53 protein-coding genes, 1 tRNA gene and 2 riboswitches (1 of these 56 cut by a window edge) are annotated in these 55,411 nt (G+C 64.9%); of the genes, 22 read left to right on the forward strand and 32 right to left on the reverse strand.

Translation table 11 applies throughout. From position 1 onward, the window contains the following. Positions 1–97: 97 nt before the first annotated feature. Entirely contained in the window at positions 98–949 is an 852-nt protein-coding gene (locus NOG11_RS11480) for a glycosyltransferase family protein (protein WP_256619906.1), read from the reverse strand. A gap of 208 nt (positions 950–1,157) precedes the next feature. On the opposite strand from NOG11_RS11480, the gene NOG11_RS11485 reads away from it, so the two are divergent. Genes NOG11_RS11485 through NOG11_RS11495 form a run of 3 tightly spaced genes read left to right on the forward strand, consistent with a single transcriptional unit; the run spans position 1,158 to position 4,188 of the window. After that, on the forward strand, positions 1,158–1,964 hold the full coding sequence (locus tag NOG11_RS11485) for an N-formylglutamate amidohydrolase (RefSeq protein WP_256619907.1): 807 nt from the start codon (positions 1,158–1,160) through the stop codon (positions 1,962–1,964). Further along, positions 1,961–3,148 carry a tyrosine/phenylalanine carboxypeptidase domain-containing protein gene (locus NOG11_RS11490; protein WP_256619908.1) on the forward strand — a complete coding sequence of 396 codons (1,188 nt, stop codon included), beginning with the start codon at positions 1,961–1,963 and terminating at the stop codon, positions 3,146–3,148. The genes NOG11_RS11485 and NOG11_RS11490 overlap by 4 nt, the downstream gene beginning before the upstream one ends. Then, positions 3,145–4,188, forward strand: coding sequence for an ATP-grasp domain-containing protein (locus NOG11_RS11495; protein WP_256619909.1), 1,044 nt, complete (start codon positions 3,145–3,147; stop codon positions 4,186–4,188). Before NOG11_RS11490 ends, NOG11_RS11495 begins: the two co-directional genes overlap by 4 nt. Positions 4,189–4,323: 135 nt before the next feature. Here the strand turns inward: NOG11_RS11495 and NOG11_RS11500 are convergent, their stop codons facing one another. The 3 genes from NOG11_RS11500 to NOG11_RS11510 form a co-directional block, all read right to left on the reverse strand. Further along, on the reverse strand, positions 4,324–5,682 hold the full coding sequence (locus NOG11_RS11500) for a spinster family MFS transporter (protein ID WP_256619910.1): 1,359 nt from the start codon (positions 5,680–5,682) through the stop codon (positions 4,324–4,326). After that, a complete protein-coding gene (locus tag NOG11_RS11505) occupies positions 5,679–6,638 on the reverse strand; it encodes an alpha/beta fold hydrolase (protein WP_256619911.1) in 960 nt (319 codons plus the stop codon). Before NOG11_RS11505 ends, NOG11_RS11500 begins: the two co-directional genes overlap by 4 nt. Positions 6,639–6,858: 220 nt before the next feature. After that, positions 6,859–7,644: a TIGR00266 family protein gene (locus NOG11_RS11510; RefSeq protein WP_256619912.1), complete on the reverse strand. Its 786-nt coding sequence runs from the start codon at positions 7,642–7,644 to the stop codon at positions 6,859–6,861. A 104-nt stretch (positions 7,645–7,748) separates the two neighbouring features. On the opposite strand from NOG11_RS11510, the gene NOG11_RS11515 reads away from it, so the two are divergent. From NOG11_RS11515 to NOG11_RS11525, 3 genes are all read left to right on the forward strand, one after another. Further along, complete coding sequence (locus NOG11_RS11515) at positions 7,749–8,927, forward strand: vWA domain-containing protein (protein WP_256619913.1); 1,179 nt, start codon at positions 7,749–7,751, stop codon at positions 8,925–8,927. Further along, on the forward strand, positions 8,924–9,181 hold the full coding sequence (locus tag NOG11_RS11520) for an Imm32 family immunity protein (RefSeq protein ID WP_256619914.1): 258 nt from the start codon (positions 8,924–8,926) through the stop codon (positions 9,179–9,181). Before NOG11_RS11515 ends, NOG11_RS11520 begins: the two co-directional genes overlap by 4 nt. A 208-nt stretch (positions 9,182–9,389) precedes the next feature. Next, positions 9,390–9,755 carry an endonuclease domain-containing protein gene (locus tag NOG11_RS11525; RefSeq protein ID WP_256619976.1) on the forward strand — a complete coding sequence of 122 codons (366 nt, stop codon included), beginning with the start codon at positions 9,390–9,392 and terminating at the stop codon, positions 9,753–9,755. A 580-nt stretch (positions 9,756–10,335) separates the two neighbouring features. On the opposite strand, the gene der is transcribed toward NOG11_RS11525, so the two are convergent. From der to NOG11_RS11580, 11 genes are all read right to left on the reverse strand, one after another. Continuing rightward, on the reverse strand, positions 10,336–11,703 hold the full coding sequence (gene der, locus NOG11_RS11530; protein ID WP_256619915.1) for a ribosome biogenesis GTPase Der: 1,368 nt from the start codon (positions 11,701–11,703) through the stop codon (positions 10,336–10,338). Positions 11,704–11,908: 205 nt separating this feature from the next. Beyond that, on the reverse strand, positions 11,909–13,672 hold the full coding sequence (locus NOG11_RS11535; protein WP_256619916.1) for a Na(+)/H(+) antiporter subunit D: 1,764 nt from the start codon (positions 13,670–13,672) through the stop codon (positions 11,909–11,911). Continuing rightward, positions 13,669–14,025 (reverse strand): hypothetical protein, encoded by a 357-nt coding sequence (locus NOG11_RS11540; protein WP_256619917.1) that lies wholly within the window; start codon positions 14,023–14,025, stop codon positions 13,669–13,671. The genes NOG11_RS11535 and NOG11_RS11540 overlap by 4 nt, the downstream gene beginning before the upstream one ends. Beyond that, positions 14,022–15,515: a proton-conducting transporter transmembrane domain-containing protein gene (locus tag NOG11_RS11545; protein ID WP_256619918.1), complete on the reverse strand. Its 1,494-nt coding sequence runs from the start codon at positions 15,513–15,515 to the stop codon at positions 14,022–14,024. The genes NOG11_RS11540 and NOG11_RS11545 overlap by 4 nt, the downstream gene beginning before the upstream one ends. Next, positions 15,515–17,023: a monovalent cation/H+ antiporter subunit D family protein gene (locus NOG11_RS11550; RefSeq protein WP_256619919.1), complete on the reverse strand. Its 1,509-nt coding sequence runs from the start codon at positions 17,021–17,023 to the stop codon at positions 15,515–15,517. Before NOG11_RS11550 ends, NOG11_RS11545 begins: the two co-directional genes overlap by 1 nt. After that, positions 17,023–17,664: a sodium:proton antiporter gene (locus NOG11_RS11555; protein WP_256619920.1), complete on the reverse strand. Its 642-nt coding sequence runs from the start codon at positions 17,662–17,664 to the stop codon at positions 17,023–17,025. Before NOG11_RS11555 ends, NOG11_RS11550 begins: the two co-directional genes overlap by 1 nt. Continuing rightward, a complete protein-coding gene (locus NOG11_RS11560; RefSeq protein ID WP_256619921.1) occupies positions 17,664–18,104 on the reverse strand; it encodes a Na(+)/H(+) antiporter subunit B in 441 nt (146 codons plus the stop codon). Before NOG11_RS11560 ends, NOG11_RS11555 begins: the two co-directional genes overlap by 1 nt. Before the next feature lie 4 nt (positions 18,105–18,108). Further along, positions 18,109–18,732 (reverse strand): DUF4040 domain-containing protein, encoded by a 624-nt coding sequence (locus NOG11_RS11565; protein WP_256619922.1) that lies wholly within the window; start codon positions 18,730–18,732, stop codon positions 18,109–18,111. Beyond that, positions 18,729–19,097 carry a monovalent cation/H(+) antiporter subunit G gene (mnhG, locus tag NOG11_RS11570; RefSeq protein WP_256619923.1) on the reverse strand — a complete coding sequence of 123 codons (369 nt, stop codon included), beginning with the start codon at positions 19,095–19,097 and terminating at the stop codon, positions 18,729–18,731. Before mnhG ends, NOG11_RS11565 begins: the two co-directional genes overlap by 4 nt. Further along, positions 19,097–19,393: an MrpF/PhaF family protein gene (locus tag NOG11_RS11575; RefSeq protein ID WP_256619924.1), complete on the reverse strand. Its 297-nt coding sequence runs from the start codon at positions 19,391–19,393 to the stop codon at positions 19,097–19,099. Before NOG11_RS11575 ends, mnhG begins: the two co-directional genes overlap by 1 nt. A gap of 3 nt (positions 19,394–19,396) precedes the next feature. After that, positions 19,397–19,903, reverse strand: a complete 507-nt coding sequence (locus NOG11_RS11580) for a Na+/H+ antiporter subunit E (RefSeq protein WP_256619925.1) — start codon at positions 19,901–19,903, stop codon at positions 19,397–19,399. Between the two features lie 271 nt (positions 19,904–20,174). Here NOG11_RS11580 and NOG11_RS11585 point away from each other — a divergent pair, with 271 nt between their 5' ends. Further along, a complete protein-coding gene (locus NOG11_RS11585; RefSeq protein ID WP_256619926.1) occupies positions 20,175–20,462 on the forward strand; it encodes a hypothetical protein in 288 nt (95 codons plus the stop codon). Between the two features lie 200 nt (positions 20,463–20,662). Here NOG11_RS11585 and gcvPB read toward each other — a convergent pair whose 3' ends face one another. From gcvPB to gcvT, 6 genes are all read right to left on the reverse strand, one after another. Further along, positions 20,663–22,183, reverse strand: a complete 1,521-nt coding sequence (gene gcvPB, locus NOG11_RS11590) for an aminomethyl-transferring glycine dehydrogenase subunit GcvPB (protein WP_256619927.1) — start codon at positions 22,181–22,183, stop codon at positions 20,663–20,665. A gap of 4 nt (positions 22,184–22,187) precedes the next feature. Next, positions 22,188–22,694, reverse strand: coding sequence for a cupin domain-containing protein (locus NOG11_RS11595; RefSeq protein WP_256619928.1), 507 nt, complete (start codon positions 22,692–22,694; stop codon positions 22,188–22,190). Further along, positions 22,694–23,293, reverse strand: coding sequence for a hypothetical protein (locus tag NOG11_RS11600; protein WP_256619929.1), 600 nt, complete (start codon positions 23,291–23,293; stop codon positions 22,694–22,696). Before NOG11_RS11600 ends, NOG11_RS11595 begins: the two co-directional genes overlap by 1 nt. 4 nt (positions 23,294–23,297) lie before the next feature. Continuing rightward, on the reverse strand, positions 23,298–24,635 hold the full coding sequence (gcvPA, locus tag NOG11_RS11605; protein ID WP_256619930.1) for an aminomethyl-transferring glycine dehydrogenase subunit GcvPA: 1,338 nt from the start codon (positions 24,633–24,635) through the stop codon (positions 23,298–23,300). 142 nt (positions 24,636–24,777) lie between these two features. Further along, positions 24,778–25,149 (reverse strand): glycine cleavage system protein GcvH, encoded by a 372-nt coding sequence (gcvH, locus tag NOG11_RS11610; protein WP_256619931.1) that lies wholly within the window; start codon positions 25,147–25,149, stop codon positions 24,778–24,780. Next, a complete protein-coding gene (gene gcvT / locus NOG11_RS11615) occupies positions 25,146–26,354 on the reverse strand; it encodes a glycine cleavage system aminomethyltransferase GcvT (protein WP_256619932.1) in 1,209 nt (402 codons plus the stop codon). The genes gcvH and gcvT overlap by 4 nt, the downstream gene beginning before the upstream one ends. Beyond that, positions 26,322–26,449, reverse strand: a riboswitch (glycine riboswitch). Its footprint overlaps the gene before it by 33 nt. After that, positions 26,450–26,540, reverse strand: a riboswitch (glycine riboswitch). 88 nt (positions 26,541–26,628) lie between these two features. Between gcvT and NOG11_RS11620 the strand changes: the two genes are divergently transcribed. From NOG11_RS11620 to NOG11_RS11630, 3 genes are read left to right on the forward strand one after another with little or no spacing between them, the layout of a single operon-like run. Then, entirely contained in the window at positions 26,629–27,969 is a 1,341-nt protein-coding gene (locus NOG11_RS11620; protein WP_256619933.1) for a TldD/PmbA family protein, read from the forward strand. Beyond that, entirely contained in the window at positions 27,956–28,789 is an 834-nt protein-coding gene (locus NOG11_RS11625) for an inositol monophosphatase family protein (RefSeq protein WP_256619934.1), read from the forward strand. The genes NOG11_RS11620 and NOG11_RS11625 overlap by 14 nt, the downstream gene beginning before the upstream one ends. A gap of 10 nt (positions 28,790–28,799) precedes the next feature. Beyond that, positions 28,800–29,045 carry a DUF4170 domain-containing protein gene (locus NOG11_RS11630; RefSeq protein ID WP_256619935.1) on the forward strand — a complete coding sequence of 82 codons (246 nt, stop codon included), beginning with the start codon at positions 28,800–28,802 and terminating at the stop codon, positions 29,043–29,045. A gap of 437 nt (positions 29,046–29,482) precedes the next feature. Here the strand turns inward: NOG11_RS11630 and NOG11_RS11635 are convergent, their stop codons facing one another. Both NOG11_RS11635 and NOG11_RS11640 read right to left on the reverse strand, forming a co-directional pair. Continuing rightward, entirely contained in the window at positions 29,483–29,734 is a 252-nt protein-coding gene (locus NOG11_RS11635; RefSeq protein ID WP_256619936.1) for a hypothetical protein, read from the reverse strand. Positions 29,735–29,863: 129 nt separating this feature from the next. Further along, entirely contained in the window at positions 29,864–30,340 is a 477-nt protein-coding gene (locus tag NOG11_RS11640; RefSeq protein ID WP_256619937.1) for a peroxiredoxin, read from the reverse strand. Between the two features lie 138 nt (positions 30,341–30,478). Between NOG11_RS11640 and NOG11_RS11645 the strand changes: the two genes are divergently transcribed. Beyond that, positions 30,479–31,081, forward strand: a complete 603-nt coding sequence (locus tag NOG11_RS11645) for a YqgE/AlgH family protein (protein WP_256619938.1) — start codon at positions 30,479–30,481, stop codon at positions 31,079–31,081. A gap of 12 nt (positions 31,082–31,093) precedes the next feature. On the opposite strand, the gene NOG11_RS11650 is transcribed toward NOG11_RS11645, so the two are convergent. The 4 genes from NOG11_RS11650 to NOG11_RS11665 all read right to left on the reverse strand — a co-directional run bounded on the left by NOG11_RS11650 (position 31,094) and on the right by NOG11_RS11665 (position 37,047). After that, a complete protein-coding gene (locus tag NOG11_RS11650) occupies positions 31,094–33,148 on the reverse strand; it encodes a hypothetical protein (protein WP_256619939.1) in 2,055 nt (684 codons plus the stop codon). A 76-nt stretch (positions 33,149–33,224) separates the two neighbouring features. Next, positions 33,225–34,604 carry a threonine synthase gene (gene thrC / locus NOG11_RS11655; protein ID WP_256619940.1) on the reverse strand — a complete coding sequence of 460 codons (1,380 nt, stop codon included), beginning with the start codon at positions 34,602–34,604 and terminating at the stop codon, positions 33,225–33,227. Positions 34,605–34,836: 232 nt separating this feature from the next. After that, on the reverse strand, positions 34,837–35,883 hold the full coding sequence (locus NOG11_RS11660) for an SMP-30/gluconolactonase/LRE family protein (RefSeq protein WP_256619941.1): 1,047 nt from the start codon (positions 35,881–35,883) through the stop codon (positions 34,837–34,839). 138 nt (positions 35,884–36,021) lie between these two features. Next, positions 36,022–37,047, reverse strand: a complete 1,026-nt coding sequence (locus NOG11_RS11665; RefSeq protein WP_256619942.1) for a YihY/virulence factor BrkB family protein — start codon at positions 37,045–37,047, stop codon at positions 36,022–36,024. 98 nt (positions 37,048–37,145) lie between these two features. On the opposite strand from NOG11_RS11665, the gene NOG11_RS11670 reads away from it, so the two are divergent. The 4 genes from NOG11_RS11670 to NOG11_RS11685 are packed head-to-tail and all read left to right on the forward strand — an operon-like array spanning position 37,146 to position 41,872. Next, on the forward strand, positions 37,146–37,931 hold the full coding sequence (locus NOG11_RS11670; RefSeq protein WP_256619943.1) for an RNA methyltransferase: 786 nt from the start codon (positions 37,146–37,148) through the stop codon (positions 37,929–37,931). A gap of 55 nt (positions 37,932–37,986) precedes the next feature. After that, positions 37,987–39,393, forward strand: a complete 1,407-nt coding sequence (locus tag NOG11_RS11675) for an alpha,alpha-trehalose-phosphate synthase (UDP-forming) (RefSeq protein WP_256619944.1) — start codon at positions 37,987–37,989, stop codon at positions 39,391–39,393. A gap of 3 nt (positions 39,394–39,396) precedes the next feature. Further along, positions 39,397–40,116: a trehalose-phosphatase gene (gene otsB / locus NOG11_RS11680; RefSeq protein ID WP_256619945.1), complete on the forward strand. Its 720-nt coding sequence runs from the start codon at positions 39,397–39,399 to the stop codon at positions 40,114–40,116. After that, positions 40,103–41,872 carry a glycoside hydrolase family 15 protein gene (locus NOG11_RS11685; RefSeq protein ID WP_256619946.1) on the forward strand — a complete coding sequence of 590 codons (1,770 nt, stop codon included), beginning with the start codon at positions 40,103–40,105 and terminating at the stop codon, positions 41,870–41,872. Before otsB ends, NOG11_RS11685 begins: the two co-directional genes overlap by 14 nt. A gap of 330 nt (positions 41,873–42,202) precedes the next feature. Here NOG11_RS11685 and NOG11_RS11690 read toward each other — a convergent pair whose 3' ends face one another. Then, positions 42,203–42,526 (reverse strand): hypothetical protein, encoded by a 324-nt coding sequence (locus NOG11_RS11690; protein ID WP_502260780.1) that lies wholly within the window; start codon positions 42,524–42,526, stop codon positions 42,203–42,205. Between the two features lie 16 nt (positions 42,527–42,542). Here NOG11_RS11690 and NOG11_RS15270 point away from each other — a divergent pair, with 16 nt between their 5' ends. The 4 genes from NOG11_RS15270 to NOG11_RS11705 all read left to right on the forward strand — a co-directional run bounded on the left by NOG11_RS15270 (position 42,543) and on the right by NOG11_RS11705 (position 44,121). Then, positions 42,543–42,650, forward strand: a complete 108-nt coding sequence (locus tag NOG11_RS15270; protein ID WP_502260781.1) for a CVP-CTERM putative sorting domain-containing protein — start codon at positions 42,543–42,545, stop codon at positions 42,648–42,650. Positions 42,651–42,665: 15 nt separating this feature from the next. Continuing rightward, the gene (locus NOG11_RS11695) at positions 42,666–43,286 is read left to right on the forward strand and encodes a LexA family protein (protein WP_256619948.1); all 621 of its coding nucleotides are present in this window, start codon (positions 42,666–42,668) and stop codon (positions 43,284–43,286) included. A 95-nt stretch (positions 43,287–43,381) separates the two neighbouring features. Next, complete coding sequence (locus NOG11_RS11700) at positions 43,382–43,867, forward strand: hypothetical protein (RefSeq protein WP_256619949.1); 486 nt, start codon at positions 43,382–43,384, stop codon at positions 43,865–43,867. Positions 43,868–44,028: 161 nt separating this feature from the next. Further along, a tRNA-Ser gene (locus NOG11_RS11705) sits at positions 44,029–44,121 on the forward strand. 243 nt (positions 44,122–44,364) lie between these two features. On the opposite strand, the gene NOG11_RS11710 is transcribed toward NOG11_RS11705, so the two are convergent. Continuing rightward, complete coding sequence (locus NOG11_RS11710) at positions 44,365–46,518, reverse strand: alpha-galactosidase (protein ID WP_256619950.1); 2,154 nt, start codon at positions 46,516–46,518, stop codon at positions 44,365–44,367. Between the two features lie 74 nt (positions 46,519–46,592). Here NOG11_RS11710 and NOG11_RS11715 point away from each other — a divergent pair, with 74 nt between their 5' ends. Both NOG11_RS11715 and NOG11_RS11720 read left to right on the forward strand, forming a co-directional pair. Then, complete coding sequence (locus NOG11_RS11715; protein ID WP_256619951.1) at positions 46,593–48,521, forward strand: beta-galactosidase; 1,929 nt, start codon at positions 46,593–46,595, stop codon at positions 48,519–48,521. A gap of 35 nt (positions 48,522–48,556) precedes the next feature. Further along, positions 48,557–50,020, forward strand: coding sequence for an SLC5 family protein (locus NOG11_RS11720; protein WP_256619952.1), 1,464 nt, complete (start codon positions 48,557–48,559; stop codon positions 50,018–50,020). Positions 50,021–50,147: 127 nt separating this feature from the next. Here the strand turns inward: NOG11_RS11720 and NOG11_RS11725 are convergent, their stop codons facing one another. The 3 genes from NOG11_RS11725 to NOG11_RS11735 all read right to left on the reverse strand — a co-directional run bounded on the left by NOG11_RS11725 (position 50,148) and on the right by NOG11_RS11735 (position 53,819). Then, positions 50,148–52,571, reverse strand: coding sequence for a S9 family peptidase (locus NOG11_RS11725; protein ID WP_256619953.1), 2,424 nt, complete (start codon positions 52,569–52,571; stop codon positions 50,148–50,150). Between the two features lie 109 nt (positions 52,572–52,680). Next, positions 52,681–53,136: an acyl-CoA thioesterase gene (locus NOG11_RS11730; RefSeq protein ID WP_256619954.1), complete on the reverse strand. Its 456-nt coding sequence runs from the start codon at positions 53,134–53,136 to the stop codon at positions 52,681–52,683. Beyond that, a complete protein-coding gene (locus NOG11_RS11735) occupies positions 53,133–53,819 on the reverse strand; it encodes a DUF6445 family protein (protein ID WP_256619955.1) in 687 nt (228 codons plus the stop codon). Before NOG11_RS11735 ends, NOG11_RS11730 begins: the two co-directional genes overlap by 4 nt. A 232-nt stretch (positions 53,820–54,051) precedes the next feature. Here NOG11_RS11735 and NOG11_RS11740 point away from each other — a divergent pair, with 232 nt between their 5' ends. Then, on the forward strand, positions 54,052–55,411 hold the 5' portion of the coding sequence (locus NOG11_RS11740; protein WP_256619956.1) for an ammonium transporter family protein. Its footprint extends 14 nt past the window's final position; the window shows 1,360 of its 1,374 coding nt (coding positions 1–1,360); its start codon is at positions 54,052–54,054; its stop codon lies beyond the right edge, outside the window.

The raw sequence follows: 55,411 nt of genomic DNA on the forward strand, positions 1-55,411 counted from the left end.
TCGCTCCCCCTCTAGAGGGGGAGCTGCCGGTAGGCTGAGGGGGAGTAGCGCTTACCTCTCCATCTGTTTGCAAACGATGTAACCGCCAAACAAACGCCTAGCGCTCTTCCCGCGGAAAGGGTGCGGAGAGCAGCCTAGCCTCCGCGCGGCGTTCGGCCCCCTGCCCCAAAGCGTCGTAGCGCTCGCGCCGGGCTCTCACATGCTCGCCGCTCAGCCGGTGCTCCATGCCAAGACCGAAGGCGATGGTGGTCCTCGTCCAGTCTTCGCTGCAGACCCTAGGCCGCTCATGAACACGGCCCTCGAACCGCTCATCACGACGAAGCAGCCTGTACTGAACGTCGGGGTAGAGAGCGGAAAGCTGCCCGTCGACCATGTTCCGGCGCGGAAAACCCACCGCGCGCAAACCGTCCCGCTGCATGAGGGAGCAGAGGAGAGACAAATCCTCCCTGCCGACCTGAAGCGCCTCGTCGGTATCGAGGTGCAGCGTGTAGGGGTGGCTGGCAGCGGCCTGACCAGTGTTGCGCTGGGCAGCAAAGTCACCGGCCAGCAGACGGCGGATCACCCTCGCGCCGCGCGGATCGAACCCTAGTGGTTCCTCCTTTTCCGCGTCCACCACCAGCACGACCTCGGAAGCGATCTCCGCAGCCCTTCCGGCCGCCTCTTCTGCCCTTCTATCGTCCGCCCTGGTCAGAATGATGACGGAGACCTGCGGGGGCCGCCGCCCTTCGTGCGCTCGTAACGTGCCCTCGGCGACCTGGTCCTTGTGGCCGCTGAAAGCATCAGGATCGTCCGCTTCGAACGCCAGACCCTTCGCCAGGGCGAGCTGACGCAGCACGATGTCGTCGGCTCGCCACGCCGCATCAGGGGGAGCCCGGTACCGGCCAGGCACGAGAGAAGCGTCGAGCTCCGCCGCCGCGCGTTCTTCCTGGCCCTCCGGCGGCAGTGCCACACCGCAAAACGCGCATGGCGAGCCTGGTTTCTTCCTAGGCGCCAGGCACGCAAAGCAGCGGCCTGCGAAGTCGGCATCCATCGGTAGTCCGAGCCTCTTCAACCACTTATCAGCGCTCACTGATCCTCCGGACGGCACGCGGTACGGTCGGGACCTAGCTCTCTGCCGAGAAAAGGAACCATACCGCTCCCCTGCCCGTCAGAGGGGCGTGACTTACTTCAACCATCTGCCCTTCGCCCGTCCAGGCTGGGAGATCGCGCAGGGCGCGGGTCCCGTGCTGGCCACCGCCGTCCACGCCGGACACCTCACCGATCCCGACCTCGAAGACCGCTTCCAGCTCTCCAGCGAGGGCCGCCGCCGCGAAGAGGACCCGATGACCGGCATCTGGGCCTCGGTCGGCGATCACAGCTTCCGCTGCTTCGTCTCGCGCTTTCAGGTGGATCTGAACCGCGCCCGCGAGAAGGCCGTCTACATGACGCCGGACGATGCCTGGGGCCTCGACGTCTGGGCCGATCCCCCGGATGAGCGGCGCAAGGAAGCAATTCTCAAGGAATGGGACGCCTACTACGCCCTGATGGCGAAGTGGATCGAGCATCTGATCGCCCAGCACGGCACGGTCGTCCTCCTCGACATCCACAGCTACAACCACCGCCGCGACGGCGCCTTCTCCGCGCCCGGTCCCCAGGAGGACAACCCCGACATCGACCTCGGCGTGACGACCACGGACCATGCCCGCTTCGGCAGGCTGGTGGACATCATCGAGGAGGAGGTTGGACGCGAGGAGGCTGCGGGCCGAAAGCTCGATGTGCGCCGCAATGTGCGCTACCCGGACGGTGGTCATTGGCCTGAATGGGTGTACGCGAACTATGGCGAGAACGTCGCCACCGTCACCCTCGAGTACAAGAAGTTCTACATGGACGAGTGGACCGGCGCGGCCTTCCTCCCCGTGGTCGAAGACCTGCGCCAGGGCCTCACGCGCGCGGTTACGAGCCTGAAGCGGGAGCTCTCCCGGTGAGACCGGGTGAGAACTACGAGGTCTCTCCTGCGGCGGTAGAGTGCGACGAGGCGCTCTTGAAACTCGACCGCTCCATCGACTGGCTGCATCACCTCTCCCCTACGGGCAACCACGAGCGCTGGGATGCTTTCAAGGCCAGCGGCTACCGCGAGGCGCCCTCCCTCACCTATCCGAAGGTGGAGATCGACCTGGAGGAAGCGCGCCGGGAGCTGCAGTCGCTACCCATCACCGATGTGCGCGAGCCCAGGTTCCAGGCTCTCCTCCGCGCCAAGCAGGCCGAGCTGAACCTCCAGCTCGAGCTTCTCGCCCAGCGCGACAAGGCAGGCTTCCAGGCCATCTCCATCGAGCTTTTCGGCGGGGTGGAGGCAGTGCTTCTCAGCGATGCCAAGCGTATCCTCGAGACGGCACCCGTCGGAGAGAACATCCCGGAAGAGGTGGGTGCGGAGGAGATCGCAGGCGAGGCGCGCGCGGAGATCGACAGCTACCGGGAAGCGGCCCCCGACATCTGGGCCGAGGTCCATGTGGTGGACGACCTCAACTCCATGATGATGGTCAATCACGGCCACCTCTATATCGACCGCGACAGCCGCCTGCCTGAGGCCAGGCTCTGCCCCCTCATCGCCCACGAGGTCGGCGTGCATGTGGTCACCCGCTATAACGGTTTTCACCAGCCCCTGCATCTCTTCGAGGCCGGCACCGCCCACTACGATGCTCTCCAGGAGGGCCTGGGCACCTTCGCCGAGTTCGTCGCGGGCTTCCTGCCCCCCGCAAGACTGCGGGTCATCGCCGCCAGGGTCCTCGCCTGCGAAGCCGCGTTGCGGGGCGAGGACCTGCCGTCGATCTTCTCCCTACTGAAAGAGGAGGTCGAGCTTCCCGAGCACGACGCCTTCGACACCGCCGTCAGGGCGTTACGCGGCGGCGGTCTGACCAAGGACGCCTGCTACCTCAGGGGGCTGAAGGGTCTTCTCGAAGCCCTGGCCGCCGGGGAGGACTTCGAGACCTTCTTCTGCGGCAAGTTCGATCTCGGCCACCTCCCGGTCATCCGCACACTGCTCGAGGAGGGCTTCCTCGAACCTCCCCTCATCCTCCCCGCTTTCTTGAACCGCGAGGGCGCAGCCAAGCGGCTCGATCTCGCCCGCACCATCGACCTTGCCGATCTCTACCAGGAAGAGCCCTGCCCATGAAGCTGACCTTCGTCATCAACGATATCGCCACCGAACAGGAGAACTACACCACGATCCGTCTGGCCCGGCGCGCCATCTCCATGGGTCACCAGGTGGCGCTCGTCAGCATCGTGGATTTCGTCTACGAGCCCGACGGCCGCGTCTCCGGCTTCGGCAAACGTCCGCGGCGCGACGACTACGAGGACGACGCCGACATCCTCGGCGACCTGCAGGACGACGAGAACGAGGTGCAGAAGATCGCCATCTGCGACGAGGACATCGTCCTCCTCCGCTCGGATCCTGCCAACGAGGTCGTCAACCGGCCCTGGGCGCCGACCTCCGGCCTCCTCTTTGCCCAGATCATCGCGGCCCAGGGGGTGATCGTTCTCAACGACCCCAAGAAACTGACCGACGCGCAGAACAAGACCTACTTCCAGACCTACCCGGAGATCATCAGACCCGAGACGTTGATCACCCGCGACATGGCCGAGATCAAGACCTTCATCGAGAGCATGGGCGGCAAGGCCGTCATCAAGCCGCTGCAGGGCTCGGGCGGACAGGGCGTGTTCGTCATCAAGGACGACAGCACGGCCAACCTCAACGTGATGATCGAGGCCACGGTCCGCGACGGCTACGCCATCGTTCAGGAGTACCTGCCCAAGGCCGCCGAGGGAGACCTCCGCCTGCTGACGCTCAACGGCAGGCCGCTGGTGGTGGACGGCATCTATGCCTGCTTCAAGCGCTTCAACGAGAGCGGCGACGGACGCTCGAACATCACCGCAGGCGGCTCGGTGGAGATGGCCCAGCCCGACGCCGACGCCCTGCGCCTGGCCGAGATCGCCAGCCCCCGCCTCATTCAGGACGGCATGTACTTCGCCGGGCTCGACATCGTCGGCAACAAGATGATGGAGATCAACGTGGACACGCCCGGCGGCATCAACATGGCCGAGGACATCACGGGCAAGGACTTCTCCGGCGCCATCATCCGCGACCTCGAGCACAAGGTCCGTCTGAAGAAGAACTACCCCAACATGCCGACCAGCGATCTGGTTTGCATTTAGCGGCGCCCTCACCGTCATCCCGGAAAGCCGTCCGGCTTATCCGGGACCCATGGACCAAACCGTCTGAATGCCTGATCCATAAGGTCCATGGGTCCCGGCCCTTCACTGCGCTACGGTCGGGATGACGGCCCCTACTTAGCCGCCCTCCCAATCATTCTTCAGCCGGGGCGCCGTCAGCGCCATCAGCCCGGCAGCCGCCACGTAGAACACGCAACCCGTCAGGATCGCGTAGCGCAGGGACTCGTCGCCATAGCTTGCCGCGAGCTGGTCGGAGATGAGGCCGATGGCGGGCTGACCCACCCCGATGCCGATCAGATTGTTGATGAAGAGGAACACCGCCGAGGCCGTCGCACGCATATGCGGCGGCACTAGGTGCTGGAAGGCGGAGATGACAGGTCCAAGCCAGACGAGGCCCAGCGCTGTCGGCACGATCATCGCTAGGAAGACAAGCCCCAGGGAAGGCGTCAGCACGGCTACCGCCAGGAAGGGCACGGTGAGCGCGAAGGCGGCGGCGGGCACGAGCGCGTAGGCGCTCTTCCGCTCGACACCGAACTTGTCGGACAACATCCCACCGAGCCAGATCCCGGCGATCCCGCCGATCAGTACCACCGCGCCGTAGAAATAGGCGGCGTAGAGAAGAGGGCCCGCATTGTCCGGCACCAGCGCGTCCGGCATGAAGGCAATAAACGAGGCCAGCTCCCCGCCGAAGCTCCGCATCAGGAAGGACGGCACCCATAGAAAAAGCCCGTAGCCCATCATTGAGGAGCACGCCGCGCCGAGGCTGAGGCCCCAGAAGCTTGGCTTGCGCGCAAGGACCTTCAGCACCTCGATAAGCCCCCTGAGGGTGCTCTGCTGACCCACCGGAGTGACAGGCTTGGCGTCGAAACGTCCGCGCTCGGGCTCCTTGACGGTAAACAGCAGGAGCGGCGCCAGTGGCAGTCCTGCCAATCCTACGATGATGAAGGCAGCACGCCAGTCGAGATAGCTCAACAGGACCCCGCCCAGGATGATGCCGATGGCGCTGCCGATGGGAATGCCGAAGGAGTAGGCCGCCAGCGCCCGGCTTCGCTGGTTCGGTCGAAAGGAGTCGGCGATCAGGCTGTAGGCCGGCGCCACGCCTCCCGCCTCCCCCACGCCGACGCCGAGGCGCGCGAGGAAGAGCTGGGCGTAGTTCTGCGCTGCACCGCAGATAGCAGTAAAGAAGGACCAGATCGTCAGTGCGGCCGTCATGATGACGACACGGTTCTTTTTATCGGCGAGGGCGGCAACGGGTATGCCTATACCTGCGTAAAACAAAGCGAAGGCAAACCCCGACATCAGGCCGACCTGCAGGTCCGTCAGGCCGAACTCCGCCTTGATCGGAACCTGCAGGATACCGATGATCTGCCGGTCGATGAAGTTGAACGTGTAGACGAGGATCAGGACGAACAGGACCCATGCCCTGTAACCCGCGCTGTCGCTTCCCCTCGCGTCTCGCGCCGTCGTCGCGCTCACTCGCTCGGCTCCAGCCCTTCGAGAAACGCCTCGATGTCTCCCGCCACCCGGCCCGGCACCTCTTCCTGCGGCACATGGCCGATGCCCTGATACGTGATGAGCCTCGCCTTCGGCATGGCGTCCGCGACCAGAGGCCCGTGCATGGGGGGTATGATCCGGTCCTCCTCGCCCCAGATGATCAGCGTAGGCTGCTCTATCACCGAGAGGGTGTCCGACGGGTCAGGGAGGGTGAAGAGTTCGAGTGAGCGGATGAAGGCGTCACCATTGCCTTTCATCCGCTCACCGACCAGCGCCAGCTTCTGCTCCGTGATCACAGCGGGGTCGGCATAGACCGAAGCGAGGCTGGCGCGAAGGAGGGGTTCGGAAGGGCTGCGCAGGAAGAACGCGACCCCTGGCGGGATGGGTGCCGGCTCCTCCGTCACCCCGTTGAACGGAAACGCTCCAGGCGCGATCAAAACGAGGCTGCGCACCAGTTCGGGCTCCGCCGCTGCGAGCCTCCAGGCGATCAGCCCCCCGAGCGAGTTTCCGATCACCACCGGCTGCTCGAGAGCCAAGGCGCGGATCACCTCACCGGCGAAGCTCGCCCGGTCCCCCGGCGCATAGCGCTCCTGCGGGTCGGGACCGGTCAGACCGTGGCCGAGGAGATCGTAGCGGACCACCCGGTAGCGCTCGTCGAGCCTATCCGCCAGCGCGTCCCAGCTCTCCAGACTGAAGGTGAAGCCGTGGAGGAGCAGAAGCGTCGGTCCGTCTTCCGGACCGCTGACCCGGTACCGTATCCGGGCGCCTGCGACATCGGCGTAGAGATCAGCCGGCTCGTCCTGCGCAGGGGGCAAGACAAGCTCGGTTTGATCGGGGGCGGCCCCTGCGTTCTGCGTTCGCTGCTGCAGGCCCGTCCAGACGAAAACAGCCGCAACGGCGAAACCCAGAAGACCTAAGATGGCGAACACGATACGCATCGTGAGGAGCTTCCCGACGGCCGACCGTGATGCCGGGCCTTTCCAAGACGGTTGCGGCGCGTCCGAGGCGGCAGACCATCGAACCGGTCCGCCTTAACGCCTCTTTCGAGGCGCCGCTTCCATCGTTCCCTACAGGCCTCAGGTTAGAGGCTCGCGAGCCGCATTGGCTACGACAGCTTCGATCCTGCCGATTGAACACTTCCGCTCGCGTGGGAACGGTTCAGTCGCCGCGCAGGAGGTCCCCCACCCCGCCGAGGACCGAACTCTCGCCCTGCCCGCTGGAGCCGGCATTGGCCAGCACCCGTCCGGCCAGGCGCGAGAAGGGCAGGCTCTGCAGCCACACCTTGCCGGGGCCGCGCAGCCGAGCGAAGAACATGCCCTCGCCCCCGAACACCATGGTCTTCACGCTCCCCGCCAGGGTCACGTCGTAGTCCACCGTGGGCTCCAAAGCCGCAAGGCACCCCGTATCCACATGCAGCTCCTCACCGGGAGCCAGCACACGCTCTTTGATCGCGCCGCCGAAATGCACGAAGACCATGCCGTCGCCGGTTAGGCTCTGCATGATGAAGCCCTCGCCGCCGAACAGGCCCGCCCCGATCTTGCGCCGGAAGTCGATGCCGATCTGCACCCCCTTGGCCGCCGCCAGGAAGCTATCCTTCTGACAGATCAGCTTGCCGCCGTTCTTGGCGAGGTCCAGCGCCAGGATCGTGCCCGGAAACGGCCCGCCAAACGCGACCCTCGCCTTGCCCTGCCCCTGATGGGTGAAGACCGTCGTGAACAGGCTCTCACCGGTCAGAAGCCTCTTTCCGGCTCCGAGAAGGCCCCCCATGAACCCGCCGGTCTGGGCCGAGCCGTCGCCAAACACCGTGGTCATGTCGATCGAGGCGTCCTTGTACATCATGGAGCCCGCCTCGGCCACGGCGCTCTCGCCGGGGTCGAGCTCGACCTCCACATACTGCATCTCCTCGCCGAAGATCTCGTAGTCGACTTCGTCCGCTGCACCCATGCTGGCCTCCGCTTGCTGCGCGCAATGTAGGAAGCGAGAACCCCCCACGCACGCGGTTTGCGCAGTCCCTTCCCCCCTGTCCGCGCCCGCGCTACGCCGCCCTCATGTTCACGAGCTTCTTCCGCGCCCTCAAGGACCGCGACGTCCCCGTCTCTCTCCGCGAGTACCTGACCCTGCTCGAAGCGATGAAGCAGGACTTGGCCGATATGCGGGTCGAGAACTTCTACTACCTCTCACGCGCGGCCCTGGTGAAGGACGAGCGCCATCTCGACCGCTTCGACGCGGTGTTCGGAGAGACCTTCAAAGGGATCGAGAGCCTCGCCGAGATGGCTCCCGAAACGGCCGAGCTGCCGGAGGACTGGCTCCGCGCCCTCAACGAGAAGTACCTGACGGACGAGGAGAAGGCCCAGATCGAGAAGCTAGGCGGCTGGGACGAGCTGATGAAGACGCTAGAAGAGCGCCTGAAAGAGCAGGAGAGCCGCCACGAGGGCGGCAATAAGTGGATCGGAACCGGCGGCACCTCCCCCTTCGGCAACTCGGGCTACCACCCAGAAGGCGTGCGCATCGGCGGCCAGTCCAGGAACAAGCGCGCGGTCAAGGTCTGGGAGAAGCGGCAGTTCAAGAACCTAGACGACCAGAAGGAGCTCGGCACACGGAACATCAAGATCGCCCTCAGGAAGCTGCGCCGCTTCGCGCGAGAGGGCGCCGCCGACGAGTTCGACCTGTCCGGCACGATCGACTCGACCGCCCGCCACGGCTATCTCGACGTGAAGATGCGCCCCGAACGGAGGAACGCGGTCAAGCTCCTCGTCTTCTTCGACATCGGCGGCTCCATGGACCCCTATGTGGAGCTCTGCGAGGAGCTCTTCTCTGCTGTCCGGTCGGAGTTCAAGCACCTCGAATACTTCTACTTCCACAACTTCCTCTACGATTTCGTGTGGAAGGACAACAACCGCCGCTGGTCGGACAAGACCCCCACCTGGGAAGTTCTGCACACCTACGGTTCGGACTACATGGTCCTCTTCGTCGGGGATGCGTCGATGTCCCCCTACGAGATCACCATGCCCGGCGGCTCGGTCGAGTACTACAACAAGGAAGCCGGCGCCATCTGGATGCGCCGCCTGCTGCAGATCTACGAGAAGGCCGTCTGGCTCAACCCCGTGCGGGAGGACCGTTGGAAGTGGACGCCGAGCATCGACCTGACCGAGCAGCTCTTCGATGGACGGATGTTCCCGCTGACACTGGAGGGGCTGGAGAAGGCGATACGGGAGCTGAAGCGGTGACCAAAACGATTCTTGATATTGCCCAACTACTTTCCGAGTTAGCAGAGAAAGGTGCTGTCACCGATCCAGCTGAGTGGAAGCTGGAAGTCGATGGGGACATGGTTCTGGTGGACGGAAACGTTGTAGCCCTCATCAACTTGGCGGAGTTGAGTCTGAGACTTGCTGCGTCAACTGACGTTCATTCACACTACCATATCGCCGATAGTGGTTGGCCAGAACAGTCCTCCGTCGAACTTGTGCTAGGACGTCACTGATCAACCCAAGACCGAGAAGGTGAGAGCGGTCCTAGCCCTCTCCGCCCTCCGGGCACCTCCCCCACTCGTGGGGGAGAGAAGCAAGGAAGCGTCCGCCGCCCCCTCCTCGCTTCCCCTCCTTGAGGGGAAGCTGCCGGCAGGCTGAAGGGGAGGCAGCGGAGCTGCATAGGAACGTTGTGTGAACACGCTTAATGGGTATGAACGTACAATGGCCTGCAAAACCACTAACCGGGCACGGAATCTGCGGAATACCATGCCGCTAGCCGAACAGCGCCTCTGGTTTCACCTGCGCCGCAAGCACCTACGCTACCGCTTCAGACGTCAGCACCCGGTCGGTCCGTTCTTCCTCGATTTCGCCTGCGCTAAACTGAAGCTTGCCATCGAAGTCGATGGGGACAGTCATTTCGAAGACGAGGAAGCGCTGCTGTATGATCACCGCCGAACCGTGTTCCTTCAATCCGAAGGCTGGACCGTCTACAGAGCAACGAACCGGGAGGTTCGCGAGGAGATAGAGGCGGTTCTGTCCGGTATACTATCGGTTGCCGACGAAGTCGCTTCCAATCCGACGCGGTAGCCCCCTCCGCCCTTCGGGCACCTCCCCCACCAGTGGGGGAGGGAAGCAGCAGCAATGTTGGCCCTCTATCTCGCTCCCCCACAAGTGGGGGAGCTGCCGGCAGGCTGAGGGGGCTTACGCCCCCACGCACCAAATTATCCCCGCCCCTTCTCCATGCCCTACAACCCTCCCGTCAGCGGATGGCCCCCCGGGCCAGGGGACGGAGCGGCGCCTTCTTCCGTACCGGCTGCTGACCGCGAGTTGTGCCTTAGGGGGCGCTTCGGTTCTGGGGGCGGTGTGTCCGCTTAACGTCCGGGTGCCGAAAGAAAGACCCCGCCGGGTGAGCTAAGGATTGGCCCTGGCGAAGCACCTCTTACGAGCACGCGCGGCTCGGGCCCTGGGAAGCCCTCAGGCTGCCGCACAGTCATTTTTCGAACCCTCCGCAGCAGCCAGCCGCGCGTGGTCCCCGAACGACCTTTCCGTAAGTCCGCCGCGAGGCGGATGTTCGGTATGGCCGTAGTGCGGTCAGCGGCGCAGCAATTGGCCGCGATCCTCGTTGGTCTCTACAACGCGGCCAACCCTGACCAGCAGACCGCCCTACCTACCGCTTCTTCTTCTTCCCCTCATACGGATTTTCCCCGGCCCGAAGGAACACCCGCACCGGCGTCCCCTCGAGCTCGAAGCTCTCCCGCATCGAGTTCACCAGATACCGCCGGTAGCTCTCAGGCACCTCCGCCGCGCGCTGGCACTTGATGACCACCGTCGGGGGCCGGGTCTTGATCTGCGCGGCGTAGCGCATCTTGATCCGCCTGCCCCCTACCGCAGGCGGCGGGTGGTGGGCGACCACCCCCTCGAGCCATCGGTTGAGCTCAGCAGTCTTCACTTTGGCGTTCCAGTCGCGGTACGCCTCGACGATCATCGGCATCAGCTTGTCGATGTAGCGGCCCGTCAGTGCCGAGAGGAACACCACCCGCACCCCACCGAACTGGGGCATGGCGCGCAGGGCGTCGAGGCGCAGCTCCTTGGCGGCGAGATCCGTGTCCTCCACCAGGTCCCACTTATTCACGACGATGACGGCGGCCCTACCCTCCTCGGCGATGAAGTCCGCGATCTGGAGGTCCTGCTTCTCGAAGGGCTGGGTGGCGTCGATCACCAAGACCGCCACCTCGGAGAAGCGCACCGCGCGCAGCGTGTCGCCCACGGAGAGCTTCTCCAGCTTCTCCTGCACCTTCGCCTTCTTGCGCATGCCCGCCGTGTCCCAGAGGGCCACCGGCCAGTCGCGCTCTCCGTCGGACCAGACCCAGTCCACCTCAATGGAGTCGCGGGTGATCCCGGCTTCAGGACCGGTCAGCATGCGTTCTTCTTGCAGGAGCTTGTTGATCAGCGTCGATTTGCCCGCATTGGGCCGCCCGACGATCGCCACACGGAGGGGTTTGAACTCGGGGTCCTCCTCCTCGTCCTTGTCGGGGTCGATGCCATGACGCTCCACGGTCTCGGCCATGGCCTGGTAGAGGTCGGCCATGCCCTCGCCATGCTCGGCGGAGATGGCGATGGGGTCGCCGAGGCCGAGCTCGTAGGCCTCATAGGCGCCCTCCTCGCCGCGGCCTTCCGTCTTGTTGGCGACCAAAACCACGGGGGTGGGCGAAGCGCGCAGGATCTCTGCGAGGTTCCTGTCCTGCGCCGTCAGCCCCGAGCGGGCGTCCACCATGAAGAAGGCGATGTCGGCGTCGGCGACGGCTTTTTCTGTCCCCTCCCGCATCCGCGCCTGTAGACTGCCGTCGGCGGCATCTTCGAGCCCTGCGGTATCCATCAGCCGCACGTCGAAGTCACCGAAGGTGATGTCGAGGTCCCGCCGGTCGCGGGTCACCCCCGGCTGGTCATCCACAATGGCCAGCTTCCGCCCGGCCAGGCGGTTGAACAGAGTGGACTTGCCGACATTGGGACGGCCGATAATGGCGAGCTTGAGCATAGCCGGGCGCCGCTAGCAGATGCGGAGGGGGATGTCATGTTGCGTTGTAGGTTCTCCACCGCGTCATCCCGGAAAGCCGTCAGGCTTATCCGGGACCCATGGACCGGACCGAGCAGGCTGCGCTGCCGTTGTGGCTGTCGTTACCCACAGGCCATGGGTCCCGGCTCTCCGCTTCGCTACGGCCGGGATGACGGAACATAGAACCCTAGTTCGCGAACACCGCGATCAGCACCACCGCGAGAACCCCCGCCGTGGTCAGCGCCGTATAGCCCACGGTCCAGTTGCGCGAGAGCCTGCCGCCCGGCCCCGCCGCAACGCCCAGGCCGGAAAGAAGCGCCGACTGCCCCTCCTTGATCCCGCCCCAGACGCGGTGCCAGACGGCGACCACGCCGTTCTTCGCGGCCATCACTGCGCGGTAGCCAGGCACGCGCCAGAACCAGTCCACATCGAGATTCGTCGACCGCACCTCCGCCGGATAGAGCTTGAATCTGACCAGCAGCATGAAGGCGAGGATCGCGAACATCAGAAGCTGCATCTGCGTTGCCACATGCTCGAAGGTATAGGCGTGGTAGTCTGTCTCGTAGGGCAGCAGTCCGTAGAGGATCGGCGGGTAGATGCCGATCAGGATGCAGACAAAGGCCGCCAGCCCCATGGCGATCAGCATGGGCCGGGGCGCCTCTTCCGGCCTCGGCGCCCCTCCCCGTAAAGATGGCGCGAAGCGGTCATGGGCGAAGAAGGCGAAATACGGGATCTTGATCCCTGAGTGCTCTAGCACACCGGCGGAGGCGAAGAGGAGCGCCAGATAGGCGAAGAACATATGCTCCTCGGCTGCGGCCAGGGTTATCATCGACTTGGCCACGAAGCCCGAGAAGAGAGGGAAGGCCGAGATCGACAGGGCACCGATGATAGTGAAGATGGTGGTCAGCGGCATGGATTTGTGGAGGCCGCCGAGCTCCGTCGCCTTGGCCGTCCCCACCCGGACGAGCACCGCGCCCATGCCCATGAAGAGGAGCGCCTTATAGGTGATATGGACGAAGGCGTGGGCCGCCGCGCCGTTGATCGCCAGTTCCGTACCGATGCCGATGGCGGCGACCATGAAGCCGAGCTGGTTGTTCAGCGAGTAGGCCAGCACCTTGCGCAGATCGTTCTCGATCAGCGCGAAGAAGACCGGGAAGGCGGTCATGACGCAGCCGATGGGGATGAGGATGTCGGTCCCGGCAAACCCCCTCGCCAGGGCGTAGATGGCAAGCTTGGTGGTGAAGGCCGACAGCATCACCGCGCCCACCGCCGAAGCTTTCGGGTAGCTGTCCTGCAGCCAGGTATGGAGCAGCGGGAAGCAGGCCTTGATGGCAAACGCCAGAAGGATCAGCGCCGCCGCCGGGTTGGTTCCCGCCTCGGTGAAGAGCTCGAACGCGCCGAACTCGGAGGAACCTCCTGCGTTCAGGTGCAGAACGATGCCAGCGAAGAGCGCGAGGCCCGAGATGACCTGGATGACGAGGTAGCGCATCCCCGCCTTGAACGCCATGTGGGTGCCGCCTGCCCAGACGATGAACACGGAGGAAAGGGCTGCGATCTCCCAGTAGATGAAGAGGGTCAGGAGGTCCCCCGCCAGCGCTCCGCCAATGGCCGAGCCCGCATAGATGAGGCCCGTAGACGCCTCGATCTTGGTGGCGTGCTGCCAGCCATAGATGACGTTGAGGAGGGCGGCGAAGTGGAAGATGGTGGCGAAGATCACCGACAGCTTGTCGAGCCGGAGCGGCGCGAACTCATAGCCCATCACCTGGGAGACGCCGTAAATCTGCGCGTCCCCCATGGGGCCGACGCCCAAGGAGAGGAGCTGCAAGAAGCTGAGGACCACGGCGACGATGCCGATGATGCCCCGGCCCCTGGGTCCGAAGAAGACCATCAGCGCGCCGAGGGTCATCAGGATGACGGCGGGGCTCGTATCGGCGGGCAGGAACGGGATCATCGGCGTGCGTCCCCTAGGTCCGCATCGTCCACCGCCACCTCGTCGTCGCGGCCGATCCTCGGAAGCTCCGCCTCGGCGCCGTCATAATAGCCTTCAGGGCGCATCAGGATCTTGCGCAAATGCTGACCCGCCAGGACGATGAAGGAGAAGCTGAGAAAACCCACCACGCCGTAGAAGACGGGGAAGGCGTCGAGGGTGAAGTGCGGGTGGGTCTTATGCAGGATCGCCAGCACCACATTCATCAGTGCAAAGAAAGCGCAGGTCGCCGGAACGATGATCCAGATGAGCCGCAGGGTCTTCGGTGTCTCGAATACGCTGCGCTCTTCGGGCCTGATTTCAGGGTGGTCGCTCATAGCCCCTCCACCAGGGGTTCGAGATAGCGGACGAGGTCGCCCATGAGGAAGAAGAGAACGAGGCAGCCGACCGCCGTGACCCAGGCGGGTACCAGGGCGGCGGCGGGGGCCTCCTGGATGCGGCTGTCGTCCATGCCCTCAGGGACTGGGTCCATGAAGGCCCTGACCGCCGGGGGTAGGAGATAGACGATGTTGAGGAGGCTCGAGATGATCAGCACCGCGATCAGGATCAGGTCACCCGTCTCCGCGCTACCCAGCATCAGGAAGAATTTGGGCCAGGTGCCTGCGAGGGGAGGAAGCCCGATGATGGAGCACGCGCCGATGATATAGGCGGCGAACGTATACGGCATGATGCGCCCCAGCCCTCTCATATCGGAGATGTATTTGAGGTGATGCGCCGTGGCGATGGCGCCTGCGCACATGAAGAGGGTCATCTTGCCGAGTGCGTGGGCGGCGATCTGTGTGCCGCCTCCTAGGATGCCGTAGCGGGTGGCGAGCATCGCGGCGAGGGTCACGTAGCTGAGCTGGCTGACCGTGGAATAGGCGAGGCGCGCTTTGAGATTGTCCTGGGTCATGGCGATCAGCGAGGCGGCGAGGATGGAGAAGGCCGCCACGTAGAGGATCACGTCCGACATGCCTGAGGCGGCGATATTCGAGGCGCCGAAGGTGTAGAGGCTGATCTTCAGCACACCGAAGACCCCTGCCTTCACCACGGCGACGGCGTGAAGGAAGGCCGAGACCGGCGTCGGCGCGACCATGGCGTTGGGTAGCCAGGGGTGGAAGGGCATCAGCGCCGCCTTCGCCGTACCCCAGACCGAGAGGCTGAGGAGGATGGCGAACACCACGGGCATGTTCTGGACGAGCTCACCCAATATGCCGCCAAGGACAAAGTCCGTGGTCCCCGTGAGGCCGTAGATCCAGATCACGGCGGGCAGCAGCAGCCCGATGGAGGTGCCCATCAGGATGCCGAGATAGACCCGGCCCCCTGCCCTCGCTGCGCCGTTCCTCTCATGGGTGACTAGGGGGAAGGTCGAGACCGTCAGCGCCTCGTAGAAGAGGAAGAAGGTGAGAAGGTTGCCGGCATAAGCGATGCCGAGCGCCGCCGAGATCGCGGCGCAGAAGGCCATGTAGAAGCGGGTCTGCGCCTTCGCGCCGTGCCCCCTCATATAGCCGATGGAGTAGACCGTGTTGACGATCCAGAGGCCTGAGGCGATCAGGGCGAAGAGCGCTCCCAGGGGCTCGGCGGCGAGGCGAAGGGAGAGGCCCGGCAGCATCTCCACGATCTCGACGGTGGGCCGCTCGCCTGCGCCGACGGCGATAAAGACTGTCAGGGTGCAGTATAACGTGACAGCGCCGGTGATGAGGCTAGCCGCCTCGCGCAGGTTCGGCTGGCGGTCGAGAAGCGCCACGGCGCAGAGGCCGAGGACGGGCACAACCATGGAGACGAGCATGGCCGTCTCAGGCGAGAGAAGGGAGAAGAGCGCAGCCATTACGAAGCACTCCCGAAGCCTAAGCCCGTGCCCAGAAGGCTCTCAGCGGCAGCGCGGCAGAGCTCGATCAGTCCGCCTGCGTCGATACCGAGATAGAGGGTCAGCCCTGCCATCAGCAGCATGGGGATGGTCATACCGAGCGGCACGGCCTTCACGGGGGCGTTGTTGTCAGGATCTTCGAGCAGCATGGTCCAGGCGATCCGGCCCACATAGGCCACCGCTAGAAGCGAAGAGGCCACGATCATCAGCACGATCAGCAGGGTTGGCACGGGCTGTACGCTTCCGAACGCCGCTTGGATCAGCACCCATTTGGAGATGAACCCGCCAGTCAGCGGCACACCGATCAAGGACAGGCCACCAATGAGGAAGGCGGCGGTGGTGATCGGCATCTTCTTGGCGAGGCCCTTATAGGCCGAGAGCCTGTGCGAGCCGACGGCGAAGAAGACCGCGCCCACGGCCATGAAAAGCGCGCTCTTCATCACCGCGTGCTGCACCACATGGACGAGCGCCGCACCGACCCCGTCCACCGTGGCGAAGCTGATGCCGAGCAGCATGTAGCCGATCTGGGCCACGGAGGAGTAGGCGAGGATCATCTTCACGTCCTCGCGGAAGATGGCCACCGTCGAGGCGTAGAACATGCCGATGAGGCCGAGGATCAGGAAGAAGGTGAAGGCGACATCGGCGAAGCCGAAGCTGAAGCCGAAAACCGTGAAGAGGAAGCGCAGCATGGCGTAGATCGCCACCTTGGTGCTGGTCGAGGCGAGGAACGCCGTCACCGCCGAGGGCGCGTAGGTATAGGCATCGGGCAGCCAGCGGTGCAGCGGGAACATGGCGAGCTTCAGGGCGATGCCGGTGACGATGAAGGCGTAGCCTGCACGCACGACCTTGTTGTCCTGGCCCTGCATCTGCTCGTTGATGTCGAGCATGTTCAGCGTACCCGTCACCTGGTAGAGGAGCCCGAGACCGATGACGAAGAAGGTCGCGCCGATGGTCCCAAGGACCAGATAGGTGAAGGCCGCCGTCAGTGCCCGCCGGTCCCGCTTCGCCCCCAAGGCCACGAGGGTGTAGGTCGAGAGCGAGCTGATCTCCAGGAAGACGAAGACGTTGAACGCGTCCCCCGTCGCCACCACGCCCATGAGGCCCGCGAAGCAGATGAGGAACATCGCGAAGAAGGCGCTGATCTGGTAGCCGTTGATCTCCGCCCTGATGCTCTCGATCGCATAGGGAAGGGTCACGGCGGCCATGAGCGAGACGAGGCTCATCACGATCGCGCCGGCCAGGTCGATGCGGTAGACGATGCCGAGGGGGCTGGCCCAGCCGCCGAGGGCGTATTCGGCAGCGCCGCCGGTCGCGATCTGCTGCAGCAGCATCACCGAGAGGATGAAGGCGCCCCAGGCGACCACGGTGGCGAAGCTGCCGGAAAGCTTGTTGTTCGGCAGCAGCAGGCACACCGGCGCCGCGATCAGCGGCAGGATGACCGGGAGGACGGGGAGGTCATCAAGGAGCATCAGACGAGCACCTCGGCCCGGTCGTCCTGGTTGTCGATGGCTTCCAAACGGTCCTCTTCGACGGTGCCGTAGGCCTCACGAATACGCACGGCCAGGGACAGGCCCACAGCGGTGGTGGCCACGCCGACGACGATGGCGGTGAGGATGAGGACATGGGGCAGCGGATTGGAGTAGAGGATCTCCGTACCATGATCGAGCGCGGCTTTGGCCACATCGCCTGCGGGGGTCTCGGCCCTGGCCAGTTCGTTCACCGCGCCTTCGGGGGCGGTGTGGAGGCTCTCGCCGGGTGATAGCTCCGCATGGGTCTCTTCGATAGTGTTGACCGCGCCGCCCTCATGCAGGGGATCAGATGCGTAGCTGTCCTCGTGCTCGCCATAGGCTGTGCCATGGGTGCTTTCCGCATGGTCGCCGCCATGCTCTTCGCCGTGCCCCTCTTCCGCATGACCGCCGAGCAGGATGGGAGCCGTGCCGCCGAACACCTTGCCCATGGTGATGTAGAAGATGAACACGGAGGTCTGGAACAGGTTGAGGCCGATCAGCGTCTTCACGAGGTTGCCCCGAGAGAAGACGATATAGAGCCCCGTCATCATCAGCGCGATGACGATCCAGTAGTTGTAGCGTGCAAGGATGAACTCGATCATTACCAGCTATCGTCCATGGGTTCGGGCTCTCTCCCGGCGAAAGCGTAGTAGATCTGCAGCATGGTCGCGGCGACCGCGAGGCCCACGCCGAGCTCCACCGCGATGATGCCGATATGCTGGCCCGCATGGTGGTGGCTGTCCGGCTGGATCACGTCGTAGTCGAGAAAGTTGCCGCCGAAGAGCAGCGTATAGACGCCCGTGCCGGCATAGATCAGCACGCCGAGGGCCATACCGACCGGCAGCCAGCTCGGCGGGATGACCCGCTGGCAGCGGTCGAGGCCGAAGCCGAGGGCGTGGAGGATGAAGGCCGAGGCCAGGATCACCCCGGCCTGAAAGCCGCCGCCGGGGCCGTAATCGCCGTGGAACTGCACATAGAGGGCGAAGAGGATGATCGGCGCGAAGAGCGTTTTGATCGTCACGCGGAGTATCAAGTGACCCATAACGTCAGTCCCTTCCGCCCTTGCCGCCGCCGCGCAAGGTCGTGCCCAGCAGCAGCAGACAGGCTAGGCCCGCGGTAAACACCACCACGGTCTCACCCAGCGTGTCGAAGCCCCGGTAGCTGGCGAGGACGGCGGTGACGATGTTCGGCACCTCCACGTCCTGGGGCGTCTGGGCGATGTACTCCGCCCCCACATAGGCGTTGGCAGGGGCCTGGGGGTCGCCGAAGGCAGGCATGTCGATGGTGGAGTAGACCAGCGCCCCGCCGGTGACGAAGACGATCAGCAGGGGGAGAAGCTGGCGCCGCCTGTCCACCGGCATCTCGCGCTTGGCGGTCAAGGCAATGCCGGAGAGGACCAGCACGGTCGAGACCCCCGCCCCCACCGCGGCCTCAGTGAAGGCCACGTCCACGGCATCGAGCGCCACGAAGAAGGCCGCCGAGAGCAGGGAGTAGATGCCGGACAGCATGGCCACGCCGAAGAGCTGGCGCATTCGGATCATCGACACGGCGGTGGCGACGAGGAGGGTGAGGATCAGGATCTCGATCGCCACCGAGGCGGCCTGCCCGGTCACTTCCATCATCGGCTCGGCATCGCTGGCCGCCGCTGCGAAGAATAAGATCATGCTCATCGCTGCAGCTCCTTCTCGCGCTCGGCTTCTGGGCTGAGGGGCACATGCTCGCGCAGGAGCAGCTTGCCGGTCAGGGGGGCCTCCCGGCCTGCATAGGCGGCGTGGGCGACGGAGTGGGTGGCGACGGGGCTGGTCATCAGGAGGAAGAAGATGATGAGCAGGATCTTCACCGCCGTCATCACGTCCGGCACCTGAAGCAGCAGCCCCAAGAGGATGAGGTCGGCGCCCAGCGTGTCGGTGACCCCGGCTGCGTGCATCCTGGTATAGAAGTCGGGAAAGCGCAGAACGCCCACCGCGCCGATGAGGACGAAGGCTCCCCCCGCCGCCAGCAGCAGAAACGACAGGATGTCGAGGATCAGCAGCATCAGCGAAGCTCCTCCCTCGCGGGGTTCTCGTCGGACATCACCCCCGTCAGGCGCCCGTAGCGGAAGAATTTGAGGATCGCGATGGTCGCGATGAAGTTGATCAGCGCATAGAGGAGCGCGATGTCGAGAAAGGCCGGGCGCCCTGTCAGGAACCCCAGCACGCCGAGGAGGAGCACGGTCTTGGTGCCGAAGCTGTTCACCGCCAGCACCCGGTCGTAGACCGTCGGCCCTACGATAGCCCTGGCCAGCATGAGCGCCATGGCGACGATGATGGCGATGCCTGCGGTCAGGTACATGGCCTAGCGGTCCCCCTTCGCTTCGAGGCGGGTCGCCTTGTCACCCATCTCGCAGATAGCGGGGACATCCGCGAAGCTCTCGTCGAGGGCGTGGATCAGAAGGCTGTCCTCACGCACATCCACCGTCACTGTGCCCGGTGTCAGGGTGACGGAGTTGGCGAAGATGGTGCGGGTCAGGTCGCTTGGCTGGGGGGCAGGCACCTTGATCAGCTTGGGGGCCAGCTTGATGTCCTTCTTCAGCACCTCGCGGGCCACCTGGATATTGGCCTTGCCGATCTCAAGGAACAGCCAGCTCATATAGGGGATGATGCGCGGGAAGATCGAGGTCGGCACCCCTTCACGGTCCACCACGTCGGCCCTGTCGGCGAACCACAGGGTCAGCCCTACGGAGAAGACGCCGAAGGCCACCAGCGTGGCGTAGTTCCAGTAGCCCGACAGCAGCAGCCACAGGGCGCAGAGCCCAGCGATTAGCACGAGCGACCTGCCGGTCGTGGCGAAAAAGCTCTTCAAGCCGTCAGCCTTTCGAAGCGCGGGATGATCCGAAGGTGAACCCCCCCGGTAAGCGACGCCGGAAAAAAGGCAGTTGCGCCCCATCCGTCAACCGCTGATCGCGGCTCTGCTACCCCAAAGCACCTTTCCGATCGGTTTGCGGGGCGAAGGATGGGGGAAAAGGCGCTTTCCGCCCATAGGTTCACAGTTTGATGTCCTCCGGGGAGCCGGAGCCTGGCGGGTGGTGTTTTGATGACGCCCTGCTTAGGTTGATGCCGATAGGAGACCGTTCATGCGCTCAGTTCTTGTTCTCGCCGCCGTGCTGCCGCTCGCCGCCTGCACGACCACCGCCCCCGAGGCCCTTGAAGGTCCCTACGCCACCGAAGGCTTCTCCGATGGTTGCCGCACTGCGGAGGCCCGCCAGGCCGCGTTCAACACGCAGGTGTTCCGCAACGAAGAGCTGTTCCGTCTCCAGCCGAGCTACGCAGCCGGCTGGCGCCAGGGCTATAATGAGTGCTTGAAGCAGGCCGATGACAGCCCCGAGCCCACGAGTTTGGGCAATCCGCGGACGATTCCGTAAAGCGCTTTCCTCCCCTTCAGGGGAGGTGTCAGCGAAGCTGACGGAGGGGCTTCGGAGCTGGTTCACCACAGGTGAAAGATAAGGTCTGGGAGACCTTATCTAGGCGGAGAAGGCCACTGCAGTGGCCGCAACTAGCCAGGGCGCTTGTTGATAGTCCCCCTCCGCCCTCCGGGCACCTCCCCCTGGTAGGGGGAGGACACTTACTCCGCCGCCATCGCCTCTGGATTGGCTGGTGTCCACTTCAGCACCGGCTTCCTCGCCGCTTTGGTCTCGTCGAGGCGGGTGCGGGGAGCATATCTAGGTGCTTGGGTGAAGCGCTCCTTCTCCCCGGCTTTCGCAGCGCGGGCGAGGCCTAGGAGCGAATCGCAGAACTCGTCCAGCGACGCCTTCGATTCGGTCTCGGTGGGCTCGATCAGCATGGCGCCGGAGACGACCAGCGGGAAATACATGGTCATGGGGTGGAAGCCCTCATCGATCATCGCCTTGGCAAAATCGAGCGTGCCGACGCCGGTGTCCTTGAGCCATCTGTCCGAGAACAGCGCCTCGTGCATGCAGGTGCCGGGGTAGCCCTGGGTCATTTCCTCGGCGAGGCGCACGCGGACATAGTTCGCGTTGAGGACCGAGTCCTCCGCCACCTTGCGCAAGCCGTCGGCGCCGTGGCTCATCATGTAGGACAGCGCACGGACGAACATCCCCATCTGGCCGTGGAAGGCGACCATGCGGCCGAAGGCCTGCTCCATGTCGCCCTCGGCCTGCTCGATGATCTCGAAGCTTTCGCCGCTCTTCACCACCGCCGGAACGGGGGCGAAGGGAGCCAGCGCATCGGACAGCACCGTCGGGCCGGAGCCGGGACCGCCGCCGCCATGGGGCGTCGAGAAGGTCTTGTGCAGGTTGATATGCATGGCGTCGATGCCGAGGTCGCCCGGGCGGACCTTGCCGACGATCGCGTTGAAGTTGGCGCCGTCGCAGTAGAAATAGCCCCCCGCCTCGTGCACCGCCTCGGCCATCTCGCGGATGTCCCGCTCGAACAGGCCGCAAGTGTTGGGGTTGGTGACCATGATGGCGGCCACCTCGTCCGACAGTTTCTCCGTCATCGCGGCAAGGTCGACGCGGCCGTCCTCGGTCGCGGGCAGCTTGTGCACGGTGAAGCCGCACTGGGCGGCGGTTGCGGGGTTCGTGCCGTGGGCGCTTTCGGGCACCAGCACCTTCGTCCGTGTGGCGCCCTCTCCCTTGGCTTCGATAGCCGCGCGAATAGCCATCATGCCGCAGAGCTCGCCATGGGCACCAGCCTTGGGCGACATGGCGACGGCGGGCATGGCCGTCAGCTCACAGAGCCAGTGCTGCAGCTCGTGGATGAGACCTAGCGCGCCCTGTACGGTCTGTACGGGCTGCAGCGGGTGCACATCGGCGAAGCCGGGCAGCCGGGCCATCCGCTCGTTGAGGCGGGGGTTGTGCTTCATGGTGCAGCTACCCAGCGGGAAGATGCCCATATCGATGGCGTAGTTCTTCTGGCTGAGGCGCACGAAGTGCCGCATGGCCTGAGGCTCGGCGAAGGCGGGGAGCTCGACTGGTTGCTCCGCACACAGATCGCCTAGGCGGGACGTGCCGGAAGGCTCCGGCATATCCACGCCGGACTTCTCATAGGAGCCCTCTTCGAAGAGAAGCGGGACTTCGAGTTCGAGGCCCTTGTGGCCGGTGAAGGTGTCGGTGGTGGTGGTCATGGTGCTACTCCGAAGAGGGGGCGGCATCTGCCGAAAGTTTGCGTACGTCGTCATCGGGGCCGATGGGGTCACCGGCCAGGGTTTCATAGCCGCCGGGGGTGCGGCGGTAGCTCATGTCGAGGCCCGGATAGTAGGCGACCTCGTCCGGGTCCCGCGTGCCGAGCTCCAGGAACCGGGCAGGCTTGTCGCTCAAATTGCGGACGGTGTGACCGACTGGCACGCCCGCCTTCCAGGCGGCGCTCTCTCCGGCGGTGAGGGTGTAGGTCGCCTCCCCCTCGGTCACGGTGACCTCGCCTTCCAGCACGTAGATCAGCTCGTCCTCGCGCTCGTGCCAGTGAGGGATGGAGGTCCCGCCGCCTGGCTCCAGCGTGACTTCGCCGAAGCCGAACTGGGACAGCCCCGCCTGGTCGGAGAGCTTCAGCTTGTTGTAGCCGTCGGTCTCGCGGCGCAGGCTGCCCGGATAGACCTGGCGCTCGTAGCGCTCCGTCTTCTGAAGATCGATCTTCGGCATCAGTGAAGCCTTTTCGGCACCGTGCCGTCCTCGCGCTGGAGGGCGCCTAGGGCGGCGATTTTCTCGCGGTGCTCCTCATCGGTGATGACGCCGTGCTTGTGCAGCCACTCGTATTTCTCGAGCTCAAGCTCCACAGGCCGGTCGAGGTTGATGTCCACTGCTTCGGAGCGGATGGCGGCCCTGCGCCGCTCTTCAATGGCGAGGTTGATGGTGTCGTGCTGCTTGTCCTTCAGCACGGTGATCTGGCCCATGGGTGCGTCGTACACGGTAAATGAGGTACGGGATCGGCGGTAGCCGAACTCGAACAGCCCTGCGAGACCGGCATTGATGGCAGCACCCACCGGCGAGACCGAGAAAGGTCCGCCGAAATAGTAGCCGACCAGCCCCACCGCGGCTATGCCGAGAAGGAAGATGGCGGCGGCCCTCGCAGGTCCCACCTTCTCTTCATAGACCCGCGTCTCGAAGGGAATGTCCGCATAGGGCTGTTCGAACTCGGCGGCGGCGTTCTGGTCCTCAAAACGGTAGGCGAGCGCGTGGTCTCCGAAGGTCATCCGGATACGGTTGGCCAGACGTTTCTGCTCGAAGACCGGGTTCGCCATAAGCCTAGAGCGCCTCCTCCAGCGCGGTTTTGAGGGCGGTGATGTCCTCATCCGTGGTCAGCTCGGTGGCGGCGACGATGAGAAGGTTCTCGGTCTCCTCCCGCCCCGGCCACAGCCTGCCGCCCGGCACGCCCGCGATGATGCCTTTCGCGGCGACAACGTCCGTTACGTCCGAAGCGTTCTTCGGCAGGCAGATGGTGAACTCGTTGAAGAAGGCGTCGTTGAGGACTTCCACACCTTGCACTGAGGCGAGCGCGTCGGCGGTCTTCACCGCGGCTTCGTGGCTGAGCTGCGCTACCTTGCGCAGGCCGTGTCCGCCGAGAAGCGACATATGCACCGTGAAGGCCAGAGCGCAGAGGCCGGAGTTGGTGCAAATGTTCGACGTCGCCTTGTCGCGGCGGATATGCTGCTCGCGGGTGGAGAGTGTAAGAACGAAACCGCGCCGACCCTCCGTATCCGTGGTCTCGCCGCAGAGGCGGCCCGGCATGTGCCGGATATGTTTCTCGCGAGCCGCGAAGAGGCCTAAGTAAGGCCCGCCGAAGTTGAGGGCGTTGCCGATGGACTGACCCTCGGCCACGACGATGTCTGCGCCTTGGCTGCCCGGCGATTTGAGAAGGCCGAAGGACACGGCTTCGGTCACCACTGCCACGCAGAGAGCGCCGTGCTCATGGGCCTTCTTGGCGATCTCGGTCAGGTCGCGCAGGAAGCCGAAGACGTCCGGGCTCTGAACGATGACGCAGGATGTCTCGTCGTCGATCATGTCCAGGACCGCGCCAGCGCCGGGGGTGGCCGGGGCCTGGAGCACCTTGTCGTCGATCAGCTCCTCATTAGTACGGACGACTTCGGCATAGTGCGGATGAAGCCCGCCCGCCATGACCACCTTGTTGCGCTTCGTAATCCGCCGGGCCATCAGCGCCGCTTCGGCGGTGGCGGTCGAGCCGTCATACATAGAGGCGTTGGCGACCTCCATGCCGGTGAGGGCTGCTACCTGAGTCTGGAACTCGAAGAGGTACTGCAGCGTGCCCTGAGCAATCTCGGGCTGGTAGGGCGTATAGGCGGTCAGGAACTCCGAGCGCTGAATGATGTGGTCCACCGTGGCGGGCACGTGGTGGCGGTAGGCCCCTGCGCCGGCGAAGAACGGACCATCGGATCCCAAGTGGTTCTGGCGCGACAGGCGGGTGAGGCGGCGCTCCACCTCCATCTCCGGCATGTGGTCCGGCAGGTCGAGCGCGGGGTTCAGCGCGCCCTCGGGCACGTCCGAGAAGAGCTCGTCGACGGTCTCTACGCCGATGGTCTTCAGCATGGACTGCCGGTCGGCGTCGGTGAGGGGGAGGTATCTCATGATCTTCCTAAATCCATCCAATCGTCATCCCGGCCGGAGCGCTAGCGGAGAGCCGGGATCCATGGACCATCTGTTGCGTTCGATCGGAACGGTCAGGCCATGGGTCCCGGATAAGCCTTACGGCTTTCCGGGATGACGGCGTTTAGCTGTTCGCCGCGTGTTCCTTATACGCCGCTTCGTCCATCAGCTCGTCGAGCTCGCTGGGGTTCGAGAGCTTCATCTTGACAAACCAGCCGCCTTCCTCGGGGCCGTCATTGACCGTTTCCGGGGCATCGACGATCGAGCCGTTGCCCTCGATGATCTCGCCCGAGACGGGGGCGTAGACGTCGGAGGCGGCCTTGACGCTCTCGACCACGGCCATGTCGTCGCCTTGGGTGAACGAATTGCCCACGTCGGGCAGCTCCACGAAGACCACATCGCCGAGCTGTTCGGCGGCGTGCTTGGTGATGCCGACGGTAGCCGTGTCGCCTTCGACGCGGACCCATTCGTGGTCTTTGGTGAACTTGGTCGTCATTTGGAAGGCCCTCGGTAGTAGCGCGGTTCGATGAAAGGTAGGCGGACGATCTCCGCCGGGTGAAGCTTGCCGCGGATGTCGAGATGGACTGTGCCCCCCTCCTCCGCATGTTGTCTTTGCACGTAGCCCATGGCGACGGGGCCGCCGACCGTGGGGCCGAAGCCGCCGGAGGTGACGCGGCCGATCGTGGTGCCGTCTTCCAGCTTAACCTCAGTGCCCTCGCGGGCAGGAGCGCGGCCCGAAGGTTTGATGCCTACGCGGATCTCACCGCAGCCATTATTCAGCTCACGAAGCACCCGCTCGGCACCGGCGAAGCCGCCCTCTTCGCGGCGACGCTTGCCGAGCGCGAAGGTGAGGTTGGCGCCGACCGGCGAGGTCTCCGGCGTCATGTCGTGGCCGTAAAGACAGAGGCCTGCTTCAAGGCGCAGGCTGTCCCTCGCACCAAGGCCGATGGGGGCGACGTCGTCATGGGCGAGGAGCTTCCGGGCCAGGGCGTCGGCGTCCTTGTTCGCCACGGAGATCTCGTAACCGTCCTCGCCCGTATAGCCGCAGCGGGAAAGCATGACGTTTGCGCCTGCGAGCTGGGTCACGCGGGCGGACATGAAGGGCATGGTGCTAGCTTCGGGATCGAGTTCGGCGATCACCTCATGCGCTTTGGGTCCCTGCAGCGCCAGAAGGCAGCGGTCCTTGACCGAGAGCGTTGCCCGTCCGCCGAGCTGTTTCTCAATATAGGCGTAGTCGGCATCCTTGCAGGCGGCGTTGACCACCAGGACGAGGTCGCCCGCGTGCCCGACTTCCTTAGGCAGGCGGGTGATCATCAGATCGTCCAGCACGCCGCCATCGTCAGCCATCAAGAGCGTGTAGCGGATGCGTCCGTGGCCGAGCTTCCTGATCTCACCGGGGACGATCTCCTCAATCAGGGCAGCGACGTCCTCGTGGCTGCCGCCCTCGACCGAAAGGACCGCCTGGCCCATATGGCTGACGTCGAAAAGGCCGGCCTTCTCACGGGTCCAGAGGTGCTCTTCCTTGACCCCCATGGGGTACTGCACAGGCATGTCGTAGCCGGCGAAGGGCACCATCTTGCCGCCGAGCTCGCGGTGCAGGCCATCTAGGGGAAGCTGTTTCAAATCGCTCACGCGGGTCTCCCAAAGGCAGCGGGCGCGGCCCGCCTTACGGCCCCGGCTGTCCTCGCTCGTCATACCCATTCCGGACATGAAGAGCGCCTGAGAGATTCGGCAAGGGCTCGTTGCCCCCACTTGCTCCTTCGGCAGGGCATGCGCCCTTTTCCAGCCTGTACGAGACCCCGCCCGCGGTCCCTGGTGCCTGAGCGTTTCCGGGGTGGTTGCGCCTTCGGCCCCGCCATCAGTGGCGGCGTCTCCCGCGGGGGAGCCTGACCCATCGGGTCAGAGCGAAAGCTCTGCGCCCAACACGCGCGAACGTCAACTTGTCAGACGCTCGCCCCGCTACTAGGCCGCAGATATGGACCGATCCCCTCAAGACCTCCTCGCCTCCCTTTTAGGTAAAGCCAAGGCGCGCGGCGCCGATGCTGCCGATGCGCTCCTCTACAAGAGCCTCTCGGCGAGCGTACAAGTCCGCCTCGGCGAAACCGAGGAGGTGGAGCGGTCGGAGAATCAGGACCTCGGCCTGCGCGTCTTCATCGGCGATCGGCAGGCAACCGTGAGCTCGACAAGCTTCGCCGCGAGCGACCTCGACACGCTGGTCGAGCGGGCGGTGAAGATGGCGGAGCTGGCCCCGCCGGACCAGTATGCGGGCCTCGCGCCCGAGGACAGGCTCGCCAACGGCCCCTTCGCCGATCTCGAGCTGTCCGACGGTGAGGAGCCCGGCACCGAAGCCCTGACCGAGCGCGCCAAGCTCTGCGAGGACGCAGCGCGGGCCGTCGAGGGCGTCACCAACTCCTCCGGTGCTGGCGCGTCGGTCTCCTACGGCGAGAGCTTCTTTGCCACCTCGCACGGCTTCTTCGGCCGAAAGCATGGCGGCTCGCACTCGGTTGGTGTCTCGGTCCTCGCCGGAGAGGGCACGGGGATGGAGCGGGACTATGAGAGCGACGCTGCGGTTTTCCTCAGCGAGCTCCGCGACGCCGGTGATGTGGGCCGCGAGGCGGGAGAGCGGGCGGTCAAGCGCCTGAACCCGCGCAAGATGAAGAGCCAGATGGCTCCGGTCATCTTCGAGCAACGCCTGGCCTCTTCCCTCCTCGGCCCCCTGGCCGGGGCGGCCAATGGCGGCGCGGTGGCGCGGCGGACGACCTTCCTCCTCGGCAAGCTCGGCGAGCAGATCTTTCCAGAGAACGTGACCGTGCGCGACGATCCGCTGAGGAAGCGCGGCTTCGGCTCCAAGCCCTTCGATGGCGAGGGCGTGCCTTGCGAGGCTTTCGACCTCATCGAGAAGGGGCGGCTGACCCAGTGGTACCTCAACTCGGCCCAGGCACGTCAGTTGGAATTAGAAACCAACGGCCGGGCCAAGCGAGGCACGGGCGGCGCCCCCTCCTCCGGCCCCTCGAACCTCGACCTTCTGCCCGGCGAGCTGTCGCCCGAGGAGCTGATCCGCCAAGCGGGCACCGGGCTCTACGTCACCGACATGTTCGGCCCGCAGATCAACGGCAACACCGGCGACTACTCGGTGGGCTGCTCGGGCTATGCTATCGAGGGCGGCGAGATCGCCTACCCGGTCTCCGAGATCACCATCGCCGGGAACCTCCTCCAGATGTGGGGCTCGATCGTGGCTGGCAACGACCTCAAGCGGAAGGGCTCGGTCAACGCGCCGACGCTGCTCATCGAGAAGATGACCATTGCCGGCAACTGACGCGGCGCCTTCCTTCGCCGAGGAGCGGGACCTTCTGATCGGTGCCGCGGTCGAGGCTGGGCACGCCGTCATGCCGCTATGGCGGGACTGCTCCCTCAAGGTCTGGTCCAAGGAGGACGACAGCCCGGTCAGCGAGGCGGATATGCGCGCCGACCAGGTCCTGCGCGAGGCTATCATCTCAGAGGGCCGTGGGGATTACGGCTGGCTGTCCGAGGAAAGCTGGGACGGCGGAGCACACAGACCTGGCCGACGGACTTTCATCGTCGACCCCATCGACGGCACGCGGGCGTTCCTTAAAGGCGAGGACAGCTTCACCATCTGCCTCGCCGTCGAACAGGAGGGCGAGATCGTCGCTTCGGTCATCTACGCTCCGGCGCGGGAGGAGGTGTTCGCCGCCGCCCTCGGGGAGGGCGCGACGCTGAACGGCCAGCCGATCGAGGTGAGCTCGTGCCAGGGCCTCGAGGGCTGCCGGATGCTCGGCACCAAACGGATGTTCGGCCACCCGGACTGGCCTGAGCGCTGGCCGGAAATGAGCATCGGCTACAAGAACTCGACCAGCTACCGCCTCGCCTGCATCGCCGCGGGGCGCTATGACGGCACGGTGGCCTTGACCCCCAAGCCGGACTGGGACGCGGCGCCTGGCGCCTTGATCGCAGCGGAAGCGGGAGCACAGGTCTCGGACCATCTCGGCCGACCCTTCCGCTTCGACCGCCGCCCGCCAGAGCAACCGGGGCTTGTCTGCGCCGCCCCCGGTCTCTACCCGGAGATCATCGAGCGCCTGTCCCATCTGCCAGAGGATTTGCGCTCTCTATCCGTTTGAGGGGACCGACATGACCGCTGAACAACCGAAGCAGCTTCTCCACCTCGTCTTCGGGGGCGAGCTGACCGGTCCCCAGGAAGCCCGGTTCAAGGACCTCGACAAGCTCGACGTGGTCGGCATCTACCCCAACTACGCCGAGGCCGAGAAAGCCTGGCGCGGCAAAGCCCAAGCCACCGTCGACAGCGCCCATACGCGCTACTTCATCGTCCATCTGCACGAGTTTCTCGATCCCGATGGGGATGGCTTGCTGGGTTAACCGTAGGGCGGTCAGCGGCGAAGCCATTGGCCGCGTCGGCGCTTAGAAAGCGGCCAGCCTGTGGCTGACCGTCCTACGGGGTGGGTCTCTCTTCCGACTGTCTCTTTCTGGCGCTCACCACGGCGAAGACCGTGGTGCCCATCTCCTGCGTGTGTGTTCTCGTTCAGCCTTCAGGAGATGGGTCCCACGGTCTTCGCTGCGCTGCGCCGTGGAAATCTAAGCAAGTTGGGTAGCGTCCAGCACCTGTAGCTGCCCCCTCCGCCCTTTGGGCACCTCCCCCAATCCATGGGGGGGGGGGGGGGGGGGGGAAGCAGAACTCAGCGCCGCTCGCAGTCTCGCTCCCCCACCCCGTGGGGGAGCTGCCGATAGGCTAAGGATGCCGGGCGCTGCCCCCGGAAACACTGTGCGTTCAGATGGTTAAAAGGTTGGCAGCCGACCTAGGCTTCGACCGGCTGGAGCTCCTGCCAGCCTTTACGGCGGCGGGTTTTGGGGTCGTAGGTGACGCTTGCCGCTAGGAGAAGGGGCAGGCTGATGATGAGCAGCGTCACGAAGAGAAGGGTCGCAAGACCGGCGCCGAAGGTCACGACGAACGAGCTGAGAAAAGCCTGAAGTCGTCCTTGGTGGACGGCGAGGTGGTTGTCCGGGACGATGGTCAGGTCGGCGGTCATTCCCATGATGAGAGCAAACACCGTGCCGTTTGAAAAGTCCTTAGATGCCGCAAGGAGAACCGCACCTTTCCGCACCATCGGAAGCGGAAAGCGGCAGGAACCTTGAGGTTTGGGCCGAAAGCTCGGTTGGTTTCGGCCCGCAGAACTAGGTTACAGGTTCGCCAGAACGTGTTCGGCCGAGGACACTTCGAAGGCGCCAGGCTCTTCGACGAAGACTTCGCGGACCTTGGTGCCGTCGAGGATCATCGCGAAGCGCTGTGACCTCTTGCCCATGCCGTAGGCCTCGCCGTCCATGGTCAGGCCTAGCTTCTCGGCGAACTCGCCATTGCCGTCGGCCAGCATGACGATGTCGCCCGCATCGGCGCTTTCGCCCCAGGCCTGCATGACGAAGGCGTCGTTCACGGACATGCAGACGACCTGGTCGACACCCTTGTCCTTCAGCGCGTCCTTTTTCTCCACGAAACCAGGAAGATGCTTCGCCGAACAGGTAGGGGTGAATGCTCCGGGCACGGCGAAGAGGACGGTGGTCTTGCCGTCCAGGAGCTCGCTGGTCTTGACCGGGGCAGGACCGTCCTGGGTGGCGCGGAAGAGTTGGATGTCGGGTACGGATTGATCTTTTTCGATCATGCTTGACCTCATCGGCGTTGCGGCGTGTTGACGCAAAATGCGGCAGGAACGCTAGGTTTCAATCCCTTGGCACAGGTAGCGCGGGACCGTGAAGACCTGAAACAGGAACATTGCATCATCCCTGCTATTGTCCACGGTATGACCCATGCCGTACCGCCCTGTTTCGATCAGTCCAAGCGCCTAGTCGGTCGTGCGCTGATCGCCATGCCGCATCTGGAGGATACGCCCTTCTCCAAGACGGTGTCGCTGGTTTGCAGCCACGACGACACCCATGCGTTCGGCGTGGTAATCAACAAGCCGATGGCGGGTGTCATGGTAGGCGAAGTGGTGGCGGAGATGGGGATCGACGCGGACCAGGAAACCCAGGCGCAGCCGGTGTTCTTCGGCGGTCCTGTGGACCTTCAGCGCGGCGCCGTGCTGCACACGTTAGATTTTCTCCGTGCGGAGACAGTTCCCGTAACCGACAAGATCGGTCTGACCGCCACGAAGGAGGCCCTTCAGATCATCGCTTCGTCCGCCCGTGCGCCGAAGAAATGGATGCTGATCATGGGGCATGCCGGATGGGAAGGCGGGCAGCTCGAGAACGAGATCAAGCGCAACGACTGGCTCAGCACCAGCGCGACGCCGGAGCTGGTCTTCGGCAATCCGACGGAAACCTGGGGAGAGGCGATGAGCGAGATCGGCATCTCCGACCTCGGCATGTTCGATGCGAACGACAGCCCGGTGGCGCGGCCGAACTGATTCGGCTGCGAATTAGCGAAGCGAGCCGACCTTGCTGCTTACTCCGCCATCGGATGTTCTGGTGAAGTTGCCCCCTGCCGGAAGGAAGAGACCCGCAAAGCTCGATCCGCCCGCATAGCTGGCTCCCGACAGCCGAACTTCGGAGGCGAGATCGTCCGTGTCTACCTCGCGGACCGTGACCGGCAGCGAGAAGCGGCGTTCGATCTCCTCCAGCGGGTTTTTCTTTTTCGCCTTGCGCCCGGTGACCTTGGATGCGCCGATCCAGACGCCGTCGGCGTCGAGGTTCTTGATCGGCTTGGCGCGGCTGTTGTCAAGGATCACCGCCACATCGGCCCCGGCGAGGTGAAGGTCACCGGCGATCTTGCCGAAAGCCTTCGCCTCGCGCGGCAGCGGCATGACGAGCCCGACGATCACGGCGCCCTTAGGCAGCTCGTTCTCCCGGATGGTCTTGCCCACGGCGGCGGCGACAATACCGGGCCGCACGCCCAGGCCGTGCCCGTCGACCAGCAGCTTCGCATCGGCCCTGCCGCCGTCGATCATGGCACGGAGCATCGTTCCTGCGCGAAGGATCGCCGCCCGTGCCTCCTCGCCGTTCAGTGCACGGCCCGGGGCGAGCTCGATTCCCGCCGCCTCCTCCGAGCGGAGGTCGGAGATGGCGCGGAACGTGCCTGAAGGCAGGCTGCCCGTGTCGATGGGCGCGGCCTTGGGCAGGGTCTTCTTCTGCGAAACGTCTGTGAGATGCGCGTCGATCCGTAGGAGAATGCCGTCATGGTCGACCTTGCGGCGGCCCTCCAAGGTGAAGCGCGCCTTCTCGGTCTCGAGATCGACGGTGAAGGGACCGGACTGGGGCTCGCTGCCGCCGAGAACGTGCTCATCGAACTCGGGAAGCACCGCCGCGTCGATCAGCTCGCGCATACCTTCGGGGGTGAGATCGGAAGACTGGGAGGCGCCGAGGGCCGAGAGCACCTCTTCGCCGCAGCGCACTTCGGGGTTGGCGAGCCCATCCCAGACATACTCGTCAGCGGCTGCTTCGAGCACCTCGCCGGTCTCCTCCCGCCAGTGGTTCGAAGCGGTATCCGCTGCGGCCCCTGCCGCGAAAGGAGAGGGCTCGTCGTGGAAGGCGGGTTCTTCCGCTTCGAAACCGGCTTCCTGTTCTGCGGCAGCGGCGAAGGTCGGAACCGGTGAGAGATCCTGCGGCGCTTCGAAGACCGGCGCCTCGTGCTGAGGGGGCTCGTCGAAGGTTGCCGGCTCGTTGGTCCAGACAGGTTGGGGGTCGGGGCTGCGGAAGATACCGGCGTTGGAGGGAGCATCCGGCTCGTCGCCGAAGAGGGAGGCTGGGACGTAGCCGGGCTGCTCTTTGTGGCGGCGGGGTCTCGTCTCGATCCGGTGCTCGTCGGCGAGAAACGGCGCGGCGAGCGCGGCCAGGAGGATGCCCCCCGTGATGAGGAGGGAGGGGAAGGCTGCCGGAACGACACCGCGGAGATAGGGCACCGCCTCGTCCGTCATCAGCGCGGCGGAGAGGACGGCGATGATGACGCCGATGCCGAGGATGGCCTTGCCCTTCGGGTCTCGGATCATCGCGTAGAGAAGGAGAAGCCCGGAGAGCGCTGCCGAGCCCAGCATGGCGAGCCTGGCTTCGGCGCCGTAGGGCTTGTCGAGCATGACCGCGCCGGCGAGGGCCAGGAGGATGCCGATCACCACGATGGAGAGCCCGGCGATGACCACGTTCTCACGCCCGGTATGGAGCACGGCATTGGTGAAGACGAGGAGCGCGCTGGCGGTCAGCGCGCCGAGAAGGACCTTCGTGTCCGGGGTCAGAAAGTCGAGAAGGCCGAAGAGAAGCGCCTGGGACAGACCCGTGAGCACTAGGAGCGCGAACCCCGCCGTGGCGGTGCCCGACCGTTTGAACACCATGGTGCCGAGGGACAGCAGCGCCCCGCCAGCCAGGGAGGCCAGCACGATGGTCTGGATGAGGGCGAAGCCCTCAGGATCCATGGCCGCTTGCCGGGCCAGCCCGGCTGCGTACCGATCGAACGAGAAGGCGTCGCTCCAGCCGCCCATAGTCACCACCACCCCGATAGTTATGCCCTAACAGTAAGCTGTAGCTGAATTGGTCATCAAAGCAAGATGTACGCCATTTCAGCTAGAAAAGCAGCAGGGCGTGCTGCCGAATGGCGGATTTGATGGCGTCCGTGCTAGCGGGGAGGATATCGAAGCGTTCCTCCTCGCGGAAGAGCTCCTCTTCGGAGCCGGGCAGTTGCGGCGCCTGGCCGGTTGCCGCTTGGACGGCCTCGGGGAACTTGGCCGGGTGAGCGGTGGCCAGGGTGACGATGGGGCCGGAAAGCCCGTCCTCCCTGCGCTTTCTCGCCGCGTGGAGACCAATGGCTGTATGGGGGTCGATCAGCTCGCCGTGGCTTTCAAGCACTTCAGCCATCAGCTCTGCGACATCCGCCTCAGAAGCTTTGTACGAGCGGAAGCCGTCTCTGATGCGGTCCAGCACGTCGCTTTCCAGAGCGAAGGAGCCGTAGGCCGAGAGGTCGGCCATGGCTCGCTTCACCTCGCCTGCGTCCCGCCCCGCCGCCTCGAAGAGGAGGCGTTCGAAGTTGGAGGCGATCTCGATGTCCATGGAGGGGGAGGAGGTCGGCGTGACCCCCCGCTTCTCGTAGATGCCTGTCCGCAAGGTCCGGTCGAGAATGTCGTTCTCGTTCACCGCCACGATCAGCTCGCCGACCGGCGCGCCGAGTTTCTTCGCCACGTAGCCTGCGAAGACATCGCCGAAATTGCCGGTAGGGACGGAGAAATGCGCGGTGCCGCCAAGCTGTGCACAAGAGGTGATGTAGTAGGAGGCCTGGGCCGCCACCCTCGCCCAGTTGATCGAGTTGACGCCGCCGAGGCGGACCTCCTTGGTGAAGGCGCGGTCGGCGAACATCTCTTTGACGATGCGCTGGCAGTCGTCGAATGTCCCCTCGACGGCGAGGTTCAGGACGTTCCCGGCCCCCGTGGTCGTCATGAAACGCCGCTGCACCTTCGAGATGCGCTCGTGGGGGTGGAGCACGGTGATGGAGAGGTTCTCACGACCAGCTAAGGCCGCCACGGCCGCCCCGCCGGTATCACCGGAGGTAGCGACAACCACGTTGAGGTGCCCTCCCCTAGCTTTGAGGTGCCGCTCGAACAGGCGGGCGATGATCTGAAGGGCCACGTCCTTGAAGGCCAGGGTCGGGCCGTGGAAGAGCTCGAGGAGGTGGTCGTCTCCTAAACGTTTGAGGGGCGCCACGTCAGGATGACGGAAGCTGGCGAAGGCCGCCTCGGTCAGCTCCTGCGCTTCGTCCAGGGGCAGTTCCTGACCTGCGAAGAGGTGAAGGACCCCCGCCGCTGCACTGGCCATGGAGGTCTCGCCGCTCCAGTCGGTCGCCTCTGGCCAGGTCTGGGGCAGGTAGAGGCCGCCGTCAGGAGCGAGCGCGTCGATCAGGACGCCTGAGAAGGTGGCAGGCTCGGTGCCGCCCCTGGTCGAGATGTATCGCATGGTGCCGTGGTCTTCGCAGCTTGGCCTTGGCGTAGAGAGATGAAAGGGAGCTGCCAAGCGGTCTGGAGGGTGAAGTGCGTCGACCGTGGCTGCCCCCTCCGCCCTTCGGGCACCTCCCCCACTGCGTAGGGGAGGAAAACAGAACTAAGCTTCGGTCCCTATGTCGCTCCCTCTCCCCGAGGGGGAGCTGCCGGAAGGCTGAGGGGGAGCGGTGCGATGCGCCGTCCGCCGATCAGCTCCGGCACATCAGGAACTTGTCGTCGGCTGCCGAGCCGATGACCGTTCTGCCGCCGACCTCGGTGGCGACGGTGGCGGCGGAGAGGTTGCGGCCGCTGTCCTGGTAGAGGGTTTCGACCCGGTCACCGGCCACGCGCAGGATCTGGCTCGGCGCGGTGTCGCGCAGGCCTTCGGTGTAGGCCTTGAAGGCGAAGGGCTGGGGCACGGCGCCCACGAGCAGCCTGCCCTCACTGTCGACGGACAGGTTGTTGGGGAAGGAGCCGAGCGCCACCCGTCCGGCAGGCTCCAGCGCCTCGGTCGCCGGGTCGCGGTTGTAGCGGCGGATCGCCTCGGCCCGCATCTCGGCGATGAAGAGCATGCTGCCGTCCTCGCTCATGGCGAGGCCGTTGGGAAAGCGAAGACCGTCGGTCGCGACCGACCAGCTATTGCCGTCGTAGTGAAACACCGCGCCGGTGGGCAGCCCAACCAGGAAGTCCGCCTTGCCGCGCAGGGTCTGGCGGCCCGAGGCCGTGTCGTTGGAGACGTAGAAGGAGGTGGGTCCGGTGGCGACGATGTCGTTGGGGCTGGTCAGGCGGGGGTCGGTGAAGCGCTCGGCCAGGGTCAGGTTGCCGTTGTTCTCCACATCGAAGATGAGCACCTCGAGCCCGACCCGGTTCACGACGAACAGGCGGTAGCTCATCAGGCCGCTGGGCAGGCGCTCCTCGAAGAGGTCGATGCCGCCCGGGTCGAGACCGATGGGCCTGCCGCCGGTGCGGTCGCGCCAGGAGGTGTCATCGAGAGGGTTGTCGAAGTCGAAGCGGACGAGCCCGCCCCGCTCGGCATCGCCGCGCTCGTCCAGAACGGAGAGAAAGGCGACGTTGCGCCCCTCCATCGCCGTGATGTCCGAAGCGCCGGTGATGCCCACGACCGGGGTGCAGGTCAGCTCGGCACGGTCTTCGAACTCGTCGAACTGATGAAACTCGTAGCCTAGCCAGATGGTGGCGGCCGCCGTCGCCAGCGTGCCGATCGCCACCACGAACACCATTGGCATGAAAAGCCGCATTCAGTCCTGCCCCGATCCCGTTCTGCCCTGCTTTCCAATCAAGAGGGCTTGAGGGCCGACCGCAAGCCTTGACAGAAGCGTTATAGTGTTAAGTCTCGAAAAGGTTGTGTTGCAACACCCGTTCCACGCTTTTTTGGGTCAGCTCGCCTCGCTGAGATCAACTTTCACGGGATCGGCGCCCTGCCCTCGCGTGCGGCCGAGATGATCGGCGACCCGTGCGCCGCGCCGCCCGATGGGCTCGGGAACGCCGGTGGTGGTGTCCTCGGCGGTCTGGTGTTCCGTTTCGGCGTTCAGCTTGGCGCCGACGAGGACGACGAGCGCCGTCGCCCAAAGCCACATCTGAAGCAGGATCACCGCCCCGAACGTGCCGTAGGTGGCGGAGAAGTCAGTGATGTTGCTGGCGTAGTAGGAGATCAGTCCGGAAACCAGCATCCACAGGAGAGCCGCCGCGACGGCGCCGAGGCTCAGCCAGCGGAAGCGCGGCGGCTCGCGCGAGGGACCGAAGCGGTAGAGGACGGAGGTGGCCGCGACCATGCCGAAGAACAGGATGGGCCAGCGGACGATCGAGATCGCCGTCTCCGCTCCCCCCGGCAGCGCCAGCGCCTCGAGCAGCGGCGGCAGGACGACGATCATGCTGATGCCGACCACCGCCGCGATCAGAAAGCCGAAGGTGAAGAGGATGCCTAGGAGGTTGATGACGATGATGTTGCGGTCCTCGCGCTCGCCGTAGGCGACGTTGAGGGCCTGGAACATAGCCTTGGCCGCCCGGCCAGCGCCGAAGATCGCGACGGCGAAGCTGATGAGGGATACGAGGGAGAGCCCGCCCTTCCCCGCCGAAGCCACCCGTCCCATCTCGGAGAAGATGAACTCGGAGGCGAGCGGCGGCAGGACCCCGGCCAGCCTTCCCGCATGGTTCGCGGCGGAGGCGGGATCGGCGATCAGCCCGTAGATCGAGACGAAGAGGACGATGGAGGGGAAGACCGCCAGCAAGGTGAAATAGGCGACGCCTGCCGCCACGAGGACGAGGTTGTCGTTGTTGAAGCCGCGCCAGAACCGCAACGCGATATCGAGCCATCCCTTGGTGGGGATGTCGGCAGGCCCCTGCGCCTCGCGGCCCCTGCCGGGGGCCAGATTGGTCGGCTCGTTCGAACTGGCTTCGCTCATGACCGACCAATACACGCCGCGCGGGAGGGTTCCCCCTCTCAAACTTGATGCAGCGGGTCCTTTGCGGCAGCGCAGCAAAACGTGCTAGCGGCGGCTCGATGCCCGGCTCTCAAGACCCCTCCTCTCCTCTTCAGCCGCTCATGGTCCTCGTGCGCCCGCAGATGGGCGAGAATATCGGCGCCGCCGCGAGGGCCATGCTGAACTTCGGGCTGACGGGGATGCGCCTGGTCGAGCCGAGGGACGGCTGGCCCAACCCCAAGGCCGTCGCCATGGCCGCGGGGGCGGGAGGCGTTCTCGACGGGGCGAGGGTGTTTGGAGATGTCGGGGAGGCGACCGCCGACTGCTCCTTCGTGGTCGCCACCACCGCTCGTCAGCGCGGGCTGTTCCTCCCTGTCTATGACGCCTCCGAGGCGATCGCCGAGATCAGGCGCCGCCAGGCGGGCGGCGAGCGATGCGCGATCCTCTTCGGCGGCGAGAAGTCGGGCCTGCCCACGGACGACGTAGCCAGAGCCAACGCCATCCTCACCTTGCCGGTGAACCCGGAGTTCTCCTCCCTGAACCTCGCCCAGGCCGTGCTCCTCTGCGCCTATGAGTGGCGCCGGGCGGAGGACGACGCCCTTCCCTTCGAGAGCTCCTATGACGAGGCCCCTGCGCCGCGCGAGGAGCTCGACGGAATGCTCGGCCACCTCTTCGGTGTGCTGGACGAGGCGGGCTATTTCTACCCCGATGACAAGAGGCCGGTTCTGGAGCGCAACCTGCGAACCATGCTGACCCATGCGCGTTTCACTGAGGCGGAGCTTCGCCTCTTCCGCGGCATGGTCAGGCAGTTCGCCTATTGGGGGCGACAGGGCGAAGGCGAGACACACAAGGCGGCGAGCGAATGACGACCTCCCGCCGGAAACGAGAGCACGGCTTCCGGCTGTGCGGACAGGACAGAAGATGAAACGACTGGTGGGCATCTCCAACCGCACGGCGGCAGGCGGACCCAAGGCGGGCGGCCTCGCCGTCGCGCTCTGGGACGCGCTGGTGCAGCGAAAGGGTCTCTGGTTCGGTTGGTCCGGCGAGGTGGTGGACAAGGACCGCGTGCGCCGCGGGGTCGAGCTCTTCGACGAGGAGGGCGTCGAGTTCGCCCTCACCGACCTCACCGAGGCCGAGCATGAGGGCTACTATCTAGGCTACGCCAACAGGTCCTTGTGGCCGGTGCTGCACTACCGGGTGGACCTCGCCAACTTCGACGAGGACGAGTACGCCTGCTACCGCGAGGTGAACCGCCGCTTCGCCAAGCTGATCTACTCGCGCCTCGACGAGGACGACCTCGTCTGGGTGCACGACTACCATCTCTTCCCCCTGCCCCAGGACCTGCGGGACCTGGGCTGGCGGGGGCGGACGGGCTTCTTCCTGCACATCCCCTTCCCGCCGCCGGAGATCTTCAAGTCGATCCCCGACCATCGCGCGCTGACCCAAGGGCTCTGCGCCTGCGACGTGATCGGTTTCCAGACCGTCAGCGACCGCGACAACTTCGTCAAATACTGCGTGTCGGAGCTCGGCGCCAAACAGAACGGGGCGGAGGAGATCTCGGTCAACAACCGCTCGATCACGATCAAGGCCTACCCCATCGGTATCGACGCGGAGGAGTTCAAACGCCTCGCCGAAGAGGAGGAGGGCCGCCAAGCCGCGTCCCGCATCGAGCCGTTTCTTGGCGAGCGCCGCGCGCTGATCTTGGGTGTCGACCGGATGGACTACTCCAAGGGCATCCCCAACCGTTTCCAGGCGGTGGGCAAGCTGCTCGACAACGAGCCGGGGCTTCACGGGCGGATCGCCTATACCCAGATCGCCCCTCCCTCGCGCACCAAGGTGGAGGAGTACAAGGAGCTTCGCGGTGAGCTCGATACCCTCGCCGGGCGGATCAACGGTGACTACGGCGATCTCGACTGGATCCCCATCCGCTACCTCGCTCGCAGCTATCCGAGGGAGCAGCTTGCCGGGCTCTACCGCCTCGCACGGGTCGCGCTCGTGACGCCGCTCCATGACGGGATGAACCTCGTGGCCAAGGAGTTCGCCGCCGCTCAGGACCCGGAGGATCCCGGCGTCTTGATCCTCAGCCAGTTCGCGGGCGCGGCCGAGCAGCTCAAACACGGTGCACTGATCGTCAATCCGCACGATATCTCGGCCATGGCCGACGCCATGCGCGAGGCGCTGAACATGGCGCTGCCCGAGCGGAAGAAGCGCTACGAAGCGCTGGCGCGCATGGTGTTCGGTCAGGACATCGCCTGGTGGCGCGAGGCCTTCATGGCGGACCTCGATCCCAACGGAGAGCCGGCGGAAGTCGTCTCGCTTCACCGCTGAACCATGGGTAGGCTGATCACGCGCGATACGGCGCTGTTTCTCGACTTCGACGGTACGCTGACCGGTTTCTCCGACGACCCGGACAGCGTGCGCCTGCCCCCCGGCGGGTTTGCGGTACTCGAGCGGTTGGCGGAGAAGCTCGGCGGCGCGGTGGCGCTGGTCTCCGGGCGGGACGTGCGCGACCTGGCGAGCCGTGTGCCTACGTGCCTTTGGCGCGCTGGCAACCATGGCGATCTGGTTCTCGCGCCTGAAGCGAACGAGCCCGATGGCGACACCTCGCCCCCACCAGCGCTTCTTGCCGAGCTAAAGGAGCTGACCGCCGCCCATGACGGCGTCCGCCTGGAAGAGAAGGCGCGGGTGCTGACCATCCATACACGGATGGCGCGCGATGCCTCAGGAGACGTCATCGCCAAGGCCGAAGCCATCGCCGCGCGCACTGAAGGCTACAAACTCCAGCTTGGCAAGGACGTCGCCGAGTTCAAGCCCGAAGGCGTCGACAAGGGAAGAGCCATCGAGCGGCTGATGAAGGAAGGAGCGTTTGCCGGGCGCAAACCCCTCTTCTTCGGCGACGATGCGACGGATGAGGACGGTTTCATCGTCTGCCTTCACAGGGGCGGCTCGGCCGTCAAGATCGGCGAGGGCAAGACCCTCGCCCCCCACCGCCTACCCGACCACCATGCGGTCTGGGACGTACTGAAAGAAGCTCTGCATGACCTCGCTTGAACTCGGCATCATCGGTAACGGCTCGATCGCGGGCCTGATCGACGGCGAAGGTGCCTATCAGTGGATGTGCCTGCCGCGGGTCGACGGTCAGCCCGTGCTCAACGCCCTTCTCGGCGGTGACGGTGAGCTGCGCTGCGACCTGCACAACATGAAGACGGCCAGTCAGGAGTATGTGCGCAACACCGCCGTTCTGCGCACGACGCTGACCTCCGAAGAGGGCTGCGAGGTCGACATCATCGACTTCTGTCCCCGCTTCAACGCCAAGGGCCGGACCTTCCGCCCCATGAGCTTCGTCAGGCGGATCATTCCGCGCGGCGGCAACCCCAGGGTGACGCTGAAGATCACGCCGAGCCGGGGCTGGTCGAACGAGCCGATGACCACCAAGCGGGGCACCAGCCATGTCCGCTTCACGGCAGAGGACAACAGCTTCCGCATGACGACGGATGCGCCGATCTCCTACATCATGTCCGAGACGCAGTTCACCTTGGACCGGCCCGTCAACATCATCTTCACCCCCGATGAGAGCCTGTCCGATGCGCCCGAACAGGTGGCGCGCGACTGGGAGGAGCGCACGGTGGACTACTGGCAGGAGTGGTCGCGAAGGCTCGCCGTACCCTTCGACTACCAGGAGGCGGTGATCCGTGCGGCGATCACTCTCAAGATGTGCGTCTTCGAGGAGACCGGCGGCATCGTCGCGGCGCTGACGACTTCCGTGCCCGAGCATCAGGGGTCGGAGCGGAACTGGGACTACCGCTTCTGCTGGATCAGAGACGCCTACTTCACCGTCACGGCGCTGAACCGGCTGAGTTCGGTGTCGACGCTTGAGTACTATTTGCGCTACCTACGCAACGTCGCGGCGCATACGGATGGCGGCCATATCCAACCGGTCTATGGGGTTGGCCTGGAAGCCACCCTTGAAGAGCATATCGTCGATACGATGCCCGGCTACCGCGGCCACCAGCCGGTCAGGCGCGGCAACCAGGCTGCGGAGCATGTCCAGCACGATGTCTACGGACAGGTGGTTTTGGGTGCGGCCCAGGCCTTCTTCGATCAGCGGCTGCGGGCTCCCGCTGGCGAGGTCGATTTTCTCGCGCTGGAGAAGATTGGCGAGCGGGCCTTCGAGATGCATGACCAGCCCGATGCCGGCATCTGGGAGTACCGCACCATCGCCAGCGTTCACACCTCCTCCGCTCTCATGTGCTGGGCAGCCTGTGACCGGCTTTGCAAAGTGGCGGGATTTCTAGGCCACGATCAGAAGGCGAAGCGCTGGCGCGAGCGTGCGGAGATCATCCGTAAGAAGATCGAGACCGAGGCCTGGTCTGAGAAAAAGCAGGCCTATGCTGGCGCCTTTGGCGGCGAAGACCTCGACGCGTCGGTGCTGCTGATGATCGAGGTCGGTTTCGTGGACGGCGAGGACGAGCGCTTCCGCAAGACCGTCGACGCCATCGACCGTGAGCTGAGGGTCGACAACGCCGTCTACCGCTACCGCCACGCCGATGATTTCGGCAAACCCGAGACCGCCTTCACCGCCTGCACCTTCTGGCATATCGACGCCCTCGCCATGACCGGGCGCCGGGAGGAGGCGAGGAAACTGTTCGAGTACGTCCTTGCCCACCGCACCAAGCTCGGGCTTCTCTCCGAGGACATGGTCCCGGAGACAGGCGAGCTCTGGGGTAACTTCCCCCAGACCTACTCCATGGTCGGCATCATCAACTCCGCCACCAGGTTGTCGCGCAGCTGGGCGAGCGTCTGCTGACGGTTGGAGCATGGGAAGCGATCGGCGCAAATTGTTCTTCGAGCAGAGAACCGGCACTGCACCCACCTCTCCCTCAGGAGGGGTCGAAGGCTGCGTAGCAGGCTTCGGGTGAGGGCGTTCTTAAGACCAAGCTCTGTCTACCGCTCGCCCTCACTCGACATCGAAGATCTCGATCTCTCCCAGAGGGAGATATGAGTAGGCATGCACTGCTAGAAGGGATCACTGCGCCGTTCGTTTGAGACTACTCCCCTACCCGGTCGGCAGATCATGATGAACCACGCCAATCTGCTATCGACCAAGCGGTGCGCTGGAGCTTACCTCGGTGCAGGCTCAGAGCGGTTCCAAGAACGACGGCGGCGCCGCTTCGGGGTTGGCCCCTTCAACACCGCCCCTGTTAGCATCCTCTAGCCTACTGCGCGCCGCGTGGTCTTCGAAGAGAAGCTGTGCCGCCGCGCTGAGCGTCAGGACCTCCCAGTCCCGCAGCCGGTAGCCCGGCTGTTCGGCCATCTTCTTCAGAAGAGGCGTCGCCGTATCGAGACTTCCCGCCATGAGCGGTGGTGCGAAGAGACGGTGAAGCTCGGCCTGAACCGCCGCTCGTCGCCACCGCTCGGGGCTGTTGTCGAGAATGGCCTCGAAGATGCTCTGCCCGAGCATAAGCCCCGCCGTCGGCATGACCGGCCATCGGCTCTCGCGCTGTTGCCCCAGCAAGGTGTGTGTACCCTTCACCGCGCTCGTTTCCGTTTCCCTCATACTCTTCGTTTGCATATTGCCGCCATAAATGCAAATAATATGCATGGAAACGCAAGCGCCGCACTCCCCGCCTGACACTGACGGGGAGGTGGGCCAGAACTGGCCCATGCATACCCGCCAGCAGCAGCTCGAGTTCGTCCACCACGCCCTGAAGCAGACCGGCCTGAAGCCGTCGCAGTTCGCCAACAAGGCCGGGGTCGAACCGAGTACGGTCACGGGCTTCCTGGCGGGGCGCAGCAACCTCCTCCGCGAGGCGACTTTAGAGAAGCTGGCGCAGGCCGCAGGCATCGAGCTGCCCGAGGAGAAGGGCTTCGCCGAGCCTGAGACGACCCCCTTCGAGGGTAAGATCGCTGCTGTGGAAACGGACGGCGTCGGCGATGTCTTCGCCTTGGTCCTCAACACCGAACTGATGGAGCTTGAGGGCTTGGAGCCAGGCGACATTCTCTTCTTCGATCGAGCTGTGACTGCCAAAGCCGGGCAGATCGTCTGTGCGCAGCTCTATGACCACCGGACCGGTACCGCCGAGACCGCAGTTCGCCTCTATCAAGGCGGTTTTCTCGTGGCCCGCGGACGTGAGCGGTGGGAGCCGCGCCTGGTCGACAACGACCGCACCAAGGTCATTGCCCCCCTGATTCGTCAGGTTCGCGACCGGGACTGGTCCTGATCATGCGTATCCGTTTGCACGACGTTTGCAATGAATGTGGTCTTCACGAAGGCGCTAGGATTCGTGCGATTGTCTACGGGAGTTGTTGGTAGGGCATGAAACACCAAGTTCTCAGCCTGACGACCGCCCTCCTCTGCACTGCCTGCATGGGCGGCGGCGCTCCCCCCATCGATACCTCCGAGCTTCCGCCTGAGGAGGAGACGAGGGACTGGGAGGATTGGGGACCCGAAGAGAACGCGAAGGGCCGTATCTCCGGCAACGTTCTGACCGAGAGCACGCTTCGGCAGCGTCTCGTCGGGCGTACCCTATCCGGCTGCTACGCTAACGGCGAGGCCTTCTCGGAAGTCCTCCGCGACGACGGCTCCGTGCTCGACCCGAACTCGGGTCAGGTCGTTGCGAAATACGGTTTCCAAAGCGGAGAGCTCTGCTTCGCCTATCCCGAGCAGCGTCCCGCCTGCTACACGGTGACGGACTTCAACGGTGAGCTGCTGTTCTACTCCTCAGGCGGGTTCAGGGGGGTAGCCGCCAGCACCTGCCCGATCCCGCGCGACGCGAAGGGCTTCGAGACGACCGCCAACTAGCGTCCGCTTGGCGACCTACAGGCGTATGAGGCGGCGAGACCGTATTCGCGGTCGCGTTTGGGGCCGCGAATCTAGAGCCGCTTCCGCTCAAAACGCCCTACTTGTCCCGAACCCTCGACAAGTCCTTGCAAGCCCCGCCTCTTTACGGCAAACCCGCCGACGGAGACGTGGCCGAGTGGTCGAAGGCGCTCCCCTGCTAAGGGAGTAGGCGGTTTGTAGCCGTCTCGAGGGTTCGAATCCCTTCGTCTCCGCCAGATCGTTTTCGCTCACGCGCCGAAGGCGCTCCGCGAGGGCGGCCTGGACGGCCGAGCCGCAGTCGCGGCTTTGGGCGTGTGGGATCGAACTTTCTCCCTCTGTGCGCGCCATTTTCTGTCTTACGCGTCGCGGGCGGGCTGGCGCAAGGCGACCGGTCTGTCGCTTCGGTATGCAGCTTCGACATGGCTTTGGTCGCCTCGTCCAATGGTAGGTCGTCTGCTGTTCCGCCGACCTCGCTCTTGTCACACCCTTCGCAGCCGAAGGAGTGCCGTCGCCATATCGCCGGTCGGTAGGGCCTTCATCAGTGGCGGGTTGGCTCGGTGATCCGTATGGGGCATGGGGAGGCCCGCTACCATGAGGCTCTCGGCCCTCCACAGCTCGCCGCTGCCCTCCATTCGGTAGGCTGAGCCTTTCTCGAGGTTTCTCAGGCGCACCGAAGCAAAGGGCGGGTTGGGTTCGGACCTTTTTCGGGCGTAGAGGATGACGACCTCGTCACCGGAGGGGCTCGTCAGTTGCCAGATGATTTCCGCGCCTGTCCGCAGCCGGTCGAACCGGCCCTTGGTGACCAGTGACTGCGTGCTGGTGTAGAGGCCCGCCGTCTCCTTCACGGAGGATGCGTGGGCTTCCAGTTCCTCGGCGCTCAACGAGAAACCGCGGCTGCCGCAGAAGAACGCGACATCCCGTCTAGCCTCGAAGCTGCTGATCCTGCCGTTCTGATGGTTCGGAGACGGACCGATATAGCTGGCCAGGGCCGACAGAGGAAAGAAATGGCTGGCGCCGGACTGGATGTCGAGGCGCCCTTCCGGATCGCAGAGGTCGGAGGTCCAGGTCTGGTCGAAGAGGCAGAGCATGCCGAAATCGAAACGGTTGCCGCCGGAGGCGCAGTTCTCGAACACCACGCCTGGAAACGCCTTACGCAGCTTGCGGACGATACGGTAGAGCGCCAACATGTAGAGATGCGCCCTCTTCGCATCGTCTAGATCGGATACGAACCGGTTCATATCCCACTTGACGTAGGAGATATCGGCCTCTCTCAGCATACTGGCGACCACGCTTTCGATGTGCGCCTCCACCTCCGGTCTGGAGAGGTCGAGGGTAAGCTGGTTGCGCCCCTCCCCCGGTCTGTCCCGGTCGGCGCCGATGATCCAGTCGGGGTGCTCCCGGTAGAGATCGCTTTCGCGGCTCACCATCTCCGGCTCGAACCAGAGGCCGAACTTGAGCCCCTCGGCCGTGACCCGCCTAGCCAGCTCGCCCATGCCGCGGGAGAAACGCTTAGGGTCCGCCTGCCAGTCACCGAGGGAGGTGTGGTCGTCGCGCCGACCCTTGAACCAGCCGTCGTCCAGCACCAGCATCTCACAGCCGAGCTTCTTGGCTGCCCTAGCGAGCTTCTCCACCTTGTCCTCGTCCACTTCGAAATAGGCGCTTTCCCAAGTATTGAGGTAGACGGGACGGTAGGGTTCGCGCCGCTCCGGCAAAAGCCGTTCACGAACGAAATCATGCCAGCCGTGGGACATGCCGCCGAGACCCCGATCGGTGTGTAGAAGCAAGGCTTGCGGTGCGATGAACGCTTCGCCGGGGGCTAGAGGCCAGCGCATCCCGCCGGGCAAGCCCATCTGCAGACGGACGGCGCCGAACTCATCCTTCTCCACCACGGTTTCGTGGTTGCCCGAGTAGACGAGCGCCCCGCCGAGGACTTCGCCGTGAAGCTCCGTCGTATCTGTATCAGTCAGGGCAATGAAAGGCGGGTGCTGAGCGCTACTCGTCCCCCGGCAAGAGCCAAAGGAGAAACGTCCCGTCTCTATCCGGTGACGCTGGAGGTGCATCTCCCTGGCCCAACTGCCAGTGAGGTGCACGATATGCCGGTCTGCTTGAGGAAGGTCGATGGAGAGGCTCGATGCGCGATCGAGCAGATGGGGCCGGTCGGAGATATTCCTGACCGTGACGGTCCGGGCAAGGACGGGGTGGCCCGGCCATAAGGTCAGGCTCAGCACCACTTCTAAACCCATATGCCTGCTGACCGTCCGGATCTGCAGGGTCTCGGCACCTTCGAACCGGGCGCTGGGAAGATCGCCTAGGTCCAGCCCGCCTTCGATCTTGCGAGCGCTCTCGAATACGAGCTCGTCAAGGCCCGGCGCGGCGATGGCGGGAGACCGAAAGTCCCCTCTTCCGAAGAACGGCAGCTCCTGCGCCAGCGTGCCGAGATGCCTGAAGGGCTTACCCCTGTCGTCAATCTGGAGGCTGCGATAGGCCTGTCTAGGCCAAGCAGAGAAGCCAGCGAGGCTTCCCAGCGATCCGCCGAAATGGAGGTGCTCCAGAACGCCGTCCTCGCCGACGCGAAGGGCGTAGGCGACCAGGCCGTTGTCGAGAAGCCACCCCTTCTCACTCTCCTCGATCATACAGGCTCCCGTTGACAGCGTCTGACGGGAGAGGAAAGGCTGACGGCGCGATAAGTTCAAGGGGTGAAGAGCCGATGAGCCTAGGGGTGTGCTACTACCCGGAACACTGGCCCGAGGAGAAGTGGGAGAGCGATGCCGAGCGCATGAAGGCGCTGGGGCTGTCCTTCGCACGTATCGGCGAGTTCTCCTGGGCGCTGCTGGAGCCGGAGCCGGGACGCTACGAGTTCGGCTGGCTCGACAAAGCCGTGGGGACGCTCCACGCAGCGGGCCTCGAAGTGATGCTCGGCACACCGACGGCTACCCCGCCTAAATGGCTGGTCGATGCGCATGACGACATGCTCGCCTGGGACGAGGAGGGTCGGCCCAGGGGCTTCGGCTCGAGAAGGCACTACTGTTTCTCGTCCGAGACCTATCGCCGCCACAGCCGCAGGATCACCGAAGTTCTAGCGAGGCGGTACGGTCAGCACCCGGCGGTGACGATGTGGCAGACGGACAACGAGTTCGGATGCCATGATACGGTGCGCAGCTACTCACCCATGGCGAGGCTTGCGTTCAGGGACTGGCTGCGTGAGAAGTACACGGACATTGACGCGCTCAACGAGGCATGGGGCAACCGCTTCTGGTCCATGCTTTACCATAGCTTCGACGAGATCGAGCTGCCCCATCTGACCGTTACCGAGCCGAACCCTTCGCACACGCTCGATTTCTACCGCTTCTCATCGGATCAGGTGATCGATTTCCATAAGGAGCAGGCGGAGATCATCCGGCTTCACGCACCGCACGCGACGATCACCCACAACGTGATGGGACACTACTACCACTACGATCACCACGAGCTTGGCCGTCATGTGGATGTTCTGACCTGGGACAGCTACCCGCTCGGCTTTCTGGCTTGGAGCAGGTCGAGCGACGAGCACAAGCAGCGCTACCTGCGTCAGGGGGATCCCGACTTCGCGGGCTACCACCATGACCTATACCGTGGTTGCTCCGCGTTCGGCGTCATCGAGCAGCAGCCTGGGCCGGTGAACTGGGCGCCTTACAACCCCTGTCCCCTGCCCGGCATGGTGAGGCTCTGGACGGTGGAGGCGTTTGCGCACGGCGCGCATTTCTCTGCGCCTTTCCGTTGGCGCCAGGTACCCTTCGCCCAGGAGCAGAACCACGCGGGCCTGCTGCGTCCCGACGATCAGCCTGCGCAGGGTTATGGCGAGATCGAGGAGGCGGCTGGGGTTCTGGCGAAGCTCGGCCCGGAGGAAGAGGCGGCGAGGGTTGCGATCCTCTTCAGCTATGACAGCTTCTGGATGGCCGAGATCCAGCCGCAAGGGAATGCTTACCATACGGAGGACATCGTTTCGGACTGGTATGCCGCTGCCCGAAGCCTCGGGCTCGACGTCGACATCGTGCATCCCTCGGTGGAACTCTCTAGGTACGATGTCGTTCTCATCCCATCGCTCCTTCCCCTCACTGAAGAAGTGGCGTGGCGCCTCGAAGAGAGCGGGGCCGCCCTTATCGCCGGTGCACGGTCGGGTTCGAAGAACGAGAACGGCAACATCATCCCTGGCCTGGCGCCGGGACCGCTAAAGCGGCTTCTGCCGCTGACGGTCACGCGCAGCGAGACGATCCCACCTGGCCCCGGCGGCAAGGCGGGGGCGGGGCACTGGCATATCTGGCGCGACGAGGTCGAGTGCGACGCCGAGCCTGCGCTGACCGATGAGGCGGGGCGAGCTGTCCTCTACCGTTTCGGTGAGCACCGCTATTTCGCGGCGCTGCCCGACCGCGCACTCCTTCGCGAGGAGCTGCGAGCGCTCTGCGCAGCAAGGGGGATCGAAACGGCGGACCTTCCCGAAGGCCTACGCCTGCGCTCAGGCCGCGGGCACCGCTTCGCCTTCAACTACGGACCGGAACCAGTCGAGCTTCCGGCGGGGCTGGGGCCTAGCGACGGCGAGTTCCTGACCGGGGGCCGCACCCTCCCCCCGGCGGGCATTGCGGCTTGGCGCCTTCCGTGAGAGCTTGCCCCGCTTAGGGCAGAGGCAGAACCACGATGATCGACCCCGTTCAGCTATCCATCTTTCTTCTCGTCACGGTGCTGATCGGCGTGCTGACCTGGCTTCAGATCAAGGGCAAGACCGATGACGACCGGGCGTCGGGCAAGGACTACTTCCTGGCGGGGCGCAGCCTCTCCTGGTACTTCGTCGCGGGCTCGATCACGTTGACCAACCTCTCGACCGACCAGCTTGTCGGGATGAACGGCAACCAGATGGCGCTTCTGGCCTGGTGGGAGCTGGCGGCGGTGGCAGGGCTGATGATCCTCGCCTTCGTCTTCGTCCCGATCTACTACCGCAACCAATGCACCACGACGACGGAGCTTCTGGAGCGCAAATATGGCGACAGGAACATCAGGGCACTGATCTCGGTTTTGTTCCTGCTTGGGAACCTCTTCATCTACCTGCCGCTGATGCTCTATTCGGGCTCCTTGTTCCTGAAGTCCCTATCGGGGACCGAGCTGCCCATCCTAGTTATCGCGGTGGGCTTTGCGGTGGTGGGTACGGGCTACGCCGTCTACGGAGGCCTTCGCGCCGTGGCGGTGTCGGATACGATCAGCGGCGTGCTGGTTCTGGGCCTGGCCCTCTACGTGGTCTACGCAGCGCTGAAGGCGATCGGCTTCGACCTCTCGGCCATCCCTTCCGAGCGGCTGACCCTGATTGGCGACGCCCAGTCGCCCATCCCCTTCCCCACCCTTTTCACCGGGATGATCCTGATTCAGATCTTTTACTGGAGCACCAACCAGACGATCACGCAGCGAGCCATGGCTGCGCCTACGATCCGCGAAGCGCAGAAAGGCGTGGTAGCGGCGGCGGGCATCAGGCTGCTCATCGTCCCCGCTATCGTGGTGCTGCCCGGTATCGCGGCGTTTGAGCTCTTCGGCGACGTCGGCGACGAGGCCTACGGCAGGGTGACAGGCATGGTACTGCCGGGCTGGTTAAGCGGCGTCTTTGCGGCGGCCATCGCCGCAGCGGTGCTGACCTCGTTCAACAGCGTGCTGAACTCGTCGGCCACTCTCTTCGTCATGGACCTCTACCGGCCCTATAGAGGCGAGCTTCAGAACGTGGCGCGGACCTCCAACATCGTCTCGATCACCATGGCGGTGGTAGGCATCCTGTTCGTACCGCTCTATCAGCAGGCGGACAGCCTCATCAATCTGGTGCAGCAGCTCAACGGGCTACTGAGCATGCCGATCCTGTCGGCCTTCGCGGTGGGGCTCCTCTTCAGGAACGTGGCAGCAGGCGCGGCCATGACCGGCGTGGTGCTAGGGGTGGCCTTCTACGCCTTCGTCAGCTTCGTTTGGGAGCCCTTCCACTACATCCACGCCATGGCGCTGGTCTTCGCTTTCTCCGTGGCGGTCAGTTTGTTGACTAACCGCCTAGTGTTCGGCCGGGATGCGAGCTTCGTGCTAGGCGGGGACAAGGTGAGGGCTGCCCTCTCCTATCCGTCATCCCGGCCGTAGCCCGAAGGGCGGAGGTCGAGCCGCGAAGCGGATCGACGGACCCATGGCCTACGCTTGCAGCAGAAAGCAGCGTTCGGTCCATGGGTCCCGGATAAGCCTAGCGGCTTTCCGGGATGACGCCGTGATCCTACTCCCCGGCCCCCGATGCGCCGCCAGCCTGGGCCACTTCCTCTTCCGGTTTCACATAGGTGTCGAACCACTCGATCATCTCGGCGAGGGTGTGCAGCACCGATTCCTGACCGCGATAGCCGTGGCTCTCATGGGGCAGCATGACGAGCTTGGCGGTGCCGCCCGTGCCCTTCACGGCTGCGAACATGCGCTCCGACTGCTGAGGGAAGGTGCCTGAGTTGTTGTCCTTCATGCCGTGGATCAGCAGCATGGGCTCGTTGACTTTGTTGGCGGCCATGAAGGGGGAGAGCTTGTAGTAGGTCTCCGGCGTGTCCCAGAAGATACGCCGCTCGGCCTGGAAGCCGAAGGGCGTCAGCGTCCGGTTATAGGCACCGGATCTTGCGATCCCCGCACGGAAGATATCCGACTGGGCCAGAAGATGCGCCGTCATGAAGGCGCCGTAGCTGTGTCCGCCGACGCCGACCCGCTCGCCGTCACCGAAGCCGCGCTTCACGGTCTCGTCCACGGCAGCCTGGGCCGAGGCGACGATCTGCTCGATGAAGGTGTCGTTGACGGTCTCGGGGTCCGCCCCCACCACCGGCATGGCCGTGCGGTCCATCACAGCGTAGCCCTGGGTCAGGAAGAAGAGGTGGCTGTAGCCGCCGATGCGCGTGAAGCGGTACTTCGAATCGCGCACCTGCCCCGCCGTACCCGCATCATTGTACTCGAAGGGATAGGCCCAGACGACGACGGGCAGCTTCTCGCCCGCCTCATAGTCCGGGGGCAGATAGAGCGTGGCGTTGAGTTGCACCCCATCCTCCCGCTCATAGGAGATAAGCTCCCGCTTGAGGCCCGTCAGCTCGGGATGCGGATCCTCGAACTCTGTCAGGAACACCGCCTCACCGTTCTCATGCAGGCGATAGTTGCCGGGGGTCTCCGGGTCCTCGTAGTAAGTGACGAAGGACGAGCCGTCCTCGGACACGAGATCGACCACCGACTCGTAGCTCTCGCCGCTGTTCCGCCAAAGCTCCTCGGTCTCGAAGCTCTCAAGGTTCATGCGGCTGAGGAAGGGACGGTTGCCGTCCGGCGAGGCCCCCTGCCCCGTCAGGAAGACGTGGCCGCCCGTAACCTTAGCCACTGAATAGCCCCCTTCGCTGAGGGTCGTGAGCGGCGTGCCGATATCGGCGTAGGCGTCCTGGTAGTTCCGTATATTGACGAGCTGCGTCTCGTCGCCGTCCTCGACATCCGCCAGGCTGATCCTGATCTCGCGCGTGTCGCGGTCGTAGTCATAGGCCATGAGGTCGTCGCTGCCCTCTATGCCGAGGAAGCCGGAATAGCGGTCCTCGAAGCGGGCCACCTCCTCGGGCTTGCCGGTGAAGGGTGCGGGCAGGGCGTAGAGGATGTCGCGCAGATCGGTCTCGGTACGCGGATCGCCGCCGTCCTGGGCCTCGGCGAAGAGAAGCGTCGCCTCGAGGGTCGGGTGCCATTCGAGGGAGCGGCGGCCGGTGACCACGCCCTGCACCGGCAGCGCATCGGCCAGGGGCTGCTCGGCCACAACGGCGACCTCGCGGCCCCGCTTGTCGGTCACCACGGACTTGCTGCCGAAGCGGTACCACGGCACCTGGTAGGAGAACTCGCCGTCCAGCCACTCCATCAGGAAGTACTCGCCATCGGGCGAGGGGGCGACCGAGGTGTAGATGCGCGGCTCGCCGATCACCGTCTTACGGCGGCCATTAGGGTCGATAACGACCGGCTGGCTGGTTGTCAGCCAGCGGTAGACCTCCTCATCGTAAGGGTTCTTGAGAAGGTCCTGATAGGTGCGGGTCTGCGCCTCCTCGCCGCCGGCGGCTACCTGGATGGCCGGGCCGCGGGGCGTGCGGGGCTCTTCGGGCATCGTTCCCCTGCCCTCGGGCAGCATCATCACCAGGAGCTGGCCGCCTGGAAGCCAGCGTGGTTCCTGGAAGATGAAGTTCACATCCTTTTTGAGGACCTCCCTGGCCCGTCCCCTCTCCACGTCCAGCACGTAAAGCGACATGCCGTCTGCCTTGGTGTTGGAGAAGGCAGCGTAGCGGCCGTCAGGGGACCACTGAAAGTCGGAGAGATCGGCCTCGGCGGGAAGGGAAACCTTGCGCACCTCGCCACTCTCCACGTCCTGAAGGCTGAGGCCGACCACGTTGCGCGGGTTGAAGACATCGTTGGTGGCGGCATCGAGCCGCATGCCGGCCAGCCGCTCCATCGGCTTGCCGAGCTCGGAGACCGGCGGCAGGGCCTCGCGCTCCATCAGCAGCATGGTGCCGCCATCCGGAGAAAGGCTGACCGAGGGGGCGGGCGCGCGGGTGACGATGTCCGCCACCTGCTGGGGCGGCAGGCGGTAGCCGGTCTCCTGGGCTGCTGCGGAAAGGGGCGCGCTCAAAGCCAGAAGGCTGACGGCAAGGCGGAGCATGGGCACTTCCTATCGTTGTTTTCCGATATGAAAGCCTAGGGGCGCGAGGGGAGGCTTGGGAAGAGGCGGAGCTGCAGATTGCCAGCTCCTCACATCGGCCCGCTCTATCTTAGGCGAGCCCGAACAGCGCCATCACCTCCTGACCGACCCGCCGGGGGCGCCTTGTCGCCGCGTCCACGAGGACCCACCAGGTCAGCCCCGTGGCAGCAGGTCTGCTCGCGCCGGGCAGCCTGATATCCGTATGCCGAGCGAACCGCGCACCCTTGGCCTCACCCAACCAGGTACGGATCTCCACCGTCTGCCCTTCGAGCACCTGGTCCTTGTAGTCGATCTCGTGCCGCGAGCAGACCCAGACCTGGTCCTCGACCGCCGAGCCTTCGGTGACGCTGAGCCAATGGCCCACGGCCGCGTCCTGTATCCACCGGGCGTAGACGGCATTGTTGACGTGGCCGAGCTCGTCGATCTCGCTCGGCTTCGCGGTGCGGCGGCTGAGGCAGGCCGTCTCGAAGCTGTGGGCACCGAGAAGGGGTCCGTCGGGCCTTGGGTAGTCGGAAAAGTCACTCATGCATCGCTCCGCTTACGGCTGATAAAGGTGTTGAGGGTCAGCCTGCCTCGGAGGGGGTCCGGCGAAAGGTTGTGCCCGTCGGGGATACGGCCTGAATGAAGGGTCGTGCCCTTGTAGACCAGCACGCGGCCGGGTCGGCAGTCGAAGGTCGCCGTTCGGGTAAAGAGCTCGTCGGTCTCGTTACGGTAGCGAGGCGCGGGCATGCCGGTTCGGCGAACATCCTCCTGCACGGCCTGCTCATAGGTCTTGTAGCGCTCCTCGGTCACCTCTTCGAAGCCTGTCGTTTCGTGGCGGAAGAAGGAGGTGCCGCCATGCTCCGGCCCGCAGAGATAGTGGAGGATCGCCAGCACGTCCTTCTCTACGCCGTCGAAGTGAGGCATGCGCTGGAAGGGCAGAAGACGGCCAGGCTCGGTCGTGACCAGGGAGTAGTCCGACGAGATCGTGTCCGCTTCGGACCAGCCGAAGGCTTCCTCGAGCGCAGGCGACAGCTCGCGAAGCAGGTCTTCCGTGTACCCTTCGGGCGAGGAAGAGCGCACGCCCGGATAGAACGGCCCCTTCGCCGCGAACCGCAGGCCCGAAGTGCCCTCGCGTAACCGGTCGGTCTCAGGGCCGAAGCCGTCATGGACCACCACCGGAAGGCCCTCCCTGCCGATCCGGTGAACCTGCCACGGCTTTTCGCTCATCGCGCTCTTCTGCATCACCATCGCTTTTTCTCAGCCGCCCCAAAAGTGGAACGAGCGCTGTCTAAGAGGCCACACCGCCGCGGGAAACCCTCGGCTTTCAAGCCTATCGGCTCCAGTCTTGCAGTTTTCTGCTTAGCTGACGAGCTTGTGCAAAATATCCTGCCTCGCCTCTTGTGCAGCGCAGAAAAGCAGGCTTTGCTCCTATGCTGCAGTAGCGAACGAGCGGGCAGCCATGAACCAGCGAACCACGACCAAGCTAGCGGCTACCGGGGCAGCGGCCCTGGCGATCCTTCCCGCTACCGCCTTCGCTCAGGAAGTGTCCGAGACCCAGTTCGTCCTGAACAGCTTCCTGTTCCTCTTCGGCGGGGTGCTGGTCATGTTCATGGCCGCGGGCTTCTGCATGCTTGAGGCCGGTCTCGTCCGCAGCAAGAACGTGGCCGATATCTGCTTGAAGAACGTCGCGCTCTACTCGCTCGCCGGGGTCGCCTACTACTTCATCGGCTACGAGCTGATGTACGGCGTCGGCGAGGGCGGGTGGATCGGACGCCTGGCCGTCTGGTCGCCTTCGGAGCTGGCTTCCGACGAGACGATCTCGCTGGAAAGCGGATACGCCTCCACCTCGGACTGGTTCTTCCAGATGGTGTTCGTGGCGACCGCCGCCTCCATCGTTTCCGGCGCCGTGGCGGAGCGGGTCAAACTGACGCCCTTCCTCCTCTTCGTGCTGGTGCTGACGGGCATCATCTACCCGATCCAAGGCGCCTGGAGCTGGGGAGGCGGCTTCCTCAAGACGCTCGGCTTCTCCGACTTCGCAGGCTCGACCATCGTTCATGCGGCGGGCGGCTGGGCCGCGCTGACGGGGGTCCTGATCCTCGGCGCCAGAACCGGACGCTATGACGAAGAGGGCGGCATCCACCCGATGCCCGCCTCCAACGTTCCCTTGGCGACTTTGGGCGTCTTCATCCTGTGGCTGGGCTGGTTCGGCTTCAACGGCGCCAGCCAGCTTGCCCTCGGCTCCGCCGCCGATGTGGTGGCGGTGAGCCAGATCTTCGCCAACACCAACATGGCTGCGGCGGGCGGGGTGCTCGGCGCCTTCGTCTACTGCAAGGCCCGCTTCGGAAGGGTCGATCTCTCGCTGGTGCTGAACGGCGCCCTGGGCGGGCTCGTCACCATCACCGCCGAGCCCCTCACCCCCTCCATCGGGCAGGCGATCCTGTTCGGCTCCATGGGCGGGCTCCTGGTCAGCGTGGCCACACCGCTCCTCGACAAGTTCAAGATCGACGACGTGGTCGGCGCCATCCCGGTCCACCTCTTCGCCGGAACGTTCGGGACGCTGCTCGTGCCGCTGACCAACGCCGAGGCCAGTTTTGTGACTCAGATGATCGGCATCCTCTGCGTGGCAGCGTTCGTGGTGCCTCTCTCCGCCCTGACCTGGATGGGGCTGAAGCTCACCTTGGGCATCCGTCTGCCCGCCGAGGAGGAGATCACCGGCAGCGACCTCGCCGAGATCGGTCTCGTCGCCTATCCCGAGTTCCAGAACCTCACCACGCCCACGGCGGAGCCTGTTGCCCCGGCAACCTCCTCGGCTGCTGCCC

This window comes from Parvularcula maris, assembly GCF_024505085.1.
Classification (GTDB): domain Bacteria; phylum Pseudomonadota; class Alphaproteobacteria; order Caulobacterales; family Parvularculaceae; genus Parvularcula; species Parvularcula maris.

Excerpts from the sequence above, each read along its gene's own strand:
- NOG11_RS11495 (WP_256619909.1), top strand. The coding sequence starts at position 3,145 with ATGAAGCTGACCTTCGTCATCAACGATATCGCCACCGAACAGGAGAAC.
- NOG11_RS11505 (WP_256619911.1), bottom strand. The coding sequence starts at position 6,638 with ATGCGTATCGTGTTCGCCATCTTAGGTCTTCTGGGTTTCGCCGTTGCG.
- NOG11_RS11510 (WP_256619912.1), bottom strand. The coding sequence starts at position 7,644 with ATGGGTGCAGCGGACGAAGTCGACTACGAGATCTTCGGCGAGGAGATG.
- NOG11_RS11515 (WP_256619913.1), top strand. The coding sequence starts at position 7,749 with ATGTTCACGAGCTTCTTCCGCGCCCTCAAGGACCGCGACGTCCCCGTC.
- NOG11_RS11525 (WP_256619976.1), top strand. The coding sequence starts at position 9,390 with ATGGCCTGCAAAACCACTAACCGGGCACGGAATCTGCGGAATACCATG.
- der (WP_256619915.1), bottom strand. The coding sequence starts at position 11,703 with ATGCTCAAGCTCGCCATTATCGGCCGTCCCAATGTCGGCAAGTCCACT.
- NOG11_RS11535 (WP_256619916.1), bottom strand. The coding sequence starts at position 13,672 with ATGATCCCGTTCCTGCCCGCCGATACGAGCCCCGCCGTCATCCTGATG.
- NOG11_RS11540 (WP_256619917.1), bottom strand. The coding sequence starts at position 14,025 with ATGAGCGACCACCCTGAAATCAGGCCCGAAGAGCGCAGCGTATTCGAG.
- NOG11_RS11545 (WP_256619918.1), bottom strand. The coding sequence starts at position 15,515 with ATGGCTGCGCTCTTCTCCCTTCTCTCGCCTGAGACGGCCATGCTCGTC.
- NOG11_RS11550 (WP_256619919.1), bottom strand. The coding sequence starts at position 17,023 with ATGCTCCTTGATGACCTCCCCGTCCTCCCGGTCATCCTGCCGCTGATC.
- NOG11_RS11555 (WP_256619920.1), bottom strand. The coding sequence starts at position 17,664 with ATGATCGAGTTCATCCTTGCACGCTACAACTACTGGATCGTCATCGCG.
- NOG11_RS11560 (WP_256619921.1), bottom strand. The coding sequence starts at position 18,104 with ATGGGTCACTTGATACTCCGCGTGACGATCAAAACGCTCTTCGCGCCG.
- NOG11_RS11565 (WP_256619922.1), bottom strand. The coding sequence starts at position 18,732 with ATGAGCATGATCTTATTCTTCGCAGCGGCGGCCAGCGATGCCGAGCCG.
- mnhG (WP_256619923.1), bottom strand. The coding sequence starts at position 19,097 with ATGCTGCTGATCCTCGACATCCTGTCGTTTCTGCTGCTGGCGGCGGGG.
- NOG11_RS11575 (WP_256619924.1), bottom strand. The coding sequence starts at position 19,393 with ATGTACCTGACCGCAGGCATCGCCATCATCGTCGCCATGGCGCTCATG.
- NOG11_RS11585 (WP_256619926.1), top strand. The coding sequence starts at position 20,175 with ATGCGCTCAGTTCTTGTTCTCGCCGCCGTGCTGCCGCTCGCCGCCTGC.
- gcvPB (WP_256619927.1), bottom strand. The coding sequence starts at position 22,183 with ATGACCACCACCACCGACACCTTCACCGGCCACAAGGGCCTCGAACTC.
- NOG11_RS11595 (WP_256619928.1), bottom strand. The coding sequence starts at position 22,694 with ATGCCGAAGATCGATCTTCAGAAGACGGAGCGCTACGAGCGCCAGGTC.
- NOG11_RS11600 (WP_256619929.1), bottom strand. The coding sequence starts at position 23,293 with ATGGCGAACCCGGTCTTCGAGCAGAAACGTCTGGCCAACCGTATCCGG.
- gcvPA (WP_256619930.1), bottom strand. The coding sequence starts at position 24,635 with ATGAGATACCTCCCCCTCACCGACGCCGACCGGCAGTCCATGCTGAAG.
- gcvH (WP_256619931.1), bottom strand. The coding sequence starts at position 25,149 with ATGACGACCAAGTTCACCAAAGACCACGAATGGGTCCGCGTCGAAGGC.
- gcvT (WP_256619932.1), bottom strand. The coding sequence starts at position 26,354 with ATGGGTATGACGAGCGAGGACAGCCGGGGCCGTAAGGCGGGCCGCGCC.
- NOG11_RS11620 (WP_256619933.1), top strand. The coding sequence starts at position 26,629 with ATGGACCGATCCCCTCAAGACCTCCTCGCCTCCCTTTTAGGTAAAGCC.
- NOG11_RS11630 (WP_256619935.1), top strand. The coding sequence starts at position 28,800 with ATGACCGCTGAACAACCGAAGCAGCTTCTCCACCTCGTCTTCGGGGGC.
- NOG11_RS11640 (WP_256619937.1), bottom strand. The coding sequence starts at position 30,340 with ATGATCGAAAAAGATCAATCCGTACCCGACATCCAACTCTTCCGCGCC.
- NOG11_RS11645 (WP_256619938.1), top strand. The coding sequence starts at position 30,479 with ATGACCCATGCCGTACCGCCCTGTTTCGATCAGTCCAAGCGCCTAGTC.
- thrC (WP_256619940.1), bottom strand. The coding sequence starts at position 34,604 with ATGCGATACATCTCGACCAGGGGCGGCACCGAGCCTGCCACCTTCTCA.
- NOG11_RS11660 (WP_256619941.1), bottom strand. The coding sequence starts at position 35,883 with ATGCGGCTTTTCATGCCAATGGTGTTCGTGGTGGCGATCGGCACGCTG.
- NOG11_RS11665 (WP_256619942.1), bottom strand. The coding sequence starts at position 37,047 with ATGAGCGAAGCCAGTTCGAACGAGCCGACCAATCTGGCCCCCGGCAGG.
- NOG11_RS11670 (WP_256619943.1), top strand. The coding sequence starts at position 37,146 with ATGCCCGGCTCTCAAGACCCCTCCTCTCCTCTTCAGCCGCTCATGGTC.
- NOG11_RS11675 (WP_256619944.1), top strand. The coding sequence starts at position 37,987 with ATGAAACGACTGGTGGGCATCTCCAACCGCACGGCGGCAGGCGGACCC.
- otsB (WP_256619945.1), top strand. The coding sequence starts at position 39,397 with ATGGGTAGGCTGATCACGCGCGATACGGCGCTGTTTCTCGACTTCGAC.
- NOG11_RS11685 (WP_256619946.1), top strand. The coding sequence starts at position 40,103 with ATGACCTCGCTTGAACTCGGCATCATCGGTAACGGCTCGATCGCGGGC.
- NOG11_RS11690 (WP_502260780.1), bottom strand. The coding sequence starts at position 42,526 with ATGCTCGGGCAGAGCATCTTCGAGGCCATTCTCGACAACAGCCCCGAG.
- NOG11_RS15270 (WP_502260781.1), top strand. The coding sequence starts at position 42,543 with ATGACCGGCCATCGGCTCTCGCGCTGTTGCCCCAGCAAGGTGTGTGTA.
- NOG11_RS11695 (WP_256619948.1), top strand. The coding sequence starts at position 42,666 with ATGGAAACGCAAGCGCCGCACTCCCCGCCTGACACTGACGGGGAGGTG.
- NOG11_RS11700 (WP_256619949.1), top strand. The coding sequence starts at position 43,382 with ATGAAACACCAAGTTCTCAGCCTGACGACCGCCCTCCTCTGCACTGCC.
- NOG11_RS11710 (WP_256619950.1), bottom strand. The coding sequence starts at position 46,518 with ATGATCGAGGAGAGTGAGAAGGGGTGGCTTCTCGACAACGGCCTGGTC.
- NOG11_RS11715 (WP_256619951.1), top strand. The coding sequence starts at position 46,593 with ATGAGCCTAGGGGTGTGCTACTACCCGGAACACTGGCCCGAGGAGAAG.
- NOG11_RS11720 (WP_256619952.1), top strand. The coding sequence starts at position 48,557 with ATGATCGACCCCGTTCAGCTATCCATCTTTCTTCTCGTCACGGTGCTG.
- NOG11_RS11725 (WP_256619953.1), bottom strand. The coding sequence starts at position 52,571 with ATGCTCCGCCTTGCCGTCAGCCTTCTGGCTTTGAGCGCGCCCCTTTCC.
- NOG11_RS11730 (WP_256619954.1), bottom strand. The coding sequence starts at position 53,136 with ATGAGTGACTTTTCCGACTACCCAAGGCCCGACGGACCCCTTCTCGGT.
- NOG11_RS11735 (WP_256619955.1), bottom strand. The coding sequence starts at position 53,819 with ATGAGCGAAAAGCCGTGGCAGGTTCACCGGATCGGCAGGGAGGGCCTT.